General features: G+C 64.5%; 57 protein-coding genes. 17 read left to right on the top strand and 40 right to left on the bottom strand.

What is annotated here, in order from left to right; genetic code table 11:
• Positions 1-322 precede the first annotated feature (322 nt).
• From AC4FWB_RS30580 to AC4FWB_RS30555, 6 genes are read right to left on the bottom strand one after another with little or no spacing between them, the layout of a single operon-like run.
• Entirely contained in the window at positions 323-784 is a 462-nt protein-coding gene (locus tag AC4FWB_RS30580; protein ID WP_491029953.1) for a MarR family winged helix-turn-helix transcriptional regulator, read from the bottom strand.
• Positions 781-1,365, bottom strand: coding sequence for an amino acid synthesis family protein (locus AC4FWB_RS30575; protein WP_491029947.1), 585 nt, complete (start codon positions 1,363-1,365; stop codon positions 781-783). The genes AC4FWB_RS30580 and AC4FWB_RS30575 overlap by 4 nt, the downstream gene beginning before the upstream one ends.
• On the bottom strand, positions 1,358-2,239 hold the full coding sequence (locus AC4FWB_RS30570) for a UPF0280 family protein (protein WP_491029946.1): 882 nt from the start codon (positions 2,237-2,239) through the stop codon (positions 1,358-1,360). Before AC4FWB_RS30570 ends, AC4FWB_RS30575 begins: the two co-directional genes overlap by 8 nt.
• Positions 2,239-3,780: a 6-hydroxynicotinate reductase gene (locus AC4FWB_RS30565; protein WP_491029945.1), complete on the bottom strand. Its 1,542-nt coding sequence runs from the start codon at positions 3,778-3,780 to the stop codon at positions 2,239-2,241. Before AC4FWB_RS30565 ends, AC4FWB_RS30570 begins: the two co-directional genes overlap by 1 nt.
• Positions 3,777-6,734 (bottom strand): molybdopterin-dependent oxidoreductase, encoded by a 2,958-nt coding sequence (locus AC4FWB_RS30560; protein ID WP_491029944.1) that lies wholly within the window; start codon positions 6,732-6,734, stop codon positions 3,777-3,779. The genes AC4FWB_RS30565 and AC4FWB_RS30560 overlap by 4 nt, the downstream gene beginning before the upstream one ends.
• Entirely contained in the window at positions 6,731-7,588 is an 858-nt protein-coding gene (locus AC4FWB_RS30555; RefSeq protein WP_491029943.1) for an FAD binding domain-containing protein, read from the bottom strand. Before AC4FWB_RS30555 ends, AC4FWB_RS30560 begins: the two co-directional genes overlap by 4 nt.
• Before the next feature lie 248 nt (positions 7,589-7,836).
• On the opposite strand from AC4FWB_RS30555, the gene pncA reads away from it, so the two are divergent.
• The 3 genes from pncA (at position 7,837) to AC4FWB_RS30540 (ending at position 10,930) form a co-directional block, all read left to right on the top strand.
• On the top strand, positions 7,837-8,451 hold the full coding sequence (pncA, locus tag AC4FWB_RS30550) for a bifunctional nicotinamidase/pyrazinamidase (RefSeq protein ID WP_491029942.1): 615 nt from the start codon (positions 7,837-7,839) through the stop codon (positions 8,449-8,451).
• 133 nt (positions 8,452-8,584) lie between these two features.
• The gene (locus tag AC4FWB_RS30545; RefSeq protein WP_491029952.1) at positions 8,585-9,910 is read left to right on the top strand and encodes a sodium:proton antiporter; all 1,326 of its coding nucleotides are present in this window, start codon (positions 8,585-8,587) and stop codon (positions 9,908-9,910) included.
• 57 nt (positions 9,911-9,967) lie between these two features.
• Positions 9,968-10,930 (top strand): ornithine cyclodeaminase family protein, encoded by a 963-nt coding sequence (locus tag AC4FWB_RS30540; protein ID WP_491029941.1) that lies wholly within the window; start codon positions 9,968-9,970, stop codon positions 10,928-10,930.
• A gap of 27 nt (positions 10,931-10,957) precedes the next feature.
• On the opposite strand, the gene AC4FWB_RS30535 is transcribed toward AC4FWB_RS30540, so the two are convergent.
• From AC4FWB_RS30535 to pncB, 7 genes are all read right to left on the bottom strand, one after another.
• Complete coding sequence (locus AC4FWB_RS30535; RefSeq protein ID WP_491029940.1) at positions 10,958-11,686, bottom strand: ABC transporter ATP-binding protein; 729 nt, start codon at positions 11,684-11,686, stop codon at positions 10,958-10,960.
• Positions 11,679-12,407, bottom strand: coding sequence for an ABC transporter ATP-binding protein (locus AC4FWB_RS30530; RefSeq protein WP_491029939.1), 729 nt, complete (start codon positions 12,405-12,407; stop codon positions 11,679-11,681). Before AC4FWB_RS30530 ends, AC4FWB_RS30535 begins: the two co-directional genes overlap by 8 nt.
• Positions 12,404-13,366, bottom strand: a complete 963-nt coding sequence (locus AC4FWB_RS30525) for a branched-chain amino acid ABC transporter permease (RefSeq protein ID WP_491029938.1) — start codon at positions 13,364-13,366, stop codon at positions 12,404-12,406. Before AC4FWB_RS30525 ends, AC4FWB_RS30530 begins: the two co-directional genes overlap by 4 nt.
• Complete coding sequence (locus tag AC4FWB_RS30520; RefSeq protein WP_491029937.1) at positions 13,363-14,244, bottom strand: branched-chain amino acid ABC transporter permease; 882 nt, start codon at positions 14,242-14,244, stop codon at positions 13,363-13,365. Before AC4FWB_RS30520 ends, AC4FWB_RS30525 begins: the two co-directional genes overlap by 4 nt.
• A 307-nt stretch (positions 14,245-14,551) precedes the next feature.
• Entirely contained in the window at positions 14,552-15,856 is a 1,305-nt protein-coding gene (locus tag AC4FWB_RS30515; RefSeq protein ID WP_491029936.1) for an ABC transporter substrate-binding protein, read from the bottom strand.
• Positions 15,857-15,994: 138 nt separating this feature from the next.
• Positions 15,995-17,431, bottom strand: a complete 1,437-nt coding sequence (locus AC4FWB_RS30510) for a hypothetical protein (protein WP_491029935.1) — start codon at positions 17,429-17,431, stop codon at positions 15,995-15,997.
• A gap of 198 nt (positions 17,432-17,629) precedes the next feature.
• Positions 17,630-18,934 (bottom strand): nicotinate phosphoribosyltransferase, encoded by a 1,305-nt coding sequence (pncB, locus tag AC4FWB_RS30505; RefSeq protein WP_491029934.1) that lies wholly within the window; start codon positions 18,932-18,934, stop codon positions 17,630-17,632.
• A 189-nt stretch (positions 18,935-19,123) separates the two neighbouring features.
• Between pncB and speB the strand changes: the two genes are divergently transcribed.
• Positions 19,124-20,179 carry an agmatinase gene (speB, locus tag AC4FWB_RS30500; RefSeq protein WP_491029933.1) on the top strand — a complete coding sequence of 352 codons (1,056 nt, stop codon included), beginning with the start codon at positions 19,124-19,126 and terminating at the stop codon, positions 20,177-20,179.
• Between the two features lie 44 nt (positions 20,180-20,223).
• On the opposite strand, the gene AC4FWB_RS30495 is transcribed toward speB, so the two are convergent.
• Entirely contained in the window at positions 20,224-21,627 is a 1,404-nt protein-coding gene (locus AC4FWB_RS30495; protein ID WP_491029932.1) for an MATE family efflux transporter, read from the bottom strand.
• 246 nt (positions 21,628-21,873) lie between these two features.
• Here AC4FWB_RS30495 and AC4FWB_RS30490 point away from each other — a divergent pair, with 246 nt between their 5' ends.
• From AC4FWB_RS30490 to AC4FWB_RS30465, 6 genes are all read left to right on the top strand, one after another.
• Positions 21,874-22,791 carry an AraC family transcriptional regulator gene (locus AC4FWB_RS30490; protein WP_491029931.1) on the top strand — a complete coding sequence of 306 codons (918 nt, stop codon included), beginning with the start codon at positions 21,874-21,876 and terminating at the stop codon, positions 22,789-22,791.
• A gap of 231 nt (positions 22,792-23,022) precedes the next feature.
• Positions 23,023-24,297 carry an ABC transporter substrate-binding protein gene (locus tag AC4FWB_RS30485; RefSeq protein WP_491029930.1) on the top strand — a complete coding sequence of 425 codons (1,275 nt, stop codon included), beginning with the start codon at positions 23,023-23,025 and terminating at the stop codon, positions 24,295-24,297.
• Positions 24,298-24,483: 186 nt separating this feature from the next.
• On the top strand, positions 24,484-25,350 hold the full coding sequence (locus AC4FWB_RS30480; RefSeq protein WP_491029929.1) for a carbohydrate ABC transporter permease: 867 nt from the start codon (positions 24,484-24,486) through the stop codon (positions 25,348-25,350).
• An 11-nt stretch (positions 25,351-25,361) separates the two neighbouring features.
• Entirely contained in the window at positions 25,362-26,174 is an 813-nt protein-coding gene (locus AC4FWB_RS30475; RefSeq protein WP_491029928.1) for a carbohydrate ABC transporter permease, read from the top strand.
• Between the two features lie 14 nt (positions 26,175-26,188).
• The gene (locus AC4FWB_RS30470) at positions 26,189-27,235 is read left to right on the top strand and encodes an NAD(P)-dependent alcohol dehydrogenase (RefSeq protein ID WP_491029951.1); all 1,047 of its coding nucleotides are present in this window, start codon (positions 26,189-26,191) and stop codon (positions 27,233-27,235) included.
• A 3-nt stretch (positions 27,236-27,238) separates the two neighbouring features.
• Complete coding sequence (locus tag AC4FWB_RS30465; protein WP_491029927.1) at positions 27,239-28,327, top strand: ABC transporter ATP-binding protein; 1,089 nt, start codon at positions 27,239-27,241, stop codon at positions 28,325-28,327.
• A gap of 15 nt (positions 28,328-28,342) precedes the next feature.
• Here AC4FWB_RS30465 and AC4FWB_RS30460 read toward each other — a convergent pair whose 3' ends face one another.
• The 9 genes from AC4FWB_RS30460 to gcvA form a co-directional block, all read right to left on the bottom strand.
• Entirely contained in the window at positions 28,343-29,929 is a 1,587-nt protein-coding gene (locus tag AC4FWB_RS30460) for an FGGY-family carbohydrate kinase (protein ID WP_491029950.1), read from the bottom strand.
• Positions 29,923-30,606: an HAD family hydrolase gene (locus AC4FWB_RS30455; protein WP_491029926.1), complete on the bottom strand. Its 684-nt coding sequence runs from the start codon at positions 30,604-30,606 to the stop codon at positions 29,923-29,925. The genes AC4FWB_RS30460 and AC4FWB_RS30455 overlap by 7 nt, the downstream gene beginning before the upstream one ends.
• 20 nt (positions 30,607-30,626) lie before the next feature.
• On the bottom strand, positions 30,627-32,105 hold the full coding sequence (locus tag AC4FWB_RS30450) for a mannitol dehydrogenase family protein (RefSeq protein WP_491029925.1): 1,479 nt from the start codon (positions 32,103-32,105) through the stop codon (positions 30,627-30,629).
• 152 nt (positions 32,106-32,257) lie between these two features.
• The gene (locus AC4FWB_RS30445; RefSeq protein ID WP_491029924.1) at positions 32,258-33,028 is read right to left on the bottom strand and encodes an L-iditol 2-dehydrogenase; all 771 of its coding nucleotides are present in this window, start codon (positions 33,026-33,028) and stop codon (positions 32,258-32,260) included.
• Positions 33,025-34,029, bottom strand: a complete 1,005-nt coding sequence (locus AC4FWB_RS30440) for an ABC transporter ATP-binding protein (RefSeq protein ID WP_491029923.1) — start codon at positions 34,027-34,029, stop codon at positions 33,025-33,027. The genes AC4FWB_RS30445 and AC4FWB_RS30440 overlap by 4 nt, the downstream gene beginning before the upstream one ends.
• Before the next feature lie 39 nt (positions 34,030-34,068).
• On the bottom strand, positions 34,069-34,893 hold the full coding sequence (locus AC4FWB_RS30435; RefSeq protein ID WP_491029922.1) for a carbohydrate ABC transporter permease: 825 nt from the start codon (positions 34,891-34,893) through the stop codon (positions 34,069-34,071).
• Between the two features lie 207 nt (positions 34,894-35,100).
• Positions 35,101-35,973, bottom strand: a complete 873-nt coding sequence (locus tag AC4FWB_RS30430) for a carbohydrate ABC transporter permease (RefSeq protein ID WP_126096725.1) — start codon at positions 35,971-35,973, stop codon at positions 35,101-35,103.
• 138 nt (positions 35,974-36,111) lie between these two features.
• A complete protein-coding gene (locus tag AC4FWB_RS30425) occupies positions 36,112-37,422 on the bottom strand; it encodes an ABC transporter substrate-binding protein (RefSeq protein ID WP_126096726.1) in 1,311 nt (436 codons plus the stop codon).
• Positions 37,423-37,597: 175 nt separating this feature from the next.
• Complete coding sequence (gcvA, locus tag AC4FWB_RS30420; protein ID WP_491029921.1) at positions 37,598-38,506, bottom strand: transcriptional regulator GcvA; 909 nt, start codon at positions 38,504-38,506, stop codon at positions 37,598-37,600.
• 100 nt (positions 38,507-38,606) lie between these two features.
• Here gcvA and AC4FWB_RS30415 point away from each other — a divergent pair, with 100 nt between their 5' ends.
• Entirely contained in the window at positions 38,607-38,792 is a 186-nt protein-coding gene (locus AC4FWB_RS30415) for a hypothetical protein (RefSeq protein ID WP_491029920.1), read from the top strand.
• 46 nt (positions 38,793-38,838) lie between these two features.
• Here the strand turns inward: AC4FWB_RS30415 and AC4FWB_RS30410 are convergent, their stop codons facing one another.
• Positions 38,839-39,798, bottom strand: coding sequence for a sugar-binding transcriptional regulator (locus tag AC4FWB_RS30410; RefSeq protein ID WP_491029919.1), 960 nt, complete (start codon positions 39,796-39,798; stop codon positions 38,839-38,841).
• A 205-nt stretch (positions 39,799-40,003) separates the two neighbouring features.
• On the opposite strand from AC4FWB_RS30410, the gene AC4FWB_RS30405 reads away from it, so the two are divergent.
• Complete coding sequence (locus AC4FWB_RS30405) at positions 40,004-40,636, top strand: HAD family hydrolase (protein WP_491029918.1); 633 nt, start codon at positions 40,004-40,006, stop codon at positions 40,634-40,636.
• Positions 40,637-40,722: 86 nt separating this feature from the next.
• Here the strand turns inward: AC4FWB_RS30405 and AC4FWB_RS30400 are convergent, their stop codons facing one another.
• The 9 genes from AC4FWB_RS30400 to ureC all read right to left on the bottom strand — a co-directional run bounded on the left by AC4FWB_RS30400 (position 40,723) and on the right by ureC (position 47,636).
• Positions 40,723-41,490, bottom strand: coding sequence for a class II aldolase and adducin N-terminal domain-containing protein (locus tag AC4FWB_RS30400; RefSeq protein ID WP_491029917.1), 768 nt, complete (start codon positions 41,488-41,490; stop codon positions 40,723-40,725).
• 144 nt (positions 41,491-41,634) lie between these two features.
• The gene (gene ureG, locus AC4FWB_RS30395) at positions 41,635-42,267 is read right to left on the bottom strand and encodes an urease accessory protein UreG (protein ID WP_491029916.1); all 633 of its coding nucleotides are present in this window, start codon (positions 42,265-42,267) and stop codon (positions 41,635-41,637) included.
• Positions 42,264-42,704, bottom strand: a complete 441-nt coding sequence (locus AC4FWB_RS30390; protein WP_491029915.1) for a DUF3995 domain-containing protein — start codon at positions 42,702-42,704, stop codon at positions 42,264-42,266. Before AC4FWB_RS30390 ends, ureG begins: the two co-directional genes overlap by 4 nt.
• Entirely contained in the window at positions 42,701-43,372 is a 672-nt protein-coding gene (locus AC4FWB_RS30385) for an urease accessory protein UreF (RefSeq protein WP_491029949.1), read from the bottom strand. Before AC4FWB_RS30385 ends, AC4FWB_RS30390 begins: the two co-directional genes overlap by 4 nt.
• Positions 43,365-43,940, bottom strand: a complete 576-nt coding sequence (locus AC4FWB_RS30380) for an urease accessory protein UreE (RefSeq protein ID WP_491029914.1) — start codon at positions 43,938-43,940, stop codon at positions 43,365-43,367. The genes AC4FWB_RS30385 and AC4FWB_RS30380 overlap by 8 nt, the downstream gene beginning before the upstream one ends.
• Positions 43,941-44,009: 69 nt before the next feature.
• Positions 44,010-44,645, bottom strand: coding sequence for a glutathione S-transferase family protein (locus tag AC4FWB_RS30375; protein WP_491029913.1), 636 nt, complete (start codon positions 44,643-44,645; stop codon positions 44,010-44,012).
• Positions 44,646-44,703: 58 nt separating this feature from the next.
• Complete coding sequence (locus AC4FWB_RS30370) at positions 44,704-45,297, bottom strand: hypothetical protein (protein WP_491029912.1); 594 nt, start codon at positions 45,295-45,297, stop codon at positions 44,704-44,706.
• Between the two features lie 67 nt (positions 45,298-45,364).
• A complete protein-coding gene (locus AC4FWB_RS30365) occupies positions 45,365-45,859 on the bottom strand; it encodes a DUF29 domain-containing protein (RefSeq protein ID WP_491029911.1) in 495 nt (164 codons plus the stop codon).
• Between the two features lie 64 nt (positions 45,860-45,923).
• The gene (gene ureC / locus AC4FWB_RS30360; protein WP_491029910.1) at positions 45,924-47,636 is read right to left on the bottom strand and encodes an urease subunit alpha; all 1,713 of its coding nucleotides are present in this window, start codon (positions 47,634-47,636) and stop codon (positions 45,924-45,926) included.
• Between the two features lie 163 nt (positions 47,637-47,799).
• Here ureC and AC4FWB_RS30355 point away from each other — a divergent pair, with 163 nt between their 5' ends.
• Both AC4FWB_RS30355 and AC4FWB_RS30350 read left to right on the top strand, forming a co-directional pair.
• The gene (locus AC4FWB_RS30355) at positions 47,800-48,183 is read left to right on the top strand and encodes a hypothetical protein (protein WP_491029909.1); all 384 of its coding nucleotides are present in this window, start codon (positions 47,800-47,802) and stop codon (positions 48,181-48,183) included.
• Between the two features lie 213 nt (positions 48,184-48,396).
• Positions 48,397-48,789, top strand: a complete 393-nt coding sequence (locus AC4FWB_RS30350; RefSeq protein WP_491029908.1) for a hypothetical protein — start codon at positions 48,397-48,399, stop codon at positions 48,787-48,789.
• Positions 48,790-48,809: 20 nt separating this feature from the next.
• On the opposite strand, the gene AC4FWB_RS30345 is transcribed toward AC4FWB_RS30350, so the two are convergent.
• The 5 genes from AC4FWB_RS30345 to AC4FWB_RS30325 are packed head-to-tail and all read right to left on the bottom strand — an operon-like array spanning position 48,810 to position 51,238.
• Entirely contained in the window at positions 48,810-49,115 is a 306-nt protein-coding gene (locus tag AC4FWB_RS30345; RefSeq protein ID WP_491029907.1) for an urease subunit beta, read from the bottom strand.
• Between the two features lie 7 nt (positions 49,116-49,122).
• The gene (locus tag AC4FWB_RS30340; RefSeq protein ID WP_491029906.1) at positions 49,123-49,716 is read right to left on the bottom strand and encodes a HupE/UreJ family protein; all 594 of its coding nucleotides are present in this window, start codon (positions 49,714-49,716) and stop codon (positions 49,123-49,125) included.
• 29 nt (positions 49,717-49,745) lie between these two features.
• Positions 49,746-50,000: a DUF1272 domain-containing protein gene (locus tag AC4FWB_RS30335; protein WP_491029905.1), complete on the bottom strand. Its 255-nt coding sequence runs from the start codon at positions 49,998-50,000 to the stop codon at positions 49,746-49,748.
• 25 nt (positions 50,001-50,025) lie between these two features.
• Positions 50,026-50,328 carry an urease subunit gamma gene (locus AC4FWB_RS30330; RefSeq protein ID WP_059188709.1) on the bottom strand — a complete coding sequence of 101 codons (303 nt, stop codon included), beginning with the start codon at positions 50,326-50,328 and terminating at the stop codon, positions 50,026-50,028.
• A gap of 37 nt (positions 50,329-50,365) precedes the next feature.
• Entirely contained in the window at positions 50,366-51,238 is an 873-nt protein-coding gene (locus tag AC4FWB_RS30325; protein WP_491029948.1) for an urease accessory protein UreD, read from the bottom strand.
• 195 nt (positions 51,239-51,433) lie between these two features.
• Between AC4FWB_RS30325 and AC4FWB_RS30320 the strand changes: the two genes are divergently transcribed.
• The 3 genes from AC4FWB_RS30320 (at position 51,434) to AC4FWB_RS30310 (ending at position 53,791) form a co-directional block, all read left to right on the top strand.
• On the top strand, positions 51,434-51,688 hold the full coding sequence (locus tag AC4FWB_RS30320; protein ID WP_059188710.1) for an acyl carrier protein: 255 nt from the start codon (positions 51,434-51,436) through the stop codon (positions 51,686-51,688).
• Positions 51,689-51,692: 4 nt separating this feature from the next.
• Positions 51,693-52,901, top strand: a complete 1,209-nt coding sequence (locus tag AC4FWB_RS30315) for a beta-ketoacyl-[acyl-carrier-protein] synthase family protein (RefSeq protein WP_491029904.1) — start codon at positions 51,693-51,695, stop codon at positions 52,899-52,901.
• Positions 52,902-53,086: 185 nt separating this feature from the next.
• Positions 53,087-53,791 (top strand): glutathione S-transferase family protein, encoded by a 705-nt coding sequence (locus AC4FWB_RS30310; protein ID WP_491029903.1) that lies wholly within the window; start codon positions 53,087-53,089, stop codon positions 53,789-53,791.
• Between the two features lie 325 nt (positions 53,792-54,116).
• Here AC4FWB_RS30310 and AC4FWB_RS30305 read toward each other — a convergent pair whose 3' ends face one another.
• On the bottom strand, positions 54,117-54,368 hold the full coding sequence (locus AC4FWB_RS30305; RefSeq protein ID WP_491029902.1) for a hypothetical protein: 252 nt from the start codon (positions 54,366-54,368) through the stop codon (positions 54,117-54,119).
• Positions 54,361-54,972: a nucleoside triphosphate hydrolase gene (locus tag AC4FWB_RS30300; RefSeq protein ID WP_320218260.1), complete on the bottom strand. Its 612-nt coding sequence runs from the start codon at positions 54,970-54,972 to the stop codon at positions 54,361-54,363. Before AC4FWB_RS30300 ends, AC4FWB_RS30305 begins: the two co-directional genes overlap by 8 nt.
• Between the last annotated feature and the right edge of the window lie 369 nt (positions 54,973-55,341).

Raw genomic sequence — 55,341 nt, 5'->3', positions numbered from 1 at the left:
CGAGGAAACGCCAATCGCCGGGGGCTCGGATTTCGCAAGCGGTAGTTGGCGATATCGCGCAAGCTTATTTCCTCTCCCTCGCGGAGCGGGGGAGAGGTGGCTCGGCGAAGCCGAGACGGAGTGGGGGAGCGCCATATGCGATTACCTGCCCGCAAGGAGGGAGATTGGCAGCTTCAGCCTTGGCGCTCTCCCTTCAACGCCGGAGATTAGCGAAGGCCGAGGTGACATCTAATCTCGCCCCTTGCGGGGGAGATGGCCGGCAGGCCAGAGGGGGTGCTGTCGCTCCAGCGTCCGGAAGGCCTGTTCCTTCCGAAGGATCCTTTCAGGCCAGCTTCGCCAGCAGCCGCAGGAACGTCGAGGTCTCCTTGGCGGTCAGCGGCGCCAGCGTCTCCTCGGTGATGATGCGGGCAAGCGGGATCAGCCGCTCGATCGCCTCGCGGCCTTCCGGCGTCAGGTTGACCAGCAGCCGCCGCTTGTCGACCTCGTGCTTGGAGAGCTCGACGAGGCCACGTGCCTTCAGCCGGTCGATGACGCCCTTGACGGTGGCGGCGTCCATCGCGATCAGCGTTCCAAGCTGGTTCTGCGAGGTCTCGCCGATGTCGTAGAGCTTGGCGAGGGCTGCGAATTGCGGCGGCGTCAGATCGCCGATATGGGCGGCGAAGATCGCGACATGGCGCTGATGCGCCTTGCGCAGGATGAAGCCGACCTGGTCCTGCAGATGGTAGTTGTTTTCGTCCGGCTCGTCGGCCTCGACCAGCCGCAGCAGATTGTCCTCGCCGCTCATCTCAAGCCATCCCATGCCTTGATGTCCTCGGCCGCCAGCCCGCCCATGCGGTTGTGGACACGCGGGCCGCAGGTCATGGCGAGGCAGAACAGGATCTCGTCGGGGCGCGGCCCGTCGCTGATGCCGACCTCCATGGCGTCGAAATGGCTGCGCACATAGGCGGCGTTGATGTGACCGAGCGGAACGTCGAGTCGCGAGCCGAAGGCGCCGACCTTCTTGGCCGACGGCACGATCGCCTTGGCGTCGCCCAGCCTCTCGCGCATGGCATAGCCGCCCGGCACATGCCACAGCGCGCCGTGCTCCAGCTCGCCGGCGGAGCCGACAATGGCGCCCTTGCCGTAGCCGTCGATCTTCTTCACGTCGCCGCCCAGCGCGGCTATCAGCCTGTCGGAGAGCAGCAGCCCGAGCGGCTTCAGGTCTTCCATAGCGCCTTGCAGGTCTTCGACATAACGGCCGGCAAACGGGTTCCTGACCACGGCGAGAGCGGCCGCGCGAAGGCGCGGTTCTTTCGTGACGGGGCCGCCGTCGTGGAAAATTTCCTCAGTCAGCACCGCAACCTTGCGGATTGGGAATTCAGGCATGGGCAGTTTCCTTCGCTTTATGCTTGTTGGGCGCGGCGAGCACCACTGAACCACTGATGCGAGTGTCGCCGCCAAGAAACAGCGCCGATGCGACAATCAGGCCGCGCCGGCGAAAATCTTCGGCGACGGCAAGGCCGTTGTCCAGCGCGAGCGCCACCTCGCCGGGCGCAAGCGCGCCGACGCCTTGCGTCACCAGCCGATCGCCGAGATCGCTGTCGGGCGCGAGATCGCGCGCCGGCACGCGACGGATTGCCGGACGCCCGGGCAGGTCAACCGCGTTGGCGATCAGCGTCGCCGCCGAGTCGGCCTCGGCGCCGGTCCGCGCCAGCACCGTCACGGCATCCGCTATGCCCAGCGAAAAAGACCGGCCGCGCCAGCCGCTGGTTGCGATGCCGCGCACGCCGTCTTCGGCACGGATGGTGATGCGATCGGCAAGGCCATGCTCGGTGCCTGCGATGGCCAGCGTCATCGACTGACCGTTGTCGAGATGGAGGGCGCTGTCGCCGCCATTGTTGACATAGGCGCGATCGAGCTTGCGCCCGGCGAGCAGCGCGGCAAGCATTTCGTCGGCTACCGAACCGGCGACGGCGGCCATCGGCGTGATGAAGCTCTCCGCCAGCGGCGCAACCGCTGCTTCCATGCGCCGCGCCGTCGAGCCAGCGAAAGCGCGCGGCTGCAAAGATGCCGGCCGGCGCAGTTCGGGGAGTTCCTCGACCAGCTCGGTCAGCACCGTCTGGAAGCGCGTGACGGCCTGGGCATAGGCGGTACGGCATTCAACGGCATCGCCAAAGGCCTCGACGATCAGGTCGATCGGCCCATGGTTGAGATGAAGCCGCCTGCCGTCGGCGAGCCAATGCGCCTGCGGACCGCTCATCAGTCGGCTCCGTTGGCCCGGCCACGGCGCAACTGCGCCAGCGGCGGCCAGGGGTTGCCGGCCGGCGCGCCGGTACCATGGCGCGGATTGAGGTATTCGCCGCCCTTGGCAAGGATGTCCTCGACGCTGCGGATCTCGCTTTCATAGCCGCCGAGCCGGACATAGTCGTCGCGACGCAGCGTAAACTCGATCGGCGCCACAAGTGCCGGCGTCGGCACATAGCCGAAGGCGCCTTCCGGCACGCGGGTGACATCGACCATCAGCGTGATGCCGCCGCCCGGCCAGACATAGACCGGTGCGCCACCCACTGTCACATAGGTCGTCAGGCCTTGCACCGAGCGGGTGAGGTTGACCGGATTTTCGGTGACGCCGGCGCGCAGCGAGCCGCCGGCGCCGCCGATGAAGAGAACGGTGCACAGTGCCGGCTCGCAATTGTCCTCGATCAGGCCGACGGATTTCTGCAGTCGCTCCGGGAACGGCTTTTCGACCGGCTTCAGTTGATCGTCGAGCTCGTAATAGGCGAACTGCTCGCCCGTGGTCGAAACCATCATGAGCGACAGGCCGGGACGCGCCCCCTTCTTGGCGTTCCAGTCGCCAAGGATCGAAAGCGGATCGGAGATCGTCGTGCCGCCCCAGCCGAGGCCGGGCTCCGAAACCTTGAAATAACGGCCCGGCGTCGAACGGCGGCCGATGATTTTTATCCCCGTATCCTCCCAGCCCAGCACCTTGCCGGCCTGATGCTCGGAGACGACGCCGGTTATGTGGTCGTCGACCACCACAACCTCGTCGACCAGGCCGCGCCACTGCGTGGCGAACATGCCGATGGTGGCCGAGCCGCAGCCGACGCGCATGCGGTGCTCGACCTTGCCGTCGATGACCGGCGCCTTGCCGGCCTCGACGATAACGGTAGCACCGCCATCGATGGTGAGCTCGACCGGCTTCCTGTTGCAGAGGTTGAGCAGCGCATCGCAGGTGGCGCGTCCCTCTGCCTTCGAGCCGCCGGTCAGGTGATGGACACCACCCAGCGACAGCATCTGCGAGCCGTACTCGCCCGTCGTGACGTGGCCTATCGCCTCGCCTTCCGAGCGCACGGTCGCCGTCTCGTCACCGATATGGCGATCGGTGTCGATCTTCACCTTGACGCCGCAGTAGGAGAAGATGCCTTCGGTGACGATGGTGACGAGATCGACGCCCTCGACCTCTTGGCTGACGATGAAGGGCGCCGGCTTATAGTCCGGATAGGTGGTGCCGGCGCCGATCGCGGTGACGAAGCGCCGGCCGGTGTTGACCAGTTCGCCGCTCCAGGCTTCGCCCTCGGCGACGAAAGGCACGACCACGCCGCCGGTCTCGGCTGCATGGTCCAGGATGGTCAGCGGGTCCATGCGCACGATGCGGCCGCCGACATTGCCATAGCGGTCGCAGGCGCCGGTGCGGCCGTCGGCGATGTAGCACATGACCGGGCAGGCATCGCAGCGGATCTTCTCCGCCACCTGCTTCTCGCCGGGATCGTGGGTTTCGAAACGTTCGGCAAGCTCGCTCATCGGCGCGCCTCCTTGTCGCGGATCGCCGCCAGGATGCGGCTCGGCGTCGCCGGCACTTTGGTGACCAGGACGCCGGCGGCATGGCGGATGGCGTTGAGGATCGCCGGAGCGGTCGGGATCAGCACATGCTCGCCCAAGCCCTTGGCGCCGAAGGGTCCTTCCGGGTCCGGAACCTCGACCAGTATGTGTTCGATCGGCGGGACGTCGCCGATGGTCGGGATGAGATAGTCGTGCAGGTTCTCGGTGCGGCCGGGGATGTACTCCTCCATCAGCGCCATGCCGATGCCTTGGGCGATGCCGCCCTCGATCTGGCCCTCGACCAGGACCGGATTGATCGCCTTGCCGACATCATGCGCGGCGGTGATCTTGATCAGCTTCACCGTGCCGAGCTTGAGGTCGACCTCGAGCTCGGCGATCTGCGCGCCATAGCCATAGACCGCGTAAGGCTTGCCCTGGCCCTTGGCGTCCAGCGGCAGCGTCGGCGGGTCGTAGGTCTCTTCGGCGCGAAAGACGAAGCCGTCGGCGTCGGGTTCCAGAGTGGAGAGATCGATACGCCGCGTCGCGTCGCCTTCGCGGATGGAGATGTTCGCGCCGTCGAGCGCGATCGTCGCCTGGCCGGAGACATTGGCGAAGCGCAGGATTTTTTCACGCAGCGCGCGTCCGGCCTTCTCGGCGGCCTTGCCGGTCACAAAAGTCTGGCGCGAGGCCGATGTCTTGCCGGCGTCCGGCGTGATGGCGGTATCGGCGCTTTTCAGCCGGAATTTGTCCAGCGGCAGGCCGAGCGCGTCGGCGCAGATCTGGGTGATGACCGTGTTCGAGCCCTGGCCGATATCGACCGCGCCCTGATGCAGGACGACATCACCATCGACCGAGATGCCGACCTTGATGGTCGAGGGATTGGGCAGCGAGGTGTTGCCGCAGCCATACCAGCAGGAGGCAATGCCGACGCCGCGCTTTTTCCCCGTATTGGTGGCGTTGAATGTCTCAGCGTCGGCAAGCGCGCGCGCCCAGTGCGGGCGAAGCGACTCCAGGCATTCGCCGATGCCGACGCCCGACTCCAGGAGTTGGCCCGTCACCGTTTCGCAGCCGTTACGAAGGCAGTTCTTCAGGCGGAAATCGAGCCGGTCCATGCCCAATTTGCCGGCGAGCTCGTCATAGAGCGTTTCCTGCATGATGGTCGCCTGCGGCACGCCGAAGCCGCGGAAGGCGCCGGCGATCGGGCCGTTGGTGTGGATGGCGTAGCCCGTCGCCCGGTAGTTCGGCGTGAGATAAGGGCCGGAGGCATGCACCGGGACGCGGTTGGCGACGGTCGGGCCCCAACTGGCGTAAGCGCCGGTGTTGAAATCGCCGGAAAAGACCATGCCGGTGACGCGGCCGTCGGTGTCAGTGCCGATGATCGCCTGCATCTCGGCCGGATGGCGCTTGGTGGTCGACATCATCGATTCATTGCGCGTGTAGGCAAGTGCCGCCGGCCGGCCGGTCTTCATCGCCACGAGGCCGATGAGAGGCTGCAGCGAAACATCGAGCTTGGAGCCGAAGCCGCCGCCGGTGGCGGTCGGCACGATGCGCACCTTATCGACTGGAAGGCCGAGCACCTTCGCCGTGTCATCGCGGTCCATATAGGGCGCCTGGGTGCAGGCAATGACGACCAGCGTGTCGCCTTCCATGTAGGCATAGCCGGCTTCCGGCTCGATATAGGCATGCTCGACGAAGGAGGTCTCGATGGCGCCGGACACGGTGACGGCAGCGCCGGCCAATGCGGCCTCCGGATCGCCGCGCTCGACGAAGCCGGAGGTGAGCAGGTTCGCCGGCCGGTGGCTGTGGATCAGCGCAGCGCCGTCGGACTTCGCCTCGCCGGGCTGCAGCACATGCGGCAGCTCCGTCCAGTCGATCGGAAAATCCGTCAGGTCGAGATCGAGGATCGCCTCGCGTTCGCCGGCCACCAGCGCCACCGCCTCGCCGCGCAGGCGCGCGAAACCTTCCGCGAGAGCCGGCTGATCGGCAAACGGCCCGATAGCGCCGAAGCAGTTGTGGCCCGGGATGTCGGCCGCGGTGAAGACCCCGGCAATGCCCGGATGAGATCTGGCCCAGGCTTCCAGATCGCCGAAGCTGAAGCGGGCATGATAGTGCGGTGAGCGAACCACGAGCACGGCGAGCGCATCGGCCGGAAAAGAGTCACCGCCGAACTTCTCGCCGCCGGTAACCTTCGGCACGCCGTCGAGGCGGATCGGCGAAGCGCCAACGGCGCGGCCCGCGGCCGGCATGCGATTGTCAAGGTCGCGGTCTGTCCCGCAAGGCTGGCGCTGCCCCTCACCATTACCCTCTCCCCGTGAAGGACGAGGAGAGGGGGTCGCCGGCGTCGGAGCGCTTGCCTTCTCCCCGTCGCTATACGGAGAGAAGGTGCCGGCAGGCGGATGAGGGGCGCCGACCTTCGAAGGTTCGCTCGCGCGCCGTGCCGCATCCATCACCGCCGCGATGATCTTGCGGTAGCCGGTGCAGCGGCAGAGCACGCCGCCGAGCGCGTCCTGCGTCTCGGCCTCGCTCGGCGTCGGGTTGCTCTCCAGAAGCGCAGTGGCCGCTACCAACAGGCCCGGCGTGCAGATGCCGCATTGCGCGGCGCCATACTGCAGGAACGATGCCTGCAGGGCGGAGAGCCGACCGTTGGCGAGGCCCTCGACCGTGGTGACGGCGGCGCCGGAAACCGAAGCTGCCGGCACGAGACAGGCGCAGACCGGATCGCCGTCGACCAGCACGGTGCAGGCGCCGCAATCGCCGGCGTCGCAGCCGACCTTGGTGCCGGTCAGCCGGAGCTCGTCGCGCAAAACTTGCGACAGGCGCCGCACCGGCGGCACCGAGACGCTGACGGCAGTACCATTGACCGCGAAGGCGATGTCGGCTCGCGCCATGCTCGTGGACGGCCGGGCTTTGCCAATGTCGGGCCGCGCTTCGTTCATGCCGCCACCTTGCTTTCACCCAGGCCGACGGCGGCACGCACGGCGCGGGCGACGATCTCGCGTGCCGCATCCAGCCGGTATTCGGCGCTGCCGCGGACATCGCCGATCGGCGACAGTTCATCGATCGGCGCGGAAAGGACCGCGTCGGCGGGTGCCCCGTCGATCAGGCGCCCGCGCAGGGCCGCCTCGACGCCGGCAAGACGGCGGGCGACGGCGGAGCAGGCGCCGACGGCGATAGCAGCATCGGCGATTGCGCCATCCTCGATCACCAGGCGAACCGCAGCCATGGCAATCGAGATGACCAGATAGCGCCGGGCGCCAAGCTTGACGAACGCCGACGCGCCGAGTGTCGACCGCTTCGGGACGCGAATGGCCGTAGCCATCTCGTCAGGCTGCAGCGCGGTGCGGCGATTGCCGAGGATGAAGTCACCGAGCGGCAAATGGCGGGTTGCTTTCGCCGACCGCAATTCGACGTCGGCATCGAGCACCATAAGCGCCGGCACGCCATCGGCGGCGGGCGAGGCGTTGCAGAGATTGCCGGCAACGGAGGCGACATTCTGGATCTGGACGGAGCCTACCTCGCGCGCGGCCGCCTTCAGCGCATCGAACGCCACGGGGAGCGGATGGCGCACGATGTCGGTCCAGGTGGTGCGGGCGCCGATCCGCCAATGCACATCGGCCTCGGCAATCCCGCGCAGTTCGGCGAGACCGTTGATGTCGAGGACATTGTCGCGAAAAGGTTTTGCGCCCTGCGCCGGATAGAAATCCGTGCCGCCGGCGAGGATGCGCCAGCGATCCTCGCCAAGCAGAGCGAGCGCCTCGTCGACCGTGGTGGGTTTCGCGTAACGGGTCACGCTTTGCCTTCCCAGAAAGGGGCCTTTCCGAGGGAACCTGCCGGGCATCAGGCTCGGGCAAATTCATTCGTATGCAAATGATATCAACTTCGCCGCAATTGTCAAAGCGGAGGTTGCCGAAGAGGCTTCCCGAGCGCCGCCACAGCTTTGTTATGCCGGAGGAGGTTGACGCCACCGGCCATCTGGTCAAGGTTCTGCCTCCGGTCGCGTCAGCGGCATCTGATGGAGCCGCAACGAAAGGAAGCCCCATGGCCGAGGAAGCGCTCATCGTCATCGACCTGCAGAACGATTTTTGCCCCGGCGGCGCGCTGGCGGTGGCCGGCGGCGACGAGATCGTGCCGCTGGTCAACGACCTGATCCGGCGGACCGAGCATGTCGTGCTGACGCAGGATTGGCATCCGGCAGGCCATTCGAGCTTTGCCTCGAGCCATCCCGGCAAGCAGCCCTTCGAAACGATCGAGATGCCCTATGGGCCGCAGACCTTGTGGCCGGACCATTGCATCCAAGGCAGCGTCGGTTCCGATTTCCATTCCGGGCTTGCCTGGACCAAGGCCGAGCTGGTGATCCGCAAAGGGTTTCGCCCGGCAATCGACAGCTACTCGGCCTTCTTCGAGAACGACCATGCGACGCCGACCGGGCTCGCCGGCTATCTCAAGGAACGCGGCATCGACACCTTGACCCTTGTCGGGCTCGCCACCGATTACTGCGTCGCCTTCTCGGCCCTCGATGCGGTGAAGCAGGGTTTTAAGACGACCGTGCGGCTCGACGCTTGCCGCGGCATCGACCTCGGCGGCTCGCTCGACGCGATGATCGCGCTCATGCGCGAGGCCGGCGTGACGCTCGAAGACCATTTGTCGGACTGACCCACCTGTGAGGCATCGAGGGGCCTTCTCAGCATCGATAAAAGGTGGGGCTGCGGGTCTGGTTGCCGCAGCCGTGGTCGCTTTTGCGCAACCGGCTTTCGCCGCCGAGGCTCATGAACTGCCCGGCGTCGCGATGTCGCTGTGGTGGGCGCTGCCCTTTGCCGGCCTGCTGCTGTCGATCGCGACCGGACCGCTGCTCTTCCATCATGTCTGGGAACATCACTACGGCAAGATCGCCGCCGCCTGGGCGGCGCTGGTCGTGGTTCCTCTGGCAGTCGCCTTCGGCATCCCGACGGCAGGCGAAGCGGTGCTGCACACGCTGCTCACCGAATACATGTCCTTCATCATCCTCCTGTTCGCGCTCTACACGATCTCGGGCGGCATCCTGCTTGCCGGCAACATCCATGGCACGCCGCTGGTCAATGCCGGGCTGCTGCTCGTCGGCGCGCTGCTTGCCTCGGTCATCGGCACGACCGGCGCCTCGATGATCCTGATCCGGCCGATGCTGCGCGCCAACGACAACCGACCGTTCAACGCCCATGTGGTGATCTTCTTCATCTTCCTGGTCTCCAACATCGGCGGCTCGCTGACCCCGCTCGGCGACCCGCCGCTGTTCGTCGGCTTCCTGCGCGGCGTCGATTTCTTCTGGACCACCGCGAATCTCTGGCGCGAGACGCTGTTCACCGGTGGGCTGGTGCTCGTCGTCTTCCTGGCGCTCGACCTCGTCCTGCATCGCCGCGAAGGCGGAATGCCGAAGATCAAGGATCCGACGCCGGATACGAAGGTGCGCCTGCGCGGCCTCGCCAACCTGCCGCTGCTTGCCGGCGTGATCGGCGCGATCCTGCTTTCGGCGAGCTGGAAGCCGGGCGTCAGCATCCCGGTCCTCGGCGTCAGCCTCGAGCTGCAGAATCTTACGCGCGACGTCATCATCCTGGCGCTGGCCTTCCTGTCCCTAAAAGTCTCGTACAAGAGCCACAGGCAAGCGAACGGCTTCACCTGGGGGCCGATCGCCGAAGTGGCGAAATTGTTCGCCGGCATTTTCATCTGCATCGTGCCGGTCATCGCCATTCTGCGGGCCGGACACGGCGGCGCGCTGGCGCCGCTGGTCTCGCTCGTCACCTCCGCCGACGGCCAGCCGAACGACCTCGCCTATTTCTGGCTGACCGGCGCGCTGTCGTCCTTCCTCGACAACGCGCCGACCTATCTGGTGTTCTTCGAGCTTGCCGGCGGTGACGCGAGACACCTGATGACCGAGGCCGCCTCGACGCTGGCCGCAATCTCGGCCGGCGCGGTGTTCATGGGCGCCAACACCTATATCGGCAACGCGCCGAACTTCATGGTCTTTGCCATCGCCAGGCATCGCGGCTTCAAGATGCCCGGCTTCTTCGGCTACATGGCCTGGTCGGGCCTGGTGCTGATCCCGACTTTCTTGATTGCTGGATTTCTGTTTTTCGGATGAGCTGGGAAACCAGCACTGAGCAATGCCTATCGAAAACAAGCCATTCTTGGGGCGACGATGACCATCCAAGCCGAGAGCCTGCCCTTTCTGTCAGCCGAGTTCCTGGACAGCCTAAGAATTTCGACGTCCGATGTGGTCGACGAAATCGAGCGACAGATCATCGGTCAGAGGCGGGGCGAGGTATGGTGCGCGCCGAAGGCGGTGGTGCTGCCCGGCGACGACCGCTACATAATGGCTACTCTCGGTGTCGCGACCGAGCCCAGGGTGCTGGCGACCAAATCGCTGGTGGTCAACCCCCGTAACCCCGAGCGGGGACTTGCAACCCTGAACTCAATCGTCACCCTTCTCGACGGCGAGACGGGGCTGCCGCTTGCCGTGGTCGACGGCAATTGGGTGACCGAGAAGCGCACCGCCGGTCTAAGCGCCGTGGCGGCAAGGCGTCTGGCCCGGGCCGACTCGACCAGCGTCGCATTCATCGGATGCGGCGTCCAGGCGCGCGGCCACCTCGAGGCACTGGCTGATCTTTTTCCCTTGCAAGAGATTCGAGCCTTCAGTCGAGGCAAAGGCAGCCGCGACGCATTTTGTCGTATGGCTGAAATGCGCGGTCTTACCGCAGTGCCTTGCGATACCGCAAAAGCGGCGGTCGAGTCGGCTGACATCGTGGTGACGACGGTCACTTTGGTGCCTGAGCCCGTTCCATTTTTGGATGGGCGTTGGCTGAAGGTAGGAGTCTTTGCGACCATGACCGATCTGGCCCTGCCTTGGCTGGCTGAAACCATGGCTACCTTCGATCGCATCGTCATAGACGACCTGGCGCAAGAGGCGCAGATGAGCAAACCGATGGTGAGGCCCGAGCTCGTTACGGGCGACCTGACAGGTTTGGTCAGCGGCGATGTGTCAGGCCGCCAGAGCGCAAGTGAGCGAACGGCTTTCGCGTTCCGCGGCATGGCGGTTGGCGATCTCGCAATTGCCGGCCTGGCGTTTGTGCGCGCGAAGGCAGCCGGCGCTCTGGGGGCTTAGAGCAATTCAGGGTTGGGGGAAGCCAATTCAGCCTACACCGACATACCGCCGCACCGCCGACGGATCGGCGCGCAATTCCTCGACATCGACCGTCTCGCGATTGCGGCCGTTCTCGATGAATGAGACACGGTCGGCGACCGACAGCACGGCATCGACGCGCTGCTCGACCAGGATGGTCGAGACGCCGAGATCGCGCAGCTTCGCCACCGTCTCGCGGATCTTGGCGATCATCGACGGCATCAGCCCTTCGGTCGGCTCGTCGAGCAGCAGCACTTGCGGTTCCAGGCAGAGCGCGCGGGCCATGGCCAGCATTTGCTGCTCGCCGCCGGATAGCGTGCCGGAGCGTTGCTTCAGCCGCTCCCTGAGCAGTGGGAAAAGATCGAGCACGCTCTCGCGGGTTTGCTTGCCCTTGCCGCGCGCCATCAGGCCGATCTCGATGTTTTCGGCCACCGTCATGTCGGCAAACAGCCGCCTGCCCTGCGGCACATAGGCGACGCCCGCCTTCGGCACGTCATGCGCGGCGAGCCCGGCCAGTTCCTTGCCGTCCAGCCGGATCGAACCCGCCGCCGCGGGAACCAGCCCCATGATCGCCTTCAGCGTCGTCGTCTTGCCGGCGCCGTTGCGGCCGAACAGACAGAGGACCTCGCCCTTGTTCAGCGCCAGGTCGAGGCCATAGAGCACCTGGACCTCGCCATAAAAGCAGTCGAGCCCGGATATGGCGAGCAGCTCCCTCTCGGTACTGGGGAGATCAACCATGGGTCGCTCCGAGATAGGCGTCCTGCACCTCGACGTTGGCGCGGATCTGCTCCGGAGTGCCTTCGGCGAGGATCTTTCCCGAATTGAAGACGGTGATGCGGTCGGCAAGCTGCATGACCACCGGCATGTTGTGCTCGATCAAAAGCACGGTGGCGTTTTTGGCGATCTTGCGCACCAGCTCGATGAAATTGTCGATCTCGCTGTCGGCCAGGCCTTGCGTCGGCTCGTCGAGAATGAGCAGGCGCGGCTTCAGCGCCAGACCCATTGCGACTTCCAGCAGGCGCTGGTGGCCGTAGGACAACTGCCCGGCCAGCGTGCCGGCGCGGTCGGCAAGGCCGGTGCGTTCCAATGCTTCCATGACGCCGGCTCTCACCTGCCCCTTCGAGCGGCCGTCGGTCAGCGTGCGCTGCACCGGTAGCGCCACATTGTCGAACGCCGTGAGATTGGCGAAGACGCTGGTGATCTGGAACGTATAGGCGACGCCGAGACGAACCCTTTGGTAAGCCGGCATGCCGGTGATGTCGGCGCCATCGAAGACGATCATGCCCGCGGAGGGTCGGATGCGGCCGCTGAGCAGGCTGACGAAGGTGGTCTTGCCGGCGCCGTTCGGGCCGATGATGGCGCGGATCTCGCCCGGCATCAGCGCGAAGTCGACGCCATCCACGGCGCGCAGGCCGCCGAAATGGCGGGACAGACCCTTGGTGGTAAGCAGCGGTATCACGGCAACCACCTCAGCCAACGCTCGCGCACGCTGCCCAGAATGCCTTTCGGGACAAACAGCACCAGCAGGATCAGCGCAATGCCGACGATCAGCAGATAGGCGGAGGTGAAGCCGCTGGTGATGTCGGTGACATAATACATGAACAGCGTGCCGATGAGCGGCCCGAGCGCTGTTGCGGCGCCGCCGAGCAGAACCCAGAGCAGCGGCAGGATCGAATACTGCACCGAGGCGAAGCTCGATCCGATATAGCCGAACAGCAGCGCATAGGCCGCGCCCGACGCCGCACAGATGGCGCCGGAGGCGACGACGGCGGCAAGCTTGTTGGCGACCGTGTCGTAGCCGAGCATCTTGGTGCGCTCCTCGTTCTCGCGGATGGCGACCAGCACGCGGCCGAAGCGGGAACGGACAACGGCGAGCGTGATGATCAGCACGACCGAGAACAGGGCCAGCGCGCTCATGTAGCGGACGGTCGGATTGGTCAGGTCAAGCGAGGCGCTGCCAAGATTCAAGGTGCGCGCGGCCTGCTGGATGACCAGGCCCTGGTCGCCGCCGGTCCAAGCGGCGAAATAGAGGATCAGCAGGTAGAAGACCTGCGCGAACATCATGGTGACGATCATGAACGCCACACCCGACGTGCGCAGCGCGAGCAGGCCGATGATCAGGGCGAGCAGCGCGCCGCAGGCGACCCCGGCGACGAAAGCTTCCGGCACGCCCCAGCCGAGGTGATAGACAGTCAGCCCGGCGCCATAGAGGCCGGCGGAGAAGAACATCGCGTGGCCGAGGCTGAGCAGGCCGACATAGCCGAAGAGCAGATTGTAGCCCATGGCGAAGACGGCCAAAGCCATGATGCGGGCGAACAGGCCCTGATGATAGTCGGGCAGGACGAAGTTCAGCCCGAACAGAAGCGCGATGACGCCGATATGCAGCGCGTAGATCTTTGCCGGCGAAGCATCCTTCATCGCGGCGTGGTCCCGAACAGGCCTTGCGGCCGGAACACCAGCACCATGGCGACGACCAGCGTGGCGATGATCTTGGCCAAGGTCGGCGAGAAGAACACCGAGATGATGCCGTCGGAGAGGCCGATCAATATGGCGGCGACCACGGTGCCGCGCAGCGAGCCGAGGCCGCCGATGATGACGACGATGAAGGACAACAACAGCGGGTCCTGCCCCATCAGGTAGTGCGCCTGGCTGATCGGCACGATCAGCACCGCGGCGATCGCCGCAAGCATGGCGCCGATGGCAAAGACGCCGGCATAGACGCGCTCGACCGGAATGCCGAAGGCCTGCGCCGTCTCGCGGTCGTACTGGGTGGCGCGCATGATCAGGCCGATCTTGGTGCGGGTCAGCACCAGCCAGGTGATCACGAGCAGAAGTGCTGAAGCCGCGACCACCGACAGCTTGTAGCCGGAATAGCCGAACCAGGGCAAAAGGATGCGGTAGCTGAAGGGCGGCTCCACGGGGCGTGCCTCCGGACCGTAGAAGGTCAGCGCAAGTTGCTGGATGATGTAGAGCATGCCGATGGTGGCGACGATGGTGCTTTCGGGATTGTAGTTGAGCCGGCGCAGCACCAGCCATTCAGCAAGAAACGCGACCAGCCCGACCAGCAAAGGCGCGACCACGAGCGCGGCGACGAAACCGATCGCCGGATGGCCCGAAATTGCCGTCGAGATCGCCCAGGCAAGCACCGCGCCCAGCATGAAGAACTCGCCGTGCGCGACGTTGACGATGCGCATGACGCCGAACACCAGCGACAGCCCGAGCGCCGTCAGCGCCAGCACGGCGGACGTGACGAGGCCTTCGAGGGCGGCGAGGAGGAGATGGGGTCCGAAGTGCATTACACGCCAACGGATGCGCGAGGCACCCCCCTCTGCCGGGCGTTCGTCGCTCGGAAAGCCAAGCAATTGGCTTTCCGTCCGCTTCGCGGACCGCGCCTCACCCCCCTCAAGGGGGGAGATTGGATGTCACGAGTGCTTTCGCCAACCACCAACGTCGGCGGGTATATGCCGTCGCAGAAACTGCCAATCTCCCCCCTTGAGGGGGAGATTGCCGGTCCACCCTCCGCAGCTGCAGCGCAGCTGCTGCGGAGGACGGGCCGGCCAGAGGGGGGTGCCTTGGCGCCCACGCTTTGCTGGTAAGCCAAGCCTACAGCGCCTGCGTCGTGTAATCCCCTTCCGGCTCGTAGAGACCGTCCTCGATCTTGGTCTTGTGGACGACCTTCAGCTTGCCGCCTTCGACCTTTGAGATGTTCTGGATGCCAAAGCACTGGTGGATCTTGCCGTTGAAGGTCTTTGGCCCCTGCGGATGCTCAGGCCCCTCGGCGAACTCTTTCAGCGCCTCGGTCGCCTCGACCAGCTTGGCGCGGTCTTCCGGTCCCTTGTAGCCGGCATCCTCCATCGCCTTCTTGACGACATAGAGCGTTTCCCAGCAGCCGAACATGTGGGCGGCGGTGGAGACGTCCTTGGGATCGCCGACGGCAGCGCCATTGTCGTCGATGCCGACGGCGGCGCGGTAGGCTTTTTGCGCGGCGGAATCGTCAGGCTGCGCATAGCGCGGCGAGCCTTCCCAGAAATGACTGCCGTCGAGGAATTCGAGGCCCGGGCTGTTGATGTCGACGGCTTCGAGCGAATCGATGAAACCGAAGAGCTGCGGCCTTTGCGAGCCATAGAACTCGCCGAGCTCCTTGACGAAGGTGAGCACCGCCGGACCGACCATGACGTGGTAGATCACTTCCGTTTCGGCCGGGATCTGCGGAAAATATTTGGTGAAGGAGCTCTCCGTCGGCGGGATGGCGATCTGCGCGATGACGTCGGCGCCTTGCGCCTTCAGCGCCGGCGGCAGGTAGTCGCGATGGTCGTAGCCGAAGGCGAAGTCGGGGAAGATCTGCGTCACCTTCTTGCCGGCGTTCGCCGCGATCCACGGCGCCATCGACTGGATCTGGCTCTTCACGTCGGTGATGCCGGGCTGGAAGACGTAGCGGTTGAGCTTGGTCGAGGCGACGTGGTGGCCTTCGCTGACCACGAAATAGGGGATCTTGTTCTCGCCGGCGGCGGGCGCCGAGCCGATCACCACATGCGAGAACAGCGTGCCGAAGACGATGTCGGTCTTGTGCTGGGTGGCGAACTTGCCGACCACCTCGGCGCCGCGCGCGGGATCGGTGCCGTCATCCTCGATCACCAGCTCGACCTTGCGGCCGCTGATGCCGCCGGCGTCGTTGATCGCCTTGACGGCGGCAGCGCTCGTCTTCTCGTACCAGCGGCCATAGGCGGCGCCGATGCCGGTGCGGTGCGACTGGAAGCCGATCTTGATCGGCGCCGAGCTCTGCGCCTGGCTGTAGCGGACGAAGCCCGGAGCCAGCACGAGGCCAGCGCCTGCGGCCAGACCCTTCAGCGCAGTGCGGCGCGAAAGCGCTTTTTTGGAAAGGTCGAAAAATCCGTTCTTGTCAGCCATGTCCGTTCCCCTGTTTTCTCAGTTCTGACCAGCGATAAGGCGGCTCGATCCTCCCTGATCGGAGGACGCGAAAATTGCATGTGTACAAACTAAATCACCAAAGCCATGGCCTGGCAAGCGAGCTTCGCTGGGACACTCTCACCCGGCAGTCGGCGTGGCAAGAAGCCAGAGGCCGAAGATCGTATAGGCGATCATCAGAAGTGTCAGCGGCAGCTGGCTGAGCGCCGCGCGAGAGGCTTGCGGATGCATCCGCCAGGCGAGACGATGCGCGATCAGGACCGCCAGCACGTGGCCGGCAATGATGACGCCGGCTTGGCAATTCCACAGCCACCAGGCCGACTCGGCGCCGGCCACGACGCCCGCCTCGACCATCCTGTCGGCGGTGCCGAACAGGTTCCAGCCAAGCGCGAACGGATCGGATAACGCGACCAGCGCGTATTGGCCATCGACAAGCAGCACCGTCAGGTAATGCGCGATGTGATAAGCGAGCGCGATCGGCACGATCGACCACACCAGCAGGCCGGCGGCTTTGTTGAACGGCTGTGCGTCGCCCGCGAGGCGCTGGCCGAGAAAGACGGCGAGGGCGAACACCACCGCGAGCAGAAAGAACGTCAGCACGATGCCGAAGCTGCCGATGCCGATCAATGCGGTGCGCCCCGGAAATTCCAGTGGGTTGATGCCGAACAGGCCGAGCCAGAAGAAGGTTTTCGACAGGCCGTCAAAGGATACCGACGACAGCGCCAGCAAGAGGAAGGCGATGCCGCTCGGCGGCAACGGCTCGGCTGCGAGCAGCTTGGCGCCCGGCCAGCAGAGGCTGAGCCGGCCTTCTTCGCGCTGGAGAGGCGCGAAACGGGCAACCATCGAGAAGAAGACCGTCAGGAATTCGCCGCGCCGGCTCCAATCGCCGTAGCCGAAGAAGAGTATGGCGACGAAGCTGACCAGCCAGTAGAGGCCGGCGGCGAAGGCAAGACGGGACGGATCGTCGGGCGCCGGGTCGATCAGCTCGAACCAGGCGAAGGCGAAGAACAGCACGAAGGCAGGACAGAAACTGAGCCATGACGGCAGACGCTGCGGTTGGGTTTCGCCTCCGCCTTTGCCGACAAGCCGGCTTACAATGCGCCACGGTCCATACCACGGGTTGAGCCATGACCAGAGGTCACCGAAGACGCCCTGCAGCACGGTGAAGCCGGCCCACAGCTGCGTCCAGACCACCAGCGGCAGCGGGTTGGAGAGAGGGTCGCGACTCCCGAAGAGGCCGGTGGCGACGAGAAGCGCAAAGCCGGCAAAGGAAAGCAGACTGATGACGGTGCGTGGGCCGTCGCTGAAGGCGAAGAGGGAGAGGCGCCTACACCAGAAGCGATCGAGGGCGACGGCAGGCAGCAGCGCCAGTACGAGGAAGCTGACGGCCACCGCCAGCGCGCCGCCGGCGATGTAGTAGCCGGTCGGGAGAAGGAGGACGTGACCGCGGTCGGAGGCGTGGGCGAAGGCGGGGGTGGGAAGGAGGGCTAGGGTCGCCACGAGAGTCAACCACAGGGGCTTGCGCTCTACGGCGCCCCCCTCTGTCCTGCCGGACATCTCCCCCACTTGGGGGGAGATTGGCAGTTCGCTCGATCGGCGCCTCTCCTGGACCGCTGGTGATTGGCGAAGGCGGGGGTGAAGTCCAATCTCCCCCCTTGTGGGGGAGATGTCCGGCAGGACAGAGGGGGGCGCGAAGGAACTCAGCCTATCCAACTCTGCTGTTCCGCGTGGCGATGTCGAGCTTGGCGGCGATCCTCACACCTTCACCAGCTGCCTCACCCGATCCTTCTCGCCAAAGATCTTGAGATACCGTTTGATCTCCTTCTCATCCCCGGTCGCCTTGGCCGGGTTGTCGGAGAGCTTCACCGCCGGCCTTCCATTGGCCTCGCTGATCTTGCAGACGAGCGAGATGGCGTCGAGGCTCTTGGTTTCGGTCGGCGCGCAGCCTTCGAAATCGTTGGTGAGGTTGGTGCCCCAGCCGAACGACATGCGCACCTTGCCCTTGAAGTGACGATAGGTCTCCTCGATGGTCTCGACCTCGAGCCCGTCGGAGAAGATGAGCAGCTTCTGCTTCGGGTCCCTGCCCTTCTCGCGCCACCAGGAGAGGATCTTCTCGCCGCCTTCGATCGGCGGCGCGCTGTCGGGGCGAAAGCCGGTCCAGTCGGCGATCCAGTCCGGCGCATCGCGCAGGAACGCAGCCGTGCCGAAGGTGTCGGGCAGCACGATCAACAGATTGCCGCCATAGTAGCGCTGCCAGTCCTGCAGCACCTTATAGGGCGCCTCCCGCAATTCCTTTTCGGAATTGGCGAGCGCGGCAAACACCATCGGCAATTCATGCGCGTTGGTGCCGAGCGCCTCGAGGTCGTTGTCCATGGCCAAAAGCACGTTGGAGGTGCCGGTGAAGGCGTCGCCGATGCCTTCCTTCAGCGCTTCGACGCACCAGCGCTGCCAGAGGAACGAGTGGCGGCGGCGCGTGCCGAAGTCGGAGATGCGGATGCCGGGCAAGGCCTTCAGCCGTTCGGTCTTGTCCCACATCTTGGCCTTGGCGCGGGCATAGAGCACGTCGAGCGCGAACGGGCCGAAGGAGCGCAGGGCGGCGCGCGAGCGCAATTCGTTGATGATGGCTAAGGCCGGGATCTCCCAGAGCGTCGTGTACATCCAGGGGCCGCTGAAGGAGAGCTCGAACTGGCCGTCGCGCCTGGAAAGTTCGTATTCGGGCAGCCGGAAATCCTCCAGCCAGGCCAGGAATTCCGGCTCGAAGATCTGCTTGCGTCCATAGAAAGTGTTGCCGCCCAGCCAGATCATCTCCTTCTTGGAGAAGCGAAGCGTGCGCGCGTGGTCGAGCTGCTCGCGCAGTTCCCCTTCGTCGATCTCGTCGGCAAGGCGCACCGAGGTGGTGCGGTTGATCAGCGTGAAGGTGGCGTCGACCTTGGGATACATGCCCCAGATCATCTGCAGCATCAAAAGCTTGTAGAAGTCGGTGTCCAGCAGGCTGCGGACTATCGGGTCGAGCTTCCAGGTGTGGTTGTAGACGCGCCGCGCTATATCCGTCTTTGCCATGTCCTGCTGCCGCCTTCGCTGCTCGCCACCGGAGAAAGCCTCTTAGCATCGAATTTTCTAAAGTTCTGCCCGCTTCGCAACTGGCCCGACAAAAAGAGCCAGTCTGCGGCAAGCGGCGTCGCCCGAACGCGATTGATTTTTGGCATGGGCTACCGGACACTCTAGCGGATACGATAGGAGGATCCAGATATGGGTTACGATCGCGGCAAGCTCGAAGCGTTGCGCCGCAAATATGGCGAGAGCCATGGCGGCGAGATGTTCGATCCGAAGTTCCGCAAGGTCGCCGACAAGATCTTTTCGAAAAGCGGCACGCGGCTGGCCCCCTATTCCGGCATCCCGACCTTCCTCGCCGCGCCCTACCGGCAAGTCGCCGCCGACAATCCGGATTTCGGCGACCTGCAGGTGGCGATGATCGGCGTGCCGATGGACCTTGGCGTCACCAACCGGCCGGGCGCGCGCTTTGGGCCGCGGGCGCTGCGCGCCATCGAGCGCATCGGCCCCTACAACCATGTGCTGGAATGCGCGCCGACGCATGAGCTTCGCGTCGCCGACATCGGCGACACGCCGTTCCGCAGCCGCTACCGGCTGGAGATCAGCCACGAAGACATCGAGCGCCGCACCAACCAGATCGTCGACGCCGGCGTCATTCCTCTGTCGGTCGGCGGCGACCACTCGATCAGCCACCCGATCCTGAAGGCGGTCGGCAAAGAGGCGCCGGTCGGCTTGATCCATATCGACGCCCATTGCGATACCAGCGGCCTGTTCGACATGACCAAGTTCCACCATGGCGGCCCGTTCCGCAACGCGGTGCTGGACGGCGTGCTCGATCCCACTCGCACGATTCAGATCGGTATCCGCGGCTCGGCCGAGTATCTTTGGGAATTCACCTACGAGTCCGGCATGACGGTGGTGCATGCCGAGGAGGTGACCGGGCTAGGCATGCCCGCCATCATCGAGAAGGCGCGAAAAATCGTCGGCGACGGCCCGACCTACATTTCCTTCGACGTCGACAGCATCGATCCGGCCTTCGCGCCGGGCACCGGCACGCCGGAGGTCGGCGGGCTGACGACGCGCGAGGTGCTCGAGCTGCTGCGCGGTCTCAAGGGCCTCAACATCGTCGGCGGCGATGTCGTCGAGGTGGCGCCCCAGTACGACGCGACCACCAACACCGCCCATGTCGGCGCGCAGGTGCTGTTCGAGATCCTGAGCCTGATGGTGTTCAGCCCGGCGCTCAAGAAGGGCTGACGCAGCCCGAAACGGCCGCCGCGCTGGAGCCCGGCGGCCATCTTTTAATGGCTGAAGGACAGCGCCGGCGCGATGCGGTCGCGCCGCAGCCAGCGCGCGAGCAGAAGCGCCGCCACCACGGCCAGGCCCGACGCCAGGCCGATCCAGATGCCGACGCCGTGGAGGCCGAAATGGAAGGCGAGCAGCACGCCGAGCGGCAGGCCGACGCCCCAATAGCCGACCGCGGCATAGATCATCGGCACCTTGGTGTCGTGCAGGCCGCGCAGCATGCCGGCGGCCACCGCCTGCGCGCCGTCGAATATCTGGAACAGCGCCGCAAACACCAGGAACGACACGGCAAGCCCGATCACCCTGGCGTTGGCAGGGTCGGCAAGGTCGATGAAGGCGCTGATCAAGAGATGCGGCCAGAGGATCATCACCAGCCCCATCAGCGCCATGAACGAGACGCCGATGACAAAGGCCGTCCAGCCGGCGCGGGAAACGCCTTCGGGATTGCCGGCGCCATGGGCGAGACCGACACGGACAGTGACCGCCTGGTTGAGGCCGAGCGGCACCATGAAAGAGATCGAGGCGATCTGGATGGCGATGGCATGGGCGGCCAGCGAATCCGCGTCGATCAGGCCCATCAGCAGCGCCGCCGCGTTGAAGATCGTCACCTCGAAGGCGAGGATGCCGGCGATCGGCAGGCCGAGCCTCAGCAGCCCGCGAAAACGCGGCCAGTCGGAACGCCAGAAGCGGCCGAACAGGCGATAACGGCGGAATTTTTTCTCAAGCAACACCACGGCGGCCATGCCGGCGAACATCAGGGTGCTCGATAGCGAGGTGGCAAGGCCCGAGCCGGCAATGCCCATGGCGCGAATGCCGAGATTGCCGAACATGAACACCCAGTTGAAGAAGGCGTTGCAGGCCACCGCCACGAACACGATGATCAGCGCCCAGCCCGGCCGCTCCAGCGCCGAGATAAACGAGCGCAGCACGATATAGCCATAGAAGGGCAGCACCGCCCATTGCAGCCAGTGCAGGTAGATGCCGGCCTGATGCGCGAGCTCCGGCTTCTGGCCCATTGCCAAAAGCACCTCTTCGCCGTGCCAGAGGAAGAGCCAGATCGGGATGGAGATAAGAACCGCGAGCCACAGGCCCTGGCGCACGGTGCGGCGCAGGTCGCGCATCGAATGGCGGCGGCGGCCAAGTTCCGTCGCCATCATCGGCGAGGTGGCCAGCATCAGGCCGAGCCCGAAGATCAGCGGCATGAAATAGAGATTGGAGCCGAGCGCGCCGGCGGCCAGCGTGTCGGGTCCCAGCCGGCCCATCATCATGACGTCGGTAGCGGTCATGGCGGTCTGGCCGAGATTGGTCAGCACCATCGGCCAGGCGAGCGCCAGCGTCGCCCTGATTTCCTGACGCCAAAGATTTTCCGGCGCGCGAGCGCCGGCTTCGATCGCAGACATGTTCCGCTCTTTCAGATCGCGGCGCGTCGGGATCAATCCCGGAAGCCGCATGCAAAACGGCGAAAACTTCGCGCCGTTTGCGCCGTCTATTGAACGAAATGCGACATATTGGCAAGGGAGGAGGGGCGGCCAGTCATTGATCCAGCAGAAAGCCTCGGCCACCGGCGTCCACGTTCACTTGCCGGGCGAGGGCTGCTACGGAATGTCCGAAGACACGGAGCCGGCGAACCACGTCGGGAGGAATGGATGCCGTTCAGGCGCAGAAAGAACACGGCCGCGATCCCGCGAACGGTGCCCGCCTTCGAGCATATCGTCACCGAAGCGAGCGACAGTTTTCTGTGGCGGCTGGACGACTATCCGTGGGAGCGCAATGTCTGGAATTTTCACCCGGAATACGAGATCCATCTGCTCAGAAAATCCTCCGGCGTGGTGCTGGTGGGCGACCATATCGGCGAGTTCGGGCCGGGCTATCTGACGATCGTCGGCGGCGGCCTGCCGCATGACTGGGTGACTGCGGTACAGCCGGGCGAGCTGATCGAGGGCCGCGATATCGTCCTGCAGTTCGATCCGGAGCGGCTGCGCGGCTCGGCCGGGCTGCTGCCGGAACTGCGCGAGCTGGAGCCGTTCCTGGAGCGCTCGCTGCGCGGCATGGTTTTCCATGGCCAGACGGCGCTCGACGGCGCCGAGCTGATGGAAACAATGGGCGAGGTGCATGGGTTAGCAAGGTTCCGCATGTTCCTCGAACTGCTGGACCTGCTGGCCACCACCGACGAATACGAGCTCTTGTCGTCGCCGGACTTTTCCCCGCTTCTCGACGCGGCGTCGCTGGACATCATCCAGCGTTCGCTGACCTATCTATTCCAGCATTTCGCCGAGGACCTGAAGCTGCCGGAAGTGGCGGCATTGGCCGGCATGAGCGAAAGCACGTTCTCGCGTTTCTTTCAGAAGAATACCGGCAACTCTTTCAGCGACCACCTTGCGAAGCTCAGGCTCTGGCAGGCCTGCAAGCTGCTCGCCGATACAGAGATCCCGATCACCGATATCTGTTTCCAGGTCGGCTACATGAACATCTCGAACTTCAACCGCGCCTTCCTGCGCAAGCACAAGATGACCCCGTCATCCTATCGCAAGCTGTCGCGGCGACGGCTGACGATGCGGACCTGATCGGATCGAGAACCGGCTCTCCTGATACTCGTGTGACGAGCAAGCTTTGCCCGCATCATTTTTTGCGTCGCACAATGCATAAAAGTACAGGTCTGCTGCAACGGGGCTTCTAGTCTCGCTCCTTCCAACTCCTCATTTTGGCGACGGGTGGCAGGTCATCCGGGCGACGGTGAGGATCGCCTAGCCCGCGGACCTCCGCTTCTTGCGAGTGTTCCTGGAGGAGAAAAATCAATGAAATCAAATCGGCTCGCTGCCAGCCTCGGCGCAGCTTTCGTGCTTACCGCTTCCGTTTCAACCGCAGCACTTGCGCAGGCGCCGGTCTGCTCGGCGCCGGTCAAGGTGCTGGCGCAGCCGCGCGACGGCCTGACGCTTCTGGAAGATTCCAAGGACGAGTTCAAAAAACTCTCCGGCGCCTCGTTCCAGATCGACTACCTCAACGAGAACGATCGCCGCGCCAAGTCGCGCGCCGACGCCTCCACCGTCGGCAACTACAACGTCTACTATGTCGACGAGGCCAATGTGGCGCTGTTCGCCTCCTCGGGTTGGATCGCGCCGCTGACCGATTATTACCCGGCTGAATACGACTTCGCCGATTTCGATCCCGGCCGCCAGAAGGTCGCCACCTATGACGGCAAGGTCTGGTTCGCGCCGCTGACCGGCGGCGGCGACCTGATGGTCTATCGCAAGGACGTGCTGGAGGCCGCCGGCATCCAGCCACCGAAGACGCTGGACGAGCTGATCGCCGACGTGGCGAAGCTGAACGACCCCGTCAAGGGCATGTACGGCATTGCGCTGCGCGGCGCGCGCGGCTCGGGCGCCAATGTCTGGCGCTGGATGCCCTTCTTCAAGGCCTATGGCGGCAAATGGTTCGACGGCGACAAGCCGGCTTTCAATTCGGACGCGGCCGTGAAGGCGACGGAAACCTATCTCAAGCTGTTCAAGGATTCGGCGCCTGGCACGCAGACCGGCAGCTGGGATGAATCGACCGGCGCCTTCCTCTCCGGCCAGGTCGCCATCCTCGTCGAATCGACGCCGCTGTCGGGCATGGCGGTCGATCCCAAGACCTCGCAGGTGGTCGGCAAGGTCGGCTTCCTGCCGCCACCCTCGCCGCTGCCCGGCGGCGGCTACGGCCATGGGCTCGCCATCGGCACCAAGGCCAATGCGGACGACGCCTCGAAGAAATGCGCCGGCCTGTTCATCGCCTGGGCGACGTCGAAGGAGAACGAGAAGCGCCGGCTCGACGCGCATCAGTTCGGCGAGCTCAACCGCACCAGCATCCTGTCCAGCAAGGAATTCGCCGACATCTACGGCGCCGATCTCGGCCAGGCGCTGGCCGATACCGGCAAGGTCACGGCGGTGAACTTCTGGCAGGATCCGCGTTGGCCCGATCTCGGCGACCGCTGGGGCATCATCCTCGAGGAGCTGGTCACCGGCACGCGCACCGACATCAAGGGCGGCCTCAGCGAGCTCGAGGCCTATGCCGACGAGCTGGTGAAGAAGAAGTAATCCTCCCGCCCGTGGCGCGCGGTTCGCGGCATTCGTCGGAATGCCGGGACCCGTGCGCCGCGGGTCCTCACCAGCGGTACTATCTCTTTGTTTTTACGCAATTCCGGGCGGAAGGCTACGGCGAAGGCGCCGAGCCTAACCGTGTCACACTTTTCCTGGAATTGCTCTGATACCCGAGGATAGGCAATGCGCCGACGCTCTTTTCTGCCGGTCACATTTCTCGTTCCGACGCTCGCTATTCTTTTAGTGCTGTCGATGGTGCCGACGCTCTACGCCATCGTGATCGCCCTGCAGAATCGCGAGCTGAGCTCGGCTAACTATTCCTGGGTCTGGTTGTCGAACTTCGCCGATTTGTTTCTCGACCGCCGCTTCCTCAACGCCGTCTGGGTGTCGGTGAAGTGGGAGATCGTCACCGTCGTGGCGACGATGGTGGTGGCGATCGGGCTCGGCGTGCTGATGTTCGAGGTCGCGTCGCCGCGCCTGCGCAATGTCTATTGCCTGCTGTTCATCATCCCGGTGCTTCTTCCGCGCGTCTCGGCCGCCTTCGTGTGGAAGTTTGCCTACCACCCGCTCTACGGCATCGCCACCTACCCGTACCGGCTGATCACCGGCGGGCTGATCTTCGACCCGCTGTCCAAGGCGTCGACGGCGCTATTCGCCGTCGCCTCGGTCGACGTCTGGCAATGGGGGCTGTTCTTCGCGGTGATCGTGCTGAAGCTCTTGGAGACCTTGCCGCCGCAACCGATCGAGGCGGCGCGGCTCGACCACGCCAAGCGCTGGCAGATCCACGCCTATGTGACCTTGCCGATGCTGAAAGCGCCGCTGATCAGCCTGATGTTCGTCAAGATGATCGAATCGCTGCGCTCCTTCGACCTGATCTATGTGATGACGCGCGGCGGGCCGGGCGTCGCGACCGAGACGCTCGACATGTATGCCTTCTCGCAAGGCTTCATCGAATCCGGCAAGGTCTCCTACGCTTCGGCCATGGCGGTGCTGATGATGATCGCGACGGTCATCACCTTCACCATGCTTTGGAAGCGGGTGCAGGCATGAGGCGATATCGGATGAGATTGGGCCGCCTGATCGCCAAGGCCATCCTGGCGCTGGCCGGGTTCCTGGCGGTGTTCCCGCTGGTCTGGACGGCGCTCAACGCGCTGAAGAACAATGTCGACATCATCACGCGCGTGCCGCGGCTGGTGTTTTCGCCGACGCTCGCCAACATCGGCTACATCCTCGGCCGCGACAGCGTGCTGACCGGGCTCTACAACTCGGTCGTCGCTTGCGGCGCGGCCGTGCTGATCGGCGTCGCGTTCGGCCTGCCGGCGGCCTACGCGGTGGCGCGCTATCCCAATCGCTTCGCCGGCGACATCCAGTTCTTCGTGCTTTCGCTGCGCTTCCTGCCGCCGGTGGCGGTCGCCATCCCGCTGATGGTGATCTGGCTGCAGATCGGCCTCTACGACACTTTGCCGGCGCTGATCGTCACCTATTCCCTGCTCACCATCTCGGTGATCATGTGGCTGGCGATCCCGGCCTTCCAGGCCGTGCCGAAGGAGGTCGAGGAAGCGGCCTTCGTCGACGGCTACGGCGCCTATTCGGTGTTCTGGCGGATCGCGCTTCCCGTCGCGGCGCGCTCGCTCGCCGGCGCCATTGCCTTCAGCTTCGTGCTGGTCTGGAACGAGTTCCTGATCGCGCTGATGCTGTCGAGCTCCAACGCCAAGACGCTGCCGATCGTCGCCTCGGAGCTCTCGCAGCAAGGCATGAACGTGCCCTGGGGGATCCTCAACGCCTCGGTCGTGCTCTTGTCGCTGCCGCCGCTGCTGTTCCTCGGGATCTTAAGCGGCTTCCTGAATTCCGTTTTCCGGCAAAAGAAAAGTTGATGCGAGGATACCCGATGCGGGCACTGGTGCTTGAGAAAAAAGGCGAACTGTCGCTGCGCGAGATCGCGTTGCCGCTCGACGTCGGGCCGGACGACGTCAGGATCGCCATCCATACCGTCGGCGTCTGCGGCAGTGACGTGCACTATTACACGCACGGCGCCATCGGCAGCTATATCGTGCGCGCTCCGATGGTGCTCGGCCACGAAGCCTCGGGAACGGTTGTCGAGACCGGCGCCAACGTGACCGCGTTGAAGGTCGGCGACCGCGTCTGCATGGAGCCGGGCGTGCCGAACCTCTCCTCGCGGGCGACAAAGCTCGGCATCTACAATGTCGATCCCGACGTCACATTCTGGGCAACGCCGCCGGTGCACGGCGTGCTTGCTCCTCAAGCGGTGCATCCGGCGGCGTTCACCTACAAGCTGCCGGACAATGTCAGCTTTGCCGAAGGCGCGATGGTCGAACCCTTCGCCATCGGCATGCAGGCGGCAACGCGCGCGCGGATCGTTCCCGGCGACGTCGCCGTCGTCGTCGGCTGCGGGCCGATCGGCATCATGATCGCGCTCGCGGCTCTGGCCGGCGGTTGCTCCAAAGTCCTGATCTCAGACTTCTCCGCGCCGAAGTTGAAGATCGCCGCCCAGTATCCAGGCGTCGTGCCGGTCAATATCGGCGAGCAGTCGCTGGTCGAAGCCGTCGCGGCCGCGACCGGCAATTGGGGCGCCGACATCGTCTTCGAGGCGAGCGGCAGCCCGAAGGCTTTCGCCGATCTGTTCGACGTGGTGCGGCCGGGCGGCGCCGTGGTGCTGGTCGGGCTGCCTGTCGAGCCGGTCAGCCTCGACGTGCCGGCGGCGATCTCGAAAGAGGTGCGCATCGAAACCGTGTTCCGCTACGCCAACATCTTCGACCGCGCCCTGCAGCTGATCGCTTCCGGCAAGGTCGATCTCAAGCCGCTGATCACCGGGACCTATGATTTTCGAGACAGCATCAAGGCTTTCGAGCGGGCGGCTGCAGGCAACCCGCAAGACGTCAAGCTGCAGATCCTGCTCACCGGCGAGAAGGGGTGACTCATGTCCGCGATCACCTGCTCCCATGTCGACAAGGCCTATGGCGCCACGACCGTCATCCGCGATCTCAACCTTTCGATCGAGGAGCACGAATTCGTCGTGTTCCTCGGCCCGTCCGGCTGCGGCAAGTCCACTCTGCTCAGGATGCTGGCCGGGCTGGAGGACATCAGCGGCGGCGAGGTGTCGATCGGCGGCAAGGTGGTGAACGATCTCGACCCCGGCGACCGCGGCATCGCCATGGTGTTCCAGAACTACGCGCTCTATCCGCATATGACGATCTTCGGCAACATCGCCTTCGGGCTGAGGCGGCAGAGGGTGCCGGCGGCCGAGATCAAGAAACGGGTCGAGGCCGTGTCCAAAACGCTCGGCCTCGAGCCCTATCTCGGCCGCAAGCCGACCGAGCTTTCCGGCGGCCAGCAGCAGCGCGTTGCGATCGCGCGCGCCATGATCAAGACGCCGAAGGTGTTCCTGTTCGACGAGCCGCTGTCCAACCTCGACGCCAAGCTGCGCAACCATATGCGAGTCGAGATCGCGCGGCTGCACCAGGCGCTGAAGACCACAACCGTCTATGTCACGCACGACCAGCTCGAGGCGATGACGCTCGCAGACCGGATCGTGCTCCTGAAGGACGGCGTGATCGAGCAGATCGGTTCGCCGGCGGAGATCTATCGCCGTCCGGGCAATATGTTCGTGGCCGGCTTCATCGGCACGCCGAACATGAATTTCATCGAGGTGACGATCGGTCGGGCCGGAAACGGGTGGACGCTGAACGGCGCCGGGACGGTGCTTTCGCTCGAAGGCCGGGAATTCCATCTGCAGCATGGCGACCGCGCCGTGCTCGGCGTCCGGCCTCCGGACCTGAAGACGGCAGGCGCCGATACTGGCAGCAACCTGCTGCTGGGCACCGCCGACCTCATCGAGTTCCACGGCAATGACGCGCTGGTGACGTTCGGCTCCGGCGGCAAGGAAATCAGCGCGCTGGTGCCGGCTCGCGAATGCCCGGACCCGCGCGCGCCCGTCCGCTACACGTTCGACGAGGAAAGCATCCACCTGTTCGACGCGACCACGGGCATGTCGCTGCGCAAGCAATAGCGCAGGAAGGCAAGTCTAGTCGATCGCGTCGAGCGCCTGCCGCTGGCGGTGCATCTCGAGGAAGATGCGGTAATCGCGATCGAAGCGGGCGCTGGCGGCAGGGTTCGAAGGCCGCGTCTTGCCGCCTTGCTGCATGGCGACGCAGGCCGCGTTGAGGTCGGGGTAGAGCCCGGCGGCGGTCGCCGCCACCATGCCGGTGCCGAGCAGCACCGCCTCGTCGGCCAGCGGCTCGATGACGGTGCAGCCGGTGGCGTCGGCATAGAGCTCCATCAACAGCGGGTTCTTGGTGTGGCCGCCGGTGACGTGCAGCGTGTCGATGAGATAACCGTTCTCGTTCAGCGCCTCCAGCACATGACGCACCCCAAGCGCGATGCCGACGGCGGTGCGCCAGTAGAGCTTGCACAGGCTGTCGAAGGAGGAGTCCAGCGTCAGCCCGCTGACGACGCCGACCGCGTGCGGATCGGCGAGCGGCGAACGGTTGCCGTGGAAATCCGGCAGGACATGCAGCCGTGCCGCCAGCGCATCGCCCTCGACGGCGCGCAGTTCGGCGACGCGCTTGGCGATTTTCGCATGCATCGCCGCATCGGGCTCGCCGCCGGCGCCATGCCAGCGGATGATGTGGTCGAGCAGCGCGCCGGTCGCCGACTGGCCGCCTTCCGACAGCCACAGCTTCGGCAGCGCCGCGCCATAGTATGGGCCCCAGACGCCGGCGAAAGGCTGCGGATCCTGCGACATCGCCATGACGCAGGACGAGGTGCCGGCAATCAGCGCCAGATGCCGGCTGATGTCCGTCTCGTCGCCGGCAAAGCCGCCGAGAACGCCCAGCGCGCCGGCATAGGCGTCAATGACGCCTGCGCCGACGCGGCATTTCTCGGTCAGGCCCAGATCGGCAGCCGCATCCGCCGTCAGCGGGCCTATATCGGCGCCGACGGGGCTCGCCTTTTCCGGAAGATTGCCGTGCTCGAAGAGATCGCCGAGACCGACGAGCTCGAAGAAATCGCGCCGCCAGCTCGTTTTCTCATGCGCGAGATAGGTCCATTTGGCGGTCAGCGTGCATTGCGAGCGGGCGAGCGAGCCGGTCGCCTTCCAAGTCAGGAAATCGGCAAGGTCGAACAGATAGCCGGCTTCGTTCCACGTCCCGGGCAAGTTGCGCTTCAGCCACATCAGCTTCGGCGTTTCCATTTCCGGCGACATCACGCCGCCGATATAGTCGAGCACGGCGTGGCCGCTTCTGGTGCATTCGTCGGCTTCGGCGATGGCGCGGTGGTCGAGCCAGACGATGGTGTCCCAGCGCCTCTCGCCGGTGACCGAGACGCTGAGTTGGCCGGCCTGCCTGTCGCGCACCACAAGCGAGCAGGTGGCATCGAAAGAAATGCCGACGATATCCGAAGCGGCGACGCCAGCTTTCTCGCGCGCGGCACGCACGGCGGCGCAGACGGCCGACCAGATATTTTCCGAATCATGCTCGGCGTGATCGGGCCTGGGCCGATGCATGGCGATCGGCCGCTCGGCGCGGCCGAGCAGATTGCCCTTCGAGTCGAGAATGCCCGCGCGAGCGCTCCCGGTGCCGACATCGACCGCGCAAACGAAACTCGTCAAGATGCTTCTACTCTCGCTCCCAGGCCTGCAATCAGATCGGGCAATTGCAGCATGTCAGCGAATATAAAGTCCGGTTCGGTCGACGCAAGCCGCGCCTTCAAGGCGGGGTTGTTCGCGTGCGAGCCGCCGGTGAAGGCGAAGACGCGCATGCCCGCCGCCCGCGCCGCGGCGATGCCGGCCGGGCTGTCCTCGATGACCAGGCATTTGCGCGGTTTGGCCCGCATGGTGGCGGCGGCATGGAGGAAGAGGTCCGGCGCCGGCTTGCCGCGCGTCACCATGGCGGCGCTGAAGAGGTTGGGCTCCAGCAAGCCCAGCAGGCCAGTGACCTCGAGCGCGTAGCGGATGCGCTCCAGCGTGCCGGAAGAAGCGACGCAACAGGGCAGGCCGAGCCTCGGCAAAACCTCCTTGATGCCGGGGATCGGCTTCAATTCCTCGCGGAACCTGCGCATCAGCTCGACGCGCATGGCGGTGAGATGCTGGTCGCTGATCTCGAGCCCGAAATCGCGGCCGAGAATCTCGCGCACGCTCTTCATGCTCTTGCCGAGGAAGTGCTCGTAGGCGGCGTCCTCGCTGACGGTGCCGCCGGCAAGCTCGATCATGCCGAGCAGCGCCGAGACCGAGAGCGCCTCGCTGTCGACCAGAACGCCGTCACAGTCGAAGATGACCAGTTCGGGCGTCATTGCGGTTGAATCCAGCGGCTTCAGAGCTGACCGGCGAGATAGCGCGTCAGGGTTTCGCGCGTGCCATTCGCCCACAGCACATCGAGCGCATGGGCAAAGGCCTGCGCGAAAACCGGCGAGCGGCCGACGTCGCCATAGATGTCGTCCATGGCAAGCCAGGCGCCAGGCTTGTCCTTTGCCGCTTTCGCGGTCGCCTGCATGCGGTCCCAGCTCGGATCGTTCGGCTCGATGACGGCGCCACTGTCGGTGGTGCCGAAGCAGTAGCGGCACCAGAGCGCGGATTCCAGCGCCAAGCCGGCGACGCCCTTGCCCGCCTTCAGCCGGTCGGCAATGGTCGGGATGATGAATTTCGGCTGCCGGTTGGAGCCGTCGAGGCAGAGCCTGCGGATGGTGTCGCCGATCTTCGGATTGGAGAAGCGGCGCTCGATAAGCTGGTAGTAGTCCTCCAGCACCGTGTCCGGCACCGGCGGTACGGTCGGGATGATCTCGTCGCGCTCGAGCTTGGCAAGGAAGCCGCGCACCAGCGGCTCCTGCATCGCCTCGTGGACGAAATGGATGTCCATCAGGCCGGCCGGATAAGCGATGGTGGCGTGACCGCCATTGAGGATACGGATCTTCATCAGCTCGTAAGGCGAGACATCCTTGACGAACTGGACGCCGGCCTTTTCCAGCGGCGGCCGGCCGGCCGTGAAATGATCCTCCAGCACCCATTGCTTGAACGGCTCGCAAAAGACCGGCCAGTTGTCCTCAAGCTCGAAATCGCTTGCCAGGATGCCGCGCTCGCGGTCGGTGGTGGCGGGCGTGATGCGGTCGACCATGCCGTTCGGAAAAGCGACATTGTCCCTCACCCAGTCGGCCAGATCCTCGTCGATCAGCCGGGCAAGGCCGATGACGCCGTCGGAGGTGACGTGGCCGTTGTGGGGGATGTTGTCGCAGGACATGACGGTGAACGGCACGATACCGTCGGCGCGCCGGCGGACCAGCCCGGCAAGGATGATGCCGAAGACGGTCTTCGGGGCGGCGCCAGCCTGCGCGTCGGCAACAATGTCGGGATGGGTCGGGTTGAACTTGCCCGAGGCCGGATCGATGAAATAGCCGCCTTCGGTGATGGTCAGCGAGACGATCTTGATCGCCGGGTCGGCGAGCTGCTCGATGATCGCCCCAGCATCGCCGGGCATCAGGAAATCGATCATGGCGCCGGTGACGCGGGCGCTCATATGGCCAGAATCCTGCTCGACCACGGTGGTCAGCCAGTCCTGCTGCTCGAGCCTGGCGCGGCCGGCCTTCTCGCCCTCGAACACGCCGGCGCCGATCAGCGCCCAGTCATGGCCGAGCCCGGAATTGAACAGGTCGTCGAGATAGACGGCCTGGTGCGAGCGGTGGAAATTGCCGACGCCGAAATGCACGATGCCGGCTTTCAAAGAGGAGCGGTCGTATTTCGGGCCGGAAACCTTGGCGGGGAGCTTTGCGAGGTTCGAGGAAGAGAGTTTCACGGTCATCTGCTTTTACCCTTTGGCCGATACGCGGCCCGACAATTCCGTCTTTTCCCGCCCCCAGGGAGAGCGGTGAGGGACGGCGCCGGTCGTTCCGTGCCGCCCCTCACCTGCCCCTCGGCGCATGCCCCCGGAGGAAGGGAGACGCGCCTTCCCCCTCAACTCATCCATTGGCCGCCATCGACATTGTAGGTCTGGGCGACAATGTATTCGGCCTCGTCGCTGGCGAGGAAAACCGCCATGCCGGTCAGGTCTTCCGCCCGGCCCATGCGGCCGTAAGGCACGCTCTCGCCGACCAGGCGCTTCTTCTCGCCCTTCGGCCGGTTCTCATATTTGGCGAACAGCGAATCGACGTGATCCCAATGCTCGCCGTCGACGACGCCCGGCGCGATGGCGTTGACGTTGATGCGGTGCTTGATCAGGTCGAGCCCGGCCGACTGGGTCAGCGAAATGACGGCGGCCTTGGTGGCGCAATAGACCGCGACCAGCGGCTCGCCGCGGCGCCCGGCCTGGCTCGCCATGTTGATGATCCTGCCGCCCTTCCCGCGCGCGATCATCGAGCGGGCTGCCGCCTGCAGCATGAACAGCGTGCCGGCGACATTGACGGAGAACAGCTTGTCGTAACTCGCCCGGCTGATCTCGACGATCGGCGCAAGGTCGAAAAGGGCGGCATTGTTGATCAATATGTCCAAGCCGCCGGCCTTCGCCTCGACCGCTTTCACGGCAGCCTCGATCGAGGACTGGTCGGTGACGTCGAGCTTGACCGCATGGGCGGCCGGACCGACCGCCTTCGCGGTCGCTTCCGCCGCTTCGAGGTTGATGTCGGCGATCGCCACCGTGGCGCCTTCGCGCGCATAGGCTTCGGCGAAGGCCCTGCCGATGCCGCGCGCCGATCCAGTGATCAGCGCCGATTTGCCTTTCAGCCTCACTGCGCCAGCGCCTTGCCGTCAGCGCCGAAGCGATGGAGCTTGGTCTTGTCGGGCGTCAGATAGACGGTGTCACCATGCTTCACGGCGACCTCGCCGTCGGCGCGCACGTTGATCGTGCCGATGCCATCCGTCTGGACATGCAGGAAGGTGTCGGAACCGAGATGCTCGGCAACGCCCACCGTCGCCTTCCAGTCGCCGGCCGTGGTCGAGATGTTGATGTGCTCGGGCCGGATGCCGATGGTCTTGGCGCCGTATTTGTCGGCCGGCGCGCCCTCGATGAGGTTCATCTTGGGCGAGCCGATGAAGCCGGCGACGAAGAGGTTGCGCGGCGTCTTGTAGAGCTCCATCGGCGAGCCGACCTGCTCGATGTTGCCGGCGTTGAGCACGACGATCTTGTCGGCCATGGTCATGGCCTCGACCTGGTCGTGGGTGACGTAGACCATCGTCGTCTTCAGCTGATGATGCAGCTCGCTGATCTCCAGGCGCATTGTGCCGCGAAGCGCTGCGTCGAGGTTCGACAGCGGCTCGTCGAACAGGAAGGCCGAAGGCTGGCGCACGATGGCGCGGCCGATGGCGACGCGCTGGCGCTGGCCGCCGGAGAGCTGGCCCGGACGACGCTCGAGATAGTTGGTGAGGTTCAGCACACGCGCGGCGTCCTTCACCTTCTTGTCGATGGTCGCCTGGTCCTCGCCAGCCATCTTCAGCGGGAAGGCGATGTTCTTGGCGACCGTCATGTGCGGGTAAAGCGCGTAGGACTGGAAGACCATGGCAAGCTTGCGCTTGGCCGGCGCTTCCTGGGTGACGTCGCGGCCGTCGATGCTGATGGTGCCGCCGCTGGTGTCCTCGAGGCCGGCGATCAGCCTGAGCAGCGTGGACTTGCCGCAACCCGACGGACCGACGAACACGACGAACTCGCCGTCCTCGATATTGAGGTCGATGTTCGGAATGATCGTCGTCGACCCGAAGGACTTGGAGACGTTCTTGAGGGTGATGTTTCCCATGGTTTCCTCCCGGGGGATTTCGTCCGCCGCTTGCGACTCTTACTTCACGGCGCCAAAGGTCAGGCCGCGCACCAGCTGCTTCTGGCTGAACCAGCCCATGATCAGGATCGGCGCGATCGCCAGTGTCGAGGCCGCCGAGAGCTTGGCCCAGAACAGGCCTTGCGGGCTGGAGAAGGAGCTGATGAAGGCGGTGAGCGGTGCTGCGTCAGTGGTGGTCAGCCGGATCGTCCAGAACGCTTCGTTCCAGGCCAGGATGATGTTCAACAGCATGGTCGAGGCAATGCCGGGAACCGCCATCGGCGTCAGCACATAGATGATCTCGTTCCACAGCGAGGCGCCGTCCATGCGCGCCGCTTCGAGGATCTCACCCGGGATCTCGCGGAAGTAGGTGTAGAGCATCCAGATCACGATCGGCAGGTTGATCAGCATCAGCATGACGGTCAGGCCGATGCGGCTGTCGAGCAGGCCGGTGTCGCGGAAGATCAGGTAGATCGGGAACAGCACCGCGACGGCCGGCATCATCTTGGTGGAGAGCATCCACATCAGGATGTCCTTGGTCCGCTTGGTCGGCGAGAACGCCATCGACCACGCCGCCGGGATGGCGATGATGAGTGCAAGGACGGTCGAGCCCACCGACAGGATCACCGAATTCAGGAAGAACTTGAAATAGCCGCTCTGCGCCTGGACTTCCGCATAGCTTTCGGTGGTGCCCGACGGGATCAGGGCGAAGCCCTGGATCGCCTCCTGCTCCGACTTGAACGAGGTGATGATCGTGTAAAGTATCGGGAAGAAGATCAAAAGCGCGACGATCCAGGCCGCGGCGGTGGCGATCGTCTTGTGCTGGGTGGTGACTGCGCGTGCCATGGTCAGGTCCTCCCGTATCGGCGATGTTGGGGGCAGGGTCGACCCCCACTCCGGTTTGCTGCGCAAACCACCTCTCCCCCGATCGACGGGGTAGAGGAAGGGCGCGGCTTCGATGCAGGCGTTTCCTCTCCCCCGGGCAGGGGGAGAGGTGTCCCGCGCAGCGGGACGGAGTGGGGGTGGTTCAACGCACGTAGCATCGCCTCCCCCCTACTTGTCCAGGTTCTTGCCGACGGCGCGCATGACGAAGAAGGCGACGATGTTGGCGAGAATGACCGCGATGACACCACCGGCGGACGCCTGGCCGATTTTGAACTCCAGCAGCGCCTTCTGGTAGACGAGGAAAGGCAGGTTGGTGGAGGCATAGCCCGGGCCGCCATTGGTGGTGACCAGGATCTCGGCATAGATCGAGAGCAGGAAGATCGTCTGGATCAGGATGACGACAGTGATGGCGCGCGACATGTGCGGCAGCGTCAGGTACCAGAAGCGGCTGAGGAAGCCGGCGCCGTCCATCTCGGCCGCCTCCTTCTGCTCGCCGTCGAGCGATTGCAGGGAGGTGAGCAGGATCAGCGTGGCGAAAGGCAGCCACTGCCAGGCGACGATGAGGATGACCGCGGTCAGCGGGTGCTGTCCGAACCAGTCGATGGGGTTGGCGCCGAAGAAGCGGGCAATATCGGCGAAGACGCCATATTGCGGGTGCATGATCATGTTCTTCCACACAAGCGCCGCCACCGGCGGCATGACGAAGAACGGCGAGATGACGAGGATGCGCACGAACCCCTGGCCCCAGATCGGCTGGTCGAGGAGCAGCGCCAGAAGGATGCCGCCGATAACGGTGATGACCAGCACGCTGACGACGATGGTCAGCGTGTTGAGGATCGACTGCAGGAAGGCAGGGTTCGAGTAGAAGAGCTTGTAATTGGAGAACCAGACGAACCCGTCGCGGATCGGATTGAGCGGATTGTACTGGAGGAACGAGAACCAGATCGTGAAGACCAGCGGCACGATCATCCAGATGAACAGCAGGATCACCGATGGCGCCATCATGAAACGGGCAAGCGAACGGGTTTGCTGAGTAGCCATGACGGTCACCCTCCAATAGTCGGCCGGATTTCAGAGTCGTGCCAAATTTCCTGATTGCAAAGGTGGCCGCCCGAACTGGGTTTCGGGCGGCCAATGCCGGTCATGATGCGCTACCGGCGTTCGGCACCGGGAGGAGCCTTACTGGATGTAGCCGCCTTCGGTCATCGCGGCGGTCGCCGCGTCCTGGGCCTGCTTCAGCGCGTCGTCGACGCTCGACTGGCCGGCAAGGGCGGCCGAGAAGAGCTGGCCGACGGTGGTGCCGAGGCCCTGGAATTCAGGAATGGCCACGAATTGCACGCCGACATAGGGCACCGGCTTGACGGTCGGATGCGTCGGGTCGGCGGCGTTGATGGAGTCCAGTGTCATCTTCGCGAAGGGCGCTGCCTTCTGGTACTCTGGATTGGCGTAGAGCGAGGTGCGCGTTCCGGGCGGAACGTTGGCCCAGCCTTCCTTCGATGCCACCAGCTCAGCATAGTGCTTGCTGGTTGCCCAGGACACGAACTTCTCAGCGGCGTCCGCCTTCTTGGTGCCGGCGGGAATGGCCAGCGACCAGGCCCACAGCCAGTTGCCGCGCTTGCCGAGGCCGGTGTCGGGCGCCAGCGCATAGCCGACCTTGTCGGCGACCTGCGAGGCCTTCGGATCGGAGACGAAGGACGCGGCGACGGTGGCGTCGATCCACATGCCGCACTTGCCCTGCTGGAACAGCGCCAGATTCTCGTTGAAGCCGTTGGACGAAGCGCCCTCGGGACCGTCGGCCTTCATCAGGTCGACATAGAACTGCAGCGTGTTCTTCCATTCCGGCTGGTCGAATTGCGGCTTCCAGTTCTCGTCGAACCAGCGCGCGCCGAAGGAGTTCGACATGGCGGTCAGGAAGGCCATGTTCTCGCCCCAGCCGGCCTTGCCGCGCAGGCATACACCGTTCACGCCATTGGCGCGGTCGGTCATCTTGTCGGCGGCCTGCTTGATGAAGTCCCAGGTCGGCGCGTCGGGCATCTTCAAGCCCGCCTTCTCCATCAGGTCCTTGCGGTACATGACGAAGGAGCTTTCGCCGTAGAAGGGCGCGGCATAAAGCTTGCCGTCGACCGAAAGGCCGCCGGCGATGGCCGGGATGATGTCCTTGACGTCGTAGTCGTCGCCGAGCTTGTCGAGCGGCAGCAGCCAGCTCTGCTTGGCCCAGATCGGAACCTCGTAGGTGCCGATGGTCATGACGTCGTACTGGCCGCCCTTGGTGGCGATGTCGGTGGTGACGCGCTCGCGCAGCACGTTCTCTTCAAGCGTGACCCAGTTGAGCTGGATGTCGGGGTTAGCCTTGGTGAAGTCGTCCGTCAGCTTCTGCATGCGGACCATGTCGCCATTGTTGACGGTGGCGATGGTGATGGATTCGGCATGCGCGGCGAATGCAAGGGCGCTGGCCGACAACAGGCCCAGGGTGAGCGTGCGAAGTTTCATCAATTCCTCCCATAAACCAAGATGAGCATTTGCCTTGGCTGTGGGCAATTACTCACCAAGTGTGAATTATGTCAAGCCGGAATCGATGCTGCAGCGCAGCAGAAATGACGTTGCGTTACCCTGTCGGAGAACGCGGTCAGGTCGTTGATACGGAGATCGAGGGGCGCGGCTGGTCTTACTGGCAGGCGATCTCGGCGAGGATCCAGTCGCGGAAGGCGCGGATCTTCGGCACGTTGCGCCGGGCCGTGGGATAGACCAGCCAATAGGCATGGCCATCGTCGCCGACAAGGTCGAAAGGCTGGATCAGCCGGCCATCGGCGAGTTCGTTCTTGAACAACGCGGTAGTCAGGATCGCGACACCGTGGCCGGCCATCGCGGCATTGGCCTCATAGGCCTGTGCGCCCATGCTGGTGCCGGGACGGCTGGCGAGCTCTTCCGACGGCAGCCCCGCGAGCGCGAACCATTCCTGCCACCAGATGTCGCCTGGATCGAGGATAGGGAGCTTGAGCAGGTCGGCCGGCTCCTTGACGCCACCGATGCTCGCCGCAAGCTTGGGACTGAGCACCGGGGTGAAGTCGGCCTTGAACAGCATATGCGTTTCGACGCCCGGCCATTTGCCGCCGCCGGAACGGATGGCGATGTCGATGTCCTCGCGGGCGAAATCGACGACGCGGTTCGAGGTGTCGACACGCACGGCGAGCGAGGGATGCGCGACCTGGAAGGAGCCCAGATGCTGTGCCAGCCAGTTGGAGGCGAAGGTAAGCAAGGTGGAAACGCAGAGCACGCCGTCAGCGCCGGCGCGGGCGGCCGAGTAGGCGCCGCTCAGCAGCGAGAAGGCCTCGCTGACAGCCGGCGCCAGGCGCTGACCGGGTTCGGTCAGCTCGATCTGCTTGGGCCGGCGCAGGAACAGCGGCGCGCCGATGCGCTCCTCGAGAAGCTTGATCTGGTAGCTTGCGGCCGCCTGCGTCATGCCGAGCTCCTCGGCGGCCTTGGTGAAGGAAAGGTGCCGGGCAACAGCCTCGAACACCCGGATCGCCTGCAGCGGCGGGAGCTGGACATTCTGCCGGGAGCTTAGATCGGGCATAAGGCCTCTTTATGGGTCATGATCGACGTTTGATTGGAAGCACAGGCCAACCAACCCGATATTTGGGGTCGAAGATCAATCCAGTTCAAGGCTGACGATCATGATCACGGTTCAGGAAAAAATCGTTTCGACCCCGGCTCGCAGTTGGATTTCGCTGTTGGCGCGGGAATTTTCATGGTTCGCCAGCCGCAGGCGCGGTTATGTCGATATCCGGGAATTGTCGCCGCATCTGCAGCGGGACATGGGTTTCCTCGACGGCAACGACCCGCGCGGACGCTACGAATAGCCGGCTCTGTTTTATCAGGACCGGCACTCATCGTGGGGCATGATCCTCATGCGCCGCCGAGCAATGCCGCGGCCGTCCGCTCATCGGTGATGAGGCCGTTGACCAGCCGCCGGTTCACGGCGGCGAGGATGCCCGGCAGCTTGCGCTCGCCCATGGCAAGCGCGATGACCAGCGATTTCTCGCGCGACGGCAAGGCGGCGGACGACACTCGGTCATTGGTGATGCCTTCGATCATGCGGCCTTCGCGGTCGAACACCCAGCCGACGATCTCGGCGACGCCCCCGGCCTTCTGCAGCGCCTTCAATTCCCCTTCCGAGATGAAGCCGTCCTCATAGAGCGGCGCCTTCGGGCCAAGGTCGCCGATGCCGACGAAGGTGACGTCGGCCTCCGCGGCGAGCGCCAGCGTCGGTTGGATCATCGGCTGGCTGAGCAGCATGTCGCGCTCCTCCGGCGAGGAGGCGATGACCGGCAGCGGCATCGGGAAGGAGCGCGCCTTGACCCGGTCGGCCATGGTGAAGATGACGTTGTAGAAAGCGGCCGAGCCGTCGGGCGAGATGTTGCCGGTGAGCGACACGACCTTGTGCTGCGGGCACTCCATCGGCGGCAGTTGCTCGATCGCCGCCTTCAGCGTGCGCCCGGTGCCGATCGCCATGACGATGGGCGCGGCCGAGCGCAGCCGCCGCTCGATCTCGGCCGCCGCCGCCTCGGCGACGCCGGTCGTCGTCGAGGACGAGGTCGGATCGCTCGGTACCACTTCGACCAGATCGAGCGCGAAGCGCGACTTCAGCCGCGCGGCAAGGTCGAGGCAATTGGCGATCGGATGATCGACGCGGACCTTGATCAGGCCTTCCGACATCGCCAGCGACACCAGCCGCTGCGCCGTCTGCCTGGAAATGCCTAATTTGGCGGCGATCTGGTCCTGCGTGTTGCCGGCAACGTAATAGAGCCAGCCGGCGCGCGCGGCGTCATCCAACCTGGTGTTGCCGGTTTCCTGTCGCGAATTCACATCCTGCCTCCCCAGCCCGCATCCTGGGCGGGCGCTATAGATTACAGCGAAAGCGGCTATGCGCAATTGTCTATCGAAAGGGCAATTGCTTGCGACGGGTATCTGCTATGATTTGACCAATTCGCTCCTGCCGCAGCCATTTGCCGGCGAGGCGGTTTATCTCGGCGTACAAACGCATTAAGGGGATCGGCAAAAGGAGCCTTGCATGACGCCGAAAGCGGTTTTCTGGGACATGGACGGAACGCTGGTCGACAGCGAGCCGCTGCACGAGGCAGCGCTGGTGGCCGCGCTGCGCAGCGTCGGTATCGCGCCGCCGGTCGACCTGCACGAACGAGTGCTCGGCGTCGCGGCATGGCCGGTCTACGAGATGCTGCGCGACCAGTTCGGGCTCGACCTGCCCTTCGACGACTGGATCGTGCGCAAATACGACCACTACCTGCCGATGGCCGAGACGCTGAAGCCGCGCCCGGGCGCGATCGAAGTCTTCAACGAATTGCGCGCGCTGAGGGTCGAGCAGGCGGTGGTGTCAAACTCCGACCGGCTGATCGTCGACGCCAATCTCGCCGCGGTCGGTCTCGTCTATCCCGGCATGCATACGGTCAGCCGCAACGACGTGCGCCTGGGCAAGCCGCATGCTGAACCCTTCTTGCGCGCCGCCTATCTCGCCGGCGTCGATCCGGCGGACGCGGTCGCGGTCGACGACAGCCGCACCGGCGCCATGGCCGGGCTGGCTGCGGGCATGAAGACGATCTTCTGGCCGGAGGCGCCGATGGAAGGACCGCCCGGCGCGATCGTGATCAACAGCGCGGATGAGCTGCGGGCGCAGTTGGGGCTTTGATAAAATCGCCAAAGTCGGCGCTGCCCCTCATCCGCCCTTCGGGCACCTTCTCCCCGTAAATTGACGGGGAGAAGGAAGAGCCGAGCTCAGTTCCTGTAGACCGGCTCTTCCTCGTCGAGGATCGCCTTGAGTTCGGAAAGATGGCGCTCGGCCTGGCCGGGATAGTCGTCCATCTCGCTTGCCGTCTTCTCGGCAATTTCATCCGAAAGCGTGCGCAGCGGCCGCCCGGTCCACAGCGCCTTGATGTAGGTTTCTGCGGCGCGCTCGAAATAGAACATGCGGTTGAAGGTGTCGGCGACGGTGTCGCCGATGACCATCACGCCGTGATTGCCCATCACCATGACCTTGACCTTGGGGTCGGTCAGGAGCTGCGAGCAGCGCTCGCCCTCCTCTTCGAAGGCCAGCCCGCCATAATGGGCATCGACGACGTGGCGGTTGAAGAACATGGCCGAGTTCTGGTCGATCGGCGGCAGCGTCGAATCGGCGAGCGACGCAAGCACGGTGGCGTGGATCGAATGCACATGCATGGCACAGCGCGCATGCGGCACGTTGCGATGGATGGCGCCGTGCAGGCCCCAGGCGGTCGGATCGGGCGCATTGGGGCCGGACAAGGTGTCGGGATCGTTGGCATCGATCAAAAGCAGGTCGCTCGCCTTGATGCGCGAGAAATGCACCTGGTTGGGATTCATCAGGAATTTGGTGCCGTCCTCGTTGACGGACAGCGAGAAGTGATTGGCCACCGCCTCGTGCATGTTGAGCCGCGCCGTCCAGCGGAAGGCGGCGGCGAGATCGACCCGCTCCTCATAGTAAGGAAGATTGGTCAGGGTTTCCTTCTGCAAGCGGGCGATGCTCATCGAAAATCCTCCGGTTTGTAGCGGTTTTGCTGTTACGCAATTCCGGACGGAAAACCGCTACGCACTTTTCCTGGAATTGCTGGAGAATGCCGTGCATGGCCGTGGCCAGCAACCGTAAACTGGTGGGTCAGGCCAAACGATCGGTCAGGCGGCCGGCCGCGCGGATTGCAGCCCGCCATGCTCGACGATGAAGTCGATCACTTGCTGCAGGCCCTTGCCGCGCGACAGGTCGGTGAAGCCGAAGGGCCGCTTGCCGCGCATGCGGGCGGCGTCCGTCTCCATGACGTCGAGGTTGACGTTCACATAGGGCGCCAGATCGCTTTTGTTGATGATCAGGAAATCCGAACGAGTGATGGCCGGGCCGCCCTTTCTCGGAATCTCCTCGCCCTGGCAGACCGAGATGACATAGAGGGTCAAGTCGGCAAGGTCCGGCGAGAAGGTGGCGGCAAGATTGTCGCCGCCGGATTCGATGAAGATGATGTCGAGGTCGGGGAACTTCCGGTTCAGCTCGGCAATCGCCCGCAGATTGATCGAGGCGTCCTCACGGATGGCCGTGTGCGGGCAGCCGCCGGTCTCGACCCCGACAATGCGCTCCTCGGGCAGCGCCTGCAGGCGCGCCAGCATCATGGCGTCCTCCTTGGTGTAGATGTCGTTGGTGACGACGGCGACGGAAAACTGGTCGCGCAGCGCCTTGCAGAGCTTTTCGGTGAGCGTCGTCTTGCCGGAACCGACCGGGCCGCCAATGCCGATGCGCAGGGGACCGTTTTTCGAAATCATGCCGGAAACTCCGTGATGGCAAGGACTGCAAAGCCCAGCCCGATCAAAAGGCAGAGCGGCGAATAGAGGCGCTGGTCGAGCCGCGCGAAGGGCTGCTCCGGCGTCAGCCGGCGCCACCAGGGCGTGAAGCCGGCAATGCCGCGGCCGAGGAAAATGAGGCCGATGAGCAGCGCCGTGGCGGCAAGGCCTTCCCTCGGGAAAGGTGAAGCGAAGACGCCTTCGAGCGCCAGCGGCCACAGTGTGGCGAGCGCCAGGCAGGCCGCGACGGCGAAGCTCGCAAGAGACGAGGGCATTTCGTCAACGTTGCGAAAGCCGACGACGGCGTGAGCGCAGGATTTTGCATCCGTGCCCGGCCAGATGCCGCCAATGCCCCAATAGACATGCAGCGCGGTGATCAGGAGCAGGACGAAAGAGAGGATGAAGGCGAGGATGATCATGAACGGAACAGACGCGAATACTGGGTTTCGTGCTTCATCGCCACGATGTCGGACATGAAAGCCGAGCCGCCTAGATCATCGAGCGAGGAATTGGCCGCGCGGTCGGCCGTCGCAAGAGCCAAAGGCTCAAAGCCGGCTAATAATGCCGTTGCATCGATCTGCCCTACCACACCGAGCCGGATCGCGGCCTGCACGAGGTTGGAGAAGAAGGCCTGCAGGAAGGCGGACAGCGCATCGCCAAGGCCGATGCCGTGGCTGCCGGCAACGGCGCCGACGGCAACGCAGTAGGCGCAGTCGGCCGGCAAGCGCTCCAGCGCGGGACACGGCCAGGCGGAAGCCGCCTTGAGGAAGGCCGCGCCCTGCAGCGTGGTCTCCATGTGCCGCTCCTGCGAGCCGGCAAGCGCCTCGGCCAGCGCGGCGACTTCCGTCAGATCGCCGCCGTCACGCGCGCGCCGCCAGCTCTCGGCGAACAGCACGGCGTCGTTCCAGGCTGACCCCATCTCGACCAGTGTTTCCAGCCAGCCGGCGAGATCCTGGCGATCGGTGATCAGCCCGTCATGCACGGCGCGTTCGAGGCCATGGCTGTAGGAAAAACCGCCGACCGGGAAGGACGGCGACAGCCAGGCCATCAGCCGCAACAGCGCTATGGACGACGGCTGCTCAATCATGGTGGTGGTGGTCGTCGTGGTCATGGTCATGATGGTGATGATCATGATCGCGATGCCCATGATGATCATGCGCATGGTGATTATGGCCATGGTCGTGCCCATGACCGGAATAGGCGCCGCGCACGGGGCTGAACGGCAGCAGAACCTCACGCACCATGGCGCCCAAGCCTTCCAGCATCGCCTTGATGACATGGTCGCGCAGGATGAGGATGCGGTCCGCCTCGATCGCCGCTGCGAGATGGCGGTTGCCGATGTGCCAGGCAAGCTCGGCGAGATGCACGGCATCGCGGGCGCGGATGTCGTAGACCTCTTCCGGCGCGGCGACGATCTCGAGCTGGCGGCCATCCTCCAGCACCAGCCGGTCGCCATTGTTCAGCGCCACAGGCTCGGGCAGGTCGACCAGCACCCTGCCGCCTGCCGCCGTCTCTATGGCACGACGGCGCAGATGCCGCTCGTCATGGGCCAGCACTGCCTTGTCGTAGGCTGCGGCTGCCGATGCCTCGGCGGCAGGGAGCACCGAGACGGCGCGCGGGAATTTGGTGAAATCGGTATTGATGTTGAGTTTCATCTCATGGCTCCGCCCTTAGAGCGCCGCGCGTCCTCTTGGACGCGCAAAGGACGCTCTAATATCTTGAATCTATGCATCGTGCTTTCCGAAAATCGATTCCGATTTTCGGGCCGATGCATTGGCTTGCGCCCTCGCACGGGCCGGGCGCTGCAAAACACGATCGAAATAGGCGTTGACCCGATCGGACTCGATCGGAAACCTGCCGGCGCGCGCCCAGCCGCCCATGTCGCCGAGCAGCACGTCGACGGCCGAGAACCGTTCGCCCAGCGCGAAGGGCTTGTCGCCGAGCCGGCGGTCCAGCGCCTTCACCTCCGAAGCGAAATCATGCGCGGCGGCAGGACCGACATCGACGCGCATCTCCTTCGGCAACAGGAAGCGGTGGCGCAGCTTATTCCACAGCGGCGCTTCGAGCTCGCTCTGGGCGAAATGCATCCAGGAATCCATTTCGGCACGGCCGGCGAGACCGGGATTGGCGCCCATGCCCTTGTCGGCATGCTTGTCGGCCAGGTAGACGCAGATCGCGGCCGAATCCGTGATCTTCAGATCGCCGTCGATCAGGATCGGCACCTTGCCGGAAGGGTTCAGCGCATAGGCCTCCGGCGAGCGCAGCTTGACCTCGACGAATTCGTAAGGCTGCCCGAGCTCCTCGAGCATCCAGAGCACGCGGCTGACCCGGGAGCCTCGCGATCCGACGGCCTTGTACATAGTTGAACCCTGCCTTTTCCCCGACCCTAGACCATCCCGGCCGTCCACCCAATGCCGCTCATACGATGGTGTCGAAGAGCCGCAGGATGAACGATATCTGATAGATGAGCGTGGCGACGACGAAGGCAATGTGGAAGCGGCGGTCGCGCACCAGGATGGCAGCGATGCACAGCGCCACGAAGACCGGCGTGCGGATCAAATATTCGTGGCCGTAGCGGGCGAAATGCTCCGGTCCTTTCAGCAGCGTATCGATCACGTCGAGGAGGTAGGTCATGCCGAGCAGGCCGAAGAACCAGGCGCGGCGCGAATAGAAGTAGTCCTCGTAGCTGGTGTAATCGAGCATCGAATCCGGAAACAGCAGCGCGCACAGCAGGAACAGCGTGACGGCATAGAAGATGATGAAAAGGTATTTGCCGAAGGTCCAAGTCTCCAGCGCGTAGAGGCCGAATTCCCACCACCAGAAATGCACCAGCAGCAACAGCATGGAGCCGACCCAGGCAAGATGCACGGGATAGAGCTTGTATTGGCCGGGATGCTGGACGATGCGGGCGACACCCGACAGAAGCCGTGTCACGCCAAGGCCGATCACCATGCCCATGACGATGCGGATATGCGGAAAGATGTCGTGGGGAGAGGCTATTTCGGTGGGCATCGGCGACTAGGACTGAAAAAGCTTTCGGCGCAATGAAGCTAACCTGCGTACCGCGTAGAATGATATTTCATTCGCGAATAAGCTGGTTCGATGACCAAGGAACGCCAGGGAAAAAGTCATGGTCGAGGATCTCCTTGACCGAATACGGGCAATCTGTAGGAAAATCATCTTCCCTTAGGCCCGTCTCGTCGGCCGCCTTCAACCTTGCGATCCTGAACTCCCGGCCGAGCCGTTGTCCCGGATAAGCTTTCAGGCCAGGGCTCTCGTCGAGCAGATTTTCGATCCGATATCGTTGCTCGCGGATGGTCAGCAACCATCCGGTTTTCCGTTTCTCAGGCTGAAATTCCCATTTGAGCAAATGCTGGAGCAAGGCGCCCAACCTGCTCGCAATTTCCCTTTTGTCACTCCGCCCCAAGCTCTCGATCTCCTCGGCAAGGTTCTCGCGATCGAGGTCGGAGAGACGACCTTCGCGCAGCAGCGCGCCCTGCTCGGCGCACCACTGAGCATAATCGGCCTCGTAGGGTGTAGACTTATGCCGACGCTGTATCTGGATCTTGTTCATGATCACATAATGCGCCGTTTTCGATCTCAAGCCAATCGCGGCTATGCCAACCTGCGATCCAGCATCAAAACAGAAAATACCGCTGCGCCATCGGCAGCACCGTCGCGGGCTCGCAGGTCAACAACTCGCCGTCGGCACGCACCTCGTAGGTTTCCGGGTCGACCTCGACATGCGGCGTGGCGTCGTTGAGCACCATGGAATGCTTGCCGATGCCGCCGCGCGTGTTCTCGACCGCGACCATCGCCTTGTCGACGCCGAGCCGACCTTGCAGGCCTGCATCGAAGGCGGCTTTCGAGACGAAGGTAACCGAGGAGTTGGTCAACGCCTTGCCAAAGGCGCCGAACATCGGCCGGTAATGCATCGGCTGCGGCGTCGGGATCGAGGCGTTGGGATCGCCCATCGGGGCGGCGGCGATCGAGCCGCCGACAAGCACCATCTCCGGCTTGACGCCGAAGAAGGCCGGGTTCCACAGCACGAGATCGGCGCGCTTCCCCACCGTCACCGAGCCGATCTCCTTCGACAGGCCGTGCGCGATCGCCGGGTTGATCGTGTACTTGGCGATGTAGCGACGGACGCGGAAATTGTCGTTGTCGCCGGTCTCCTGCGGCAGCGCGCCGCGCTGGCGCTTCATCTTGTCGGCGGTCTGCCAGCAGCGGATCGCCACCTCGCCGACGCGGCCCATGGCCTGGCTGTCGGAGGAGATGATCGAGAAGGCGCCGATGTCGTGCAGGATGTCCTCGGCCGCGATCGTCTCCTTGCGGATGCGGCTTTCGGCGAAGGCGATATCCTCGGGGATCGAGGGCGAGAGATGATGGCAGACCATCAGCATGTCGAGATGCTCGGCCAGCGTGTTGACCGTGTAAGGCCGCGTCGGGTTGGTCGAGGACGGGATGACGTTGGGCAGGCCGCAGACTTTTATGATGTCGGGCGCATGGCCGCCGCCGGCGCCCTCGGTGTGGAAGGCATGGATGGTGCGGCCCTTGATGGCCGCCACTGTGTTCTCGACGAAGCCCGATTCGTTCAGCGTGTCGGTGTGGATCATCACCTGCACGTCGTAGTCGTCGGCGACCGACAGGCAGCAGTCGATCGCGGCGGGCGTCGTGCCCCAATCCTCATGCAGTTTCAGCGAGCAGGCGCCGGCAAGCACCATCTCCTCGAGCGCCGCCGGCCGGGACGCATTGCCCTTGCCGGAGAGGCCGATATTCATCGGGAAAGCGTCGAAGGATTGGATCATGCGGGCCATGTGCCAGGGGCCGGGCGTGCAGGTGGTGGCCAAGGTGCCGTGCGCAGGACCGGTGCCGCCGCCGAGCATGGTGGTGATGCCGCTCATCAGCGCTTCCTCGATCTGCTGCGGGCAGATGAAGTGGATATGCGCGTCGAAGCCGCCGGCGGTCAGGATCTTGCCCTCGCCGGCGATGATTTCCGTGCCGGGGCCGATGATGATGGTGACGCCATCCTGCGTATCCGGATTGCCGGCCTTGCCGATGGCCGCGATGCGGCCGTCCTTCAGGCCGATATCGGCCTTGACGATACCGGTCAGCGCATCGACGACCAGCGCGTTGGTGATGACGGTATCGACCGCGCCCTGCGCCCTCGCGACCTGGCTTTGGCCCATGCCGTCGCGGATGACCTTGCCGCCGCCGAATTTTACCTCCTCGCCATGGACGGTGAAATCCTTCTCGACCTCGATGAAGAGCTCAGTGTCGGCGAGCCGCACCTTGTCGCCGGCCGTCGGGCCATACATCTGCGCATAGGCGGCGCGGCTAATTCTGGCCATCAGGGATTGCTCCTGGAATTGAGATTGAGGGTAGGGCGCACATTCTCGCCATCCAATGGTCACGCAATGACCCGCTCGGCGACACTTTGCGCTCCCATTTGGCGGTTGAGGTGGCCGAGTCAGCCCAAAACGACCGTTTGCCAACCCGATGGAAGGAATATCCATGCGCAAGACGATATTTTTCGCCGCTGCCACCACCTTGATGCTGGCGGGCGCCGCAAGCGCTCAGCAACAGCCAGCGCCGCAACCCAGCCCGGCACCCGCCACGCCCGCTCCGGCCACGCCGAAGGCCCAGCCGGCCGTGCCATCCATCCAGAGCGTCAGCATCGTCGACATCACGGAATTGCCGAAGGACACGCAAACGCAGGTCAACCAGATCGTGGCGCAACGCGGCGATGCCGGCCTGCAGACGTTGCGCAAATCGATCGACGCGACGCCCAAGGTGAAGTCCGCGCTCGACGCCAAGGGGATCAGCTCGGCGCAGGTGATCGCCGCCAGCCTGCAGCCCAATGGCGCGCTGACGCTGATCACCAAGAAAGCAAGCTGATTGCGCTCGCTGGTGGGCGGAAATCCGGCCCGCCAGCACCCGTTTGAGGGGAACTTCAGGCCAAGGAAAGTCGTTTCGCTTTTTTCGCCCCGCCACGGGTTCAGCCAGGAGCGAGCGATGGCGAACATCCGGCGCCTCAGGAAATGGCTCACAGCCGCGGCTGCGGTCCCGCTTGTTCTGGCCGCGTCTCAGGCCGCTTTCCCGGCGCAACCCGTGAACAGCGAAAAGCCCGGCGCGACAATCGTCGATTCCGACGTCCGGCAGGAGGAGGCGCTGTCGAAGACGGAAGCCGGTAAAGTCATCACCGCTATCGACCGCACGCGCGAGAACATCGGCACGGTGCGCAAGACGACCAAGCTCGACACCGTCGATATCGTCTTCCTGACCGATGCCGCGCGCAGCGAGGGCGGACCGCCGCCGGCGATCGAGAACAAGGTGAAGCAGCATCAGGACGACGTCGCCGAACTGCGACAGGAGATCGAGGCGAACGCGCTGCTCTTCAATGCCATCGATTCGCGGCGCGTGCAGGCCGAGGACGTGCTCGCTGTCGAGTTCGACAATCCGGAGAAGATCGTCATCTACGCGGCCGCCAAGCCGCCGAAGTGATTTGAGCGCGCCGCCAGATCTCACAGCTTGCCCATCACCTTCTGCTGGAACCCATAGACCTCGCGCTTACCGCCGAGCGGCACCAGCGTGACGTCGCGTTCCTGGCCCGGCTCGAAACGCATGGCGGTGCCGGCGGCAATGTCGAGCCGCATGCCGCGGGTGCGCTCGCGGTCGAATTTCAGGCCTTCATTGGTCTCGAAGAAATGATAATGGCTGCCGACCTGGATCGGGCGGTCGCCGCTGTTGGCGACCTTGAGCGTCACCGTCGGCAAGCCCTTGTTCAGCTCGATGTCGCCCTTGGCCGTGATGACTTCGCCCGGGATCATCGCGCCCTCACAGCATGCCGAAAGCCAAGCCGACGCCGACCGCCGCGCAGGCGGCGCCGGCGGCGCGTGTCAGGCTGCGGAAGCGCAGCCCAAGTCCGAGCGCGGCCGCGATGCCTATGGCATGAAGAAGCGCCGTGGCGACGGCAAAGCCCACCATATATTCCAACCCGCCGGCATTCTCCGGCACTTCAGTGCCATGCGCGTGGCCATGGAACAGCGCGAACAGGCCGATGACGGCGACGCCCGCCGAGACCGGCAGGTCGACCGCCAGCGCGACCAGCAGGCCGAGCGCCACCACCGAAGCGAGAATGCCCGGCTCGACGAAGGGCACCGGCACCTGAAGCATGCCAAGCGCGCTGCCCGCGAGCATCACGCCGACAAAGGCAAGCGGCCATGCCCACACCGCCCGGCCTCCCTTCATTGCCGCCCACAGGCCGATCGCGATCATCACCGTCATATGGTCGAGGCCCGACAGCGGGTGCATGAAGCCGGCCGTGAAGGAAGAGGTCGCCGCTATGCCGACATGGGCATAGGCGGGCATCACTGCTGCCAAGAGCAGGAGGACAGCGAGCGTGGTGCGTTTGGTCGAAGCGGAGATCATGGGTCTGCCTTCCATTCTTGCAGGAACAATCAAGCGGCCCTGCGGGGACCGCAGCCCTCGGCCTTGAGCACGCGCTTGGTCGAGGCCGGATATTTCTCCAGCTTTGCCGCCGGCCGGATCGGCCGCGGCGAAAAATTGCCGCCGCAGTTCGGGCAGACGCCGCCGAGCACGCTTTCTACGCAGTCGGCGCAGAAGGTGCATTCGAAGGTGCAGATTAGCGCATCGGCCGCCTCCGGTGGCAGATCCTTGTCGCAGCATTCGCAATTGGGCCTTAGTTCCAGCATCGGTCCTCTCTTCGCCTTATGGGCCTCACCGGATCGGTTCGTGCACGGTCACCAGCTTGGTGCCGTCGGGAAACGTCGCCTCGACCTGGACGTCGTGGATCATCTCGGCAATGCCGTCCATGACCTGGGCGCGCGTCACGACATGGGCGCCGGCCTCCATCAGCTCGGCCACCGAGCGGCCGTCGCGGGCGCCCTCGACGACGAAGTCGGTGATCAAAGCGATCGCCTCGGGGTGATTGAGCTTGACGCCGCGTTCCAGCCGCTTGCGCGCCACGATCGCCGCCATGGCAATCAGCAGCTTGTCCTTTTCACGCGGCGTCAGATTCATACGGCTTCCCGGTATTCTAGATCAAACGATTCGAAGGTCAGAGTGACCATAATTTGGGCAGACCAGCCTGCCCGTTGAGCAGTTCGACGAGCGGAACCAGCCGCTTGCGGAGCTGGTAGCCGTCGCCGGCGGTGAGCCTCGCAAGAAGCTTGCCAGATTGCCCGACGCTCCAGAAACTGGCGCCGCCCCAGCCACTCTTGGCGGCGCCACCGATCATCGGGTCGCCGATGATCGCGCGGGCGGGTTCCAGCAGGGTTTCCGCACGCGGGGAGACGAGAAGCAGCGTTGCCATTGCGCGCGCGCCACAGGCCACAGCCGAGCGCTGGAGCCTGGCTGCGATGTCCGGCCCGATGCGAAAATCCTCCGCATGGATGAGCCTGCCGTCCTGCCAAACCCGCCAGCGGTCGTGGAAATTGCCCCGGACCGTCCGTTCGCCCATCGCCAGCCGGCCGAACAACGTAGCTTCCAGCAAAAGCGCCTCGGCGTCCGCCGCAAGCGTCACATCGAGTGTCCTGGCAAAGGCGGCCTGGTCGAAAACGATGGTTTCCTGCGGCAGCCAGGCAATCCGGCCGCCGGCACCGACATCCAGGCTGACCTTCGTTTCGGCGCGATCGGAGGCCGCGCGATAGATTTTTTCGCAGGCCTGGGTGGTGATCGAGACGCAAGCGCCCTCGCCGACCTCGATCGCCCAGCCAAGCCGGTCGCCGCCGGTCAATCCGCCGGCCGTGTTGATCAGCACGGCCTCGAGCGGATCGCCTTGCACCGCCGGCATGCGAATCTTGGCCGATCCGTCCTGGTAGAGGCGCTGAAGTCGGGTCCGACCGCCTGTTCTGCCGCACAAAAGCCTGCCTCGCCCGGCAACACGTTGGGCGGCAGGCGGGGGAACCAGGGTATCGTCGATCATGTCCACGGCGCCAACGTTAAGCACTCCGGTGGCTTTGTCGATATATAGCTTGTTGCTTGACATCGTTTCGGTTTCTATAGAGGGAGCCACCTTGGAGCGGTCACGCGATGCCTGGAGAGGTAAGGATGACGGCGTTTGCGAATCCGGGGACGAAGGGGCGCTGTTCAGTTGGCGTCGGAAAACGACAGGGGAAGGAACCGAATGGCTGACCAGCTGACGACCGAAATCATCGAAAAGATCAAGGCTCATGCCGAGACTGGCGGCGAGGAAATCACCACCAGCACCGATCTCAACACGCTTGGCATCCATTCGCTGGAGCTGACCGAGATCATCTTCGATCTCGAGGAGAAGTACGGCATCGAGATCGAGATGAACACGGTCGATGCCTGGAGCAACCTCAAGAACGTCGGCGACATGGTCGAGGCGGTTCGCGAACTGATCGCGAAAAAAGCCTGATTGCATGCTGAAACGCGTCGTCATCACCGGCATTGGCGGGATATGCGGGCTCGGCAACGATGTGCCGGCCATATGGAGCGCCATGCGCGAGGGCCGCTCGGCAATCGGCCCGATCGACAACCCTTCGCTGCATGACCTGAAGGTCAAGGTCGGCAGCGAAATCAAGGCGTTGCCCGATCACGGCATCGACCGCAAGCAGGTGGTGTCGATGGACCGCTTCAGCCTGCTGGCGGTGATCGCGGCGCGGGAGGCGATGCAACAGTCCGGGCTGGTCGCGCATGCCGACAACACCTATCGCATGGGCGCCGTCGTCGGCATCGGCGTCGCCGGCTTCGAGACCATCGAGGAAAATTACCGCGCGATCCTGATCGAGGGACGCAACCGCGCCGCCATCTTCACCGTGCCGAAGGTGATGCCGGGTGCGGCCGCCGGCCAGGTCAGCATGAATCTCGGCCTGCGCGGCCCGGTGTTCGGCGCTACCTCGGCCTGCGCGTCGGCCAATCACGCCATTGCCTCTGCGGTCGACCAGATCCGGCTCGGCCGCGCCGACGTCATGGTCGCCGGCGGCACCGAAGCGCCGCTGGTATGGGGCGTGCTCAAGGGCTGGGAAGCGCTGAGGGTGCTTTCGCCCGACACCTGCCGGCCGTTCTCGGCCGACCGCCAGGGCCTGTCGCTCGGCGAAGGCGCCGGCATGGCGGTGCTGGAAAGCTACGACCATGCCATGGCGCGCGGCGCCACCATTCTCGCCGAGATCGCAGGCGCCGGGCTTTCCGCCGACGCCTCCGACATCGTCGCTCCGACGATCGAGGGGCCGGAAGCGGCGATGCGCTTCTGCCTGGTGGATGCCGGGCTCAATCCCGAGGACGTCGACTATCTCAACGCGCACGGCACCGGCACCAAGGCCAACGACCAGATCGAGACGGCGGCGATCAAGCGCGTCTTCGGCGAGCATGCGCGCACGCTGTCGGTCTCCTCGACCAAGTCGATGCATGCGCATTGCCTCGGCGCGTCGGGCGGGCTGGAGATGATCGCCTGCGTCATGGCGATCCGCGACGGCATCGTGCCGCCGACCGCCAACTACCGCGAGCCCGACCCCGAATGCGATCTCGACGTGACGCCGAACGTGGCGCGCGAGCGCAAGGTGCGCGCCGCGCTCAGCAACAGTTTCGCCTTCGGCGGCACCAATGCGGTGCTTGCCTTCAAAGCGATCTGATGCAGGCAATCTGACACGGATACCGCTATCCGCCGGAACGCGCTTCCGTCCCGGCGGATAGCTTTGGTTGACTGTCCGTGCACGGCAGGGGGGTTGCCGGCATATTGATCCTGAAGGGTCACGGTCCTAATTCTTGCGCACCCGCCACCGCGCCGTCCGGCGCCAATCCGCATCCGGAGCCTCCGATGACCGACCTGTCCGCCTTTCCGATCGCCAAGCGCTGGCCGGCCAAGCACCTCGACCGCCTGCAGCTCTATTCCTCTCCGACGCCCAACGGCGTGAAGATCTCGATCGCGCTGGAGGAGATCGGCCTGCCCTACGAGCCGCATTACGTCGATATCGGCAAGAACGAGAGCTGGACGCCGGAATTCCTGTCGCTCAACCCGAACGGCAAGATACCGGCGATCATCGACCCGAACGGACCCGACGGAAAGCCGATCGGGCTGTTCGAGTCCGGCGCCATCCTGCTCTACCTCTCGGACAAGACCGGCAAGCTCATGCCGGCCGATCCGATCCGGCGTTACGAGACGATCCAGTGGGTGTTCTTCCAGATGGCCGCGATCGGCCCGATCTTCGGCCAGGTCGGCTTCTTCAACAAATTCGCCGGGCGCGAGATCGCCGACAAGCGGCCGCTGGAGCGCTATCGCGACGAATCGCGGCGGCTGATCGGCGTTTTGGAAACGCGGCTGAAGGGCCGTAAATGGATCATGGATGACGAGTTCACCATCGCCGATGTCTCGATGCTCGGCTGGGTGCGCAACCTGATCGGCTTCTACGAAGCGCGCGACCTCGTCGGCTTTGACGATTTCCCGACCGTCGCGGCATGGCTGGAGCGGGGTCTTGCACGGCCGGCCGTGCAGAGGGGCCTCACCATTCCGGCGAGGGGCTAGAGGAAAAGTGTGAAACGGTTTTCCGTTCGGAATTGCGTAAAAACAAAGAGATAGAGCGGTTCGCCGTTTCCGTGAAACGGTGAAACGCTCTAAGGCTTTCTATTTGGTCTTGGCTCTGGTGCCGCCTCTGCCGAGCATGGAAGCAGCAAGCCGCGCGGTGGCGACCACCGCGCCGGTCGCAACGCTTGCGACGGTGCGGATCGGACCCGACTTCGTCGCGGGCTTATGAGGCTTAGCAGGTTTTGCGGCGGTCTTGTGCGATGCTCCAGACACCACCTTCTTGGGTGCAGCCTTGCCGAAGGTCGGCTTAGCGTCCTTCGAGCGCTCAGCTATTGCCGGGCCGGCGCCGGCCCTTGATTGCGTCCTGGATTGATTGGCCCTGCTTCTCGCGGGCGCGGGTTTTCTGGTCTTGGTTGCCATAAGACGGTTCCGTTTTTTTGCGCAATTCCGGACGGAAAACCGCAACACACTTTTCCTGGAATTGCTTCAGCGCCAGACAATCGGGATATCGGCCATAACGACCTGTAGGTCTTAAGGTTCCCGTCCAAAAATAGTGAAAATTGAGCAGGTTAACCAAGCACCAGATCGGCCTCCCGGCGGCGCGCCAGCACGCGCTCGATGTTGGGCATGTCGTTGGAGGCGATCCAGGCGCGGGCGTCCTCATCGGACTTGCCATGGCCGCGCCAGCGCTCCATCAGGCGGCGCTCGAGCTCGCCCCGCGGCACGTCGACGAAGATGGTGAAGTCGAACAAAGGCGCCAGCCGCGACCACGGCTCCTCGTCGAGGAGGAGATAGTTGCCCTCGACAAGGATGAACTTGGTGTCGGCGCCGATCACTTCGGCCGCCGCGCGCGACAGTTCCATGTTGCGGTCGAAGACCGGAATGGCAATGTCCGGCTCGCCGGAGCGGATGCGCTTCAACAGCGTCTCGAAGCCGGCGAAGTCGAAGGTTTCCGGTGCGCCTTTGCGCGCGCGCAGGCCGCGCCGGTTGAGAATGATATCGTCAAAATGGAAGCCGTCCATCGGCACGACTTCCGACGTGCCTTCCGGCAGCAGTTCATGCAGCCTGCCCGATATGGTTGACTTGCCGGCGCCCGGCGGGCCGGCAATGGCGACGACGAAACGCTTGGCTTTGCCGGCGCGCTTGAAGATAGCGGCAGTGATATGGGCCAAGTCAGACATCAGCGCCTCTTTGCTAGCGACTCCGGCCGCATCTTGGCGGCTGTCGGCGGAAATTTCAAACCTGGTTGCTTGATGCCAACGTTTCGACCCGTCGCTGGCAAGTCGCCTGCCTTCGAGATTGGCCAAGACGCCAATCCCGTCGTCATCCTATGGCGGAGCAAGAAGCGGCAAATCGAACCCTGGATTGACAAAGGGATAGGCCGCGATCCGTCGCGCCCCCCTCTGTCCTGCCGGACATCTCCCCCACAAGATCCCATGATGAGTAGTGGACAGCGGCTTGTGTGAGATCAGAGTCGGTTTGCTACCAACCACTCTGAAGGGGATTGCCATGACAGCAGAACCAGCCTCGCCACTTGCCGCCATCCGGGT

The organism is Mesorhizobium sp. LEGMi-168a (assembly GCF_058312955.1).
The sequence above is the reverse complement of the archived record's forward strand: the minus strand, read 5'-3'. Positions and strand labels throughout refer to the sequence as shown.

Coding starts and splice junctions, on each gene's coding strand:
- AC4FWB_RS30535 (WP_491029940.1), bottom strand. CDS start 11,686: ATGGTTGATCTCCCCAGTACCGAGAGGGAGCTGCTCGCCATATCCGGG.
- ureC (WP_491029910.1), bottom strand. CDS start 47,636: ATGGCCAGAATTAGCCGCGCCGCCTATGCGCAGATGTATGGCCCGACG.
- AC4FWB_RS30465 (WP_491029927.1), top strand. CDS start 27,239: ATGTCCGCGATCACCTGCTCCCATGTCGACAAGGCCTATGGCGCCACG.
- AC4FWB_RS30425 (WP_126096726.1), bottom strand. CDS start 37,422: ATGAAACTTCGCACGCTCACCCTGGGCCTGTTGTCGGCCAGCGCCCTT.
- AC4FWB_RS30320 (WP_059188710.1), top strand. CDS start 51,434: ATGGCTGACCAGCTGACGACCGAAATCATCGAAAAGATCAAGGCTCAT.
- pncA (WP_491029942.1), top strand. CDS start 7,837: ATGGCCGAGGAAGCGCTCATCGTCATCGACCTGCAGAACGATTTTTGC.
- AC4FWB_RS30450 (WP_491029925.1), bottom strand. CDS start 32,105: ATGACCGTGAAACTCTCTTCCTCGAACCTCGCAAAGCTCCCCGCCAAG.
- AC4FWB_RS30375 (WP_491029913.1), bottom strand. CDS start 44,645: ATGTACAAGGCCGTCGGATCGCGAGGCTCCCGGGTCAGCCGCGTGCTC.
- AC4FWB_RS30330 (WP_059188709.1), bottom strand. CDS start 50,328: ATGAATCTGACGCCGCGTGAAAAGGACAAGCTGCTGATTGCCATGGCG.
- AC4FWB_RS30545 (WP_491029952.1), top strand. CDS start 8,585: ATGTCGCTGTGGTGGGCGCTGCCCTTTGCCGGCCTGCTGCTGTCGATC.
- speB (WP_491029933.1), top strand. CDS start 19,124: ATGGGTTACGATCGCGGCAAGCTCGAAGCGTTGCGCCGCAAATATGGC.
- AC4FWB_RS30380 (WP_491029914.1), bottom strand. CDS start 43,940: ATGAAACTCAACATCAATACCGATTTCACCAAATTCCCGCGCGCCGTC.
- AC4FWB_RS30345 (WP_491029907.1), bottom strand. CDS start 49,115: ATGATCCCGGGCGAAGTCATCACGGCCAAGGGCGACATCGAGCTGAAC.
- AC4FWB_RS30385 (WP_491029949.1), bottom strand. CDS start 43,372: ATGATTGAGCAGCCGTCGTCCATAGCGCTGTTGCGGCTGATGGCCTGG.
- AC4FWB_RS30560 (WP_491029944.1), bottom strand. CDS start 6,734: ATGAACGAAGCGCGGCCCGACATTGGCAAAGCCCGGCCGTCCACGAGC.
- AC4FWB_RS30310 (WP_491029903.1), top strand. CDS start 53,087: ATGACCGACCTGTCCGCCTTTCCGATCGCCAAGCGCTGGCCGGCCAAG.
- AC4FWB_RS30495 (WP_491029932.1), bottom strand. CDS start 21,627: ATGTCTGCGATCGAAGCCGGCGCTCGCGCGCCGGAAAATCTTTGGCGT.
- AC4FWB_RS30525 (WP_491029938.1), bottom strand. CDS start 13,366: ATGAAGGATGCTTCGCCGGCAAAGATCTACGCGCTGCATATCGGCGTC.
- AC4FWB_RS30390 (WP_491029915.1), bottom strand. CDS start 42,704: ATGATCATCCTCGCCTTCATCCTCTCTTTCGTCCTGCTCCTGATCACC.
- gcvA (WP_491029921.1), bottom strand. CDS start 38,506: ATGCCCGATCTAAGCTCCCGGCAGAATGTCCAGCTCCCGCCGCTGCAG.
- AC4FWB_RS30580 (WP_491029953.1), bottom strand. CDS start 784: ATGAGCGGCGAGGACAATCTGCTGCGGCTGGTCGAGGCCGACGAGCCG.
- AC4FWB_RS30510 (WP_491029935.1), bottom strand. CDS start 17,431: ATGTCCGGCAGGACAGAGGGGGGCGCCGTAGAGCGCAAGCCCCTGTGG.
- AC4FWB_RS30575 (WP_491029947.1), bottom strand. CDS start 1,365: ATGCCTGAATTCCCAATCCGCAAGGTTGCGGTGCTGACTGAGGAAATT.
- AC4FWB_RS30430 (WP_126096725.1), bottom strand. CDS start 35,973: ATGGCTACTCAGCAAACCCGTTCGCTTGCCCGTTTCATGATGGCGCCA.
- AC4FWB_RS30470 (WP_491029951.1), top strand. CDS start 26,189: ATGCGGGCACTGGTGCTTGAGAAAAAAGGCGAACTGTCGCTGCGCGAG.
- AC4FWB_RS30475 (WP_491029928.1), top strand. CDS start 25,362: ATGAGATTGGGCCGCCTGATCGCCAAGGCCATCCTGGCGCTGGCCGGG.
- AC4FWB_RS30370 (WP_491029912.1), bottom strand. CDS start 45,297: ATGCCCACCGAAATAGCCTCTCCCCACGACATCTTTCCGCATATCCGC.
- AC4FWB_RS30415 (WP_491029920.1), top strand. CDS start 38,607: ATGATCACGGTTCAGGAAAAAATCGTTTCGACCCCGGCTCGCAGTTGG.
- AC4FWB_RS30315 (WP_491029904.1), top strand. CDS start 51,693: ATGCTGAAACGCGTCGTCATCACCGGCATTGGCGGGATATGCGGGCTC.
- ureG (WP_491029916.1), bottom strand. CDS start 42,267: ATGATTTCGAAAAACGGTCCCCTGCGCATCGGCATTGGCGGCCCGGTC.
- AC4FWB_RS30340 (WP_491029906.1), bottom strand. CDS start 49,716: ATGATCTCCGCTTCGACCAAACGCACCACGCTCGCTGTCCTCCTGCTC.
- AC4FWB_RS30335 (WP_491029905.1), bottom strand. CDS start 50,000: ATGCTGGAACTAAGGCCCAATTGCGAATGCTGCGACAAGGATCTGCCA.
- AC4FWB_RS30570 (WP_491029946.1), bottom strand. CDS start 2,239: ATGAGCGGTCCGCAGGCGCATTGGCTCGCCGACGGCAGGCGGCTTCAT.
- AC4FWB_RS30540 (WP_491029941.1), top strand. CDS start 9,968: ATGACCATCCAAGCCGAGAGCCTGCCCTTTCTGTCAGCCGAGTTCCTG.
- AC4FWB_RS30515 (WP_491029936.1), bottom strand. CDS start 15,856: ATGGCTGACAAGAACGGATTTTTCGACCTTTCCAAAAAAGCGCTTTCG.
- AC4FWB_RS30440 (WP_491029923.1), bottom strand. CDS start 34,029: ATGGGAAACATCACCCTCAAGAACGTCTCCAAGTCCTTCGGGTCGACG.
- AC4FWB_RS30565 (WP_491029945.1), bottom strand. CDS start 3,780: ATGAGCGAGCTTGCCGAACGTTTCGAAACCCACGATCCCGGCGAGAAG.
- AC4FWB_RS30300 (WP_320218260.1), bottom strand. CDS start 54,972: ATGTCTGACTTGGCCCATATCACTGCCGCTATCTTCAAGCGCGCCGGC.
- AC4FWB_RS30485 (WP_491029930.1), top strand. CDS start 23,023: ATGAAATCAAATCGGCTCGCTGCCAGCCTCGGCGCAGCTTTCGTGCTT.
- AC4FWB_RS30490 (WP_491029931.1), top strand. CDS start 21,874: ATGCCGTTCAGGCGCAGAAAGAACACGGCCGCGATCCCGCGAACGGTG.
- AC4FWB_RS30405 (WP_491029918.1), top strand. CDS start 40,004: ATGACGCCGAAAGCGGTTTTCTGGGACATGGACGGAACGCTGGTCGAC.
- AC4FWB_RS30400 (WP_491029917.1), bottom strand. CDS start 41,490: ATGAGCATCGCCCGCTTGCAGAAGGAAACCCTGACCAATCTTCCTTAC.
- AC4FWB_RS30480 (WP_491029929.1), top strand. CDS start 24,484: ATGCGCCGACGCTCTTTTCTGCCGGTCACATTTCTCGTTCCGACGCTC.
- pncB (WP_491029934.1), bottom strand. CDS start 18,934: ATGGCAAAGACGGATATAGCGCGGCGCGTCTACAACCACACCTGGAAG.
- AC4FWB_RS30355 (WP_491029909.1), top strand. CDS start 47,800: ATGCGCAAGACGATATTTTTCGCCGCTGCCACCACCTTGATGCTGGCG.
- AC4FWB_RS30435 (WP_491029922.1), bottom strand. CDS start 34,893: ATGGCACGCGCAGTCACCACCCAGCACAAGACGATCGCCACCGCCGCG.
- AC4FWB_RS30455 (WP_491029926.1), bottom strand. CDS start 30,606: ATGACGCCCGAACTGGTCATCTTCGACTGTGACGGCGTTCTGGTCGAC.
- AC4FWB_RS30365 (WP_491029911.1), bottom strand. CDS start 45,859: ATGAACAAGATCCAGATACAGCGTCGGCATAAGTCTACACCCTACGAG.
- AC4FWB_RS30520 (WP_491029937.1), bottom strand. CDS start 14,244: ATGCACTTCGGACCCCATCTCCTCCTCGCCGCCCTCGAAGGCCTCGTC.